Raw genomic sequence first — 57,671 nt, 5'->3', positions numbered from 1 at the left:
GTGCAAAAGGAATAACAATACTCGCGTGACTAATGACAACAGCATCATGAGCCTTGTTTTTAAGCACTTTTAAATCCAGCTCCATACCAATAACAAACATGAAAAGTATTAAACCAATCTGACTTAAAAACTGCAAGTTTCCTAATGATTCTTTTGGGAATAATAAAGCTGAAAATTCAGGAAAATACATCCCGACCAGAGATGGCCCTAAAACAATTCCGGCAATCATCTCACCAATTACGGATGGCTGCCCTATTTTTCTAAAAATCCATCCAAACAAACGGGCTACCAGAATAATAGTGACAATTTGTGCCAGTAAAATAGCAAGGGGATGCTGCAGGTTTTCAATCATAGAATGCAGAAAATCATTCCAGTGATTACTTTCTATTTTTTTGTGAACTATTCCGCGCCCTACTTCAAGCGAAGCTCCTTTTGAAATTACCCAATATATTAAAGCTGTGAAACCACCAATAACAGTAACGTAAAATACAGAGTTTTTAATATTATTCATAACTCGTTTTTTTAATTTATTGATGCAAATATCAGAAGTGAAAATTACCTGAAAAAGTAAATTTAAAGCTAATTTTCAATGTATGTAATAAGTCCGAAAAACTTTGTAATAAGTTAGATTTTGACCTTTTTCAAAAAGTCAGATCGATAGGTTTCGCTCAAAATTAAGGTACTATTTTTATCGTTTTTATCTAAATGATGCAAAACAATTTCGTTATGATTGAAGAATTTTATAGCTTTTACAGCAACAATTTCCTTTTTATTTACTCGACAGAAATCAGCATCAGGCAATTCATTCAAAAGAGTATCAAATTTAACGTTTTTCAGATTCATAAAACTGCCATCTGTCAAGAGAACCGTCTTATCACGGCTATCGCTAACCGCAGTTTTTATATATTGAATTTGATTAAAATACAGCAAAGTTTTTCCCTTGTCTGTATTGAGCTGCATAAATTTCTTTGCCGTCTCTGGTTTATGGAAACGTTCAAAAGCTTTGGAGATTGCTTTTTGCAAACGTTCTAATTTTACAGGTTTTGTAATATAATCTACGGCATCAATATTAAATGCCTCGGCGGCATATTCTTTATATGCCGTGCAAAAAATAACCAATTTATCCTGAATCATTTCAGCTAAATGCAAGCCATCAATTCCAGGCATTTCGATATCTGAAATTAACAAATCAAAATCGAGATCGGGAATTTCAGCCAATAGTTTCTCAGGATTATTAAATGTTTTTACGATTTCTATTTCAGAGATTTGTTCGCAAAGCATTTTGAGGTACATTAAACCCGGCAACTCATCGTCCAGTAGCAAGCATTTCAGTTTTGTATTCAAGTAAATCTATTTTTAGATGAGCAATATAAATGTCGTTTTCAACAAATCTTTCCAGTTTGAAATTATTCTTATAAATAATCCTCAAACGATGTTCTAAGGTAGTATTTCCTAAACCTCCCCGTTCTTTTTTTAGTACTTTTTTATCTGAAATTTTATTCGAAACTGTCATAAAAAAAGCATTGTCCTTGAACTCAAAAACTACCGAAATAAAAGCATCGGCACTTTGCAGATCTGCATGTTTAAAAGCATTTTCAATTAAATCAATCGAAATTAGCGGCGCGAGCAAAGGCTGTTCGTACAATTTGTCCTCTTTGTTGATGTTGGTTTTTATCTTCAACTCAAAAAGCGGACTTATTTTAATTTTATTGATTTCGATAAGATTCAATGCAAAATCAATTTCTTCTTTTGCTGTTACAAATTTCTTTTTGCTTTCGTATAAAATATAATCCAAAACATTGGCCAATTTATCCAGGGCAAAATAAGTTTGATAAGCGTGCGATTGAATCGAGTTTAAAATATTCTTAAACAAATGCGGATTCAGTTTAGACTCTAATGTTTCTAACTGCAAATCATTTACTTTCATTTCGAGTGCATAAAAACTTTTTTCAGCATCCTTTTTTCCTTTTTTAGACTGCATTAATTGATACACCATAAAACAAATGATGACAATTAGCAGTAAAATAATCGCTAAAAAAATAAAAGTGATGGTATTGTTTTCCTGCATTAAAACCTATTTTTTAATATTGTCTTGTAAAAGTAGCTAAATATTTTTTGCCTGCGGATTTTTACGGATGAAACGGATTTACACTGATTTTCTTTTTATAGTATTTTTCTATTTTCTTAAATCTGCGTGTTTTTTGCCACGAACTCACGAATTAAAATTTAATTAATCCTCGTAAATCTGTTTCATCCGTAAAACCCGTGGGCAATATTCTTAATGACTAGAAACAAACTTCAACCCAATAATTGAAGCAATTAATGTTGAAAGAAAGAAAATTCTCCAGAAAGTCGCCGGTTCTTTAAAGATAAAAATTCCAACCAAAACAGTTCCAACAGCACCAATTCCTGTCCACACAGCATAAGCGGTTCCTATTGGCAAAACCTGTGTTGCTTTGTACAATAAAACCATACTTATGGTAAGACAAACAAAAAAACCTGCCATCCAATATGTTGACACAATTCCGGTTGTTTCTTTGGCTTTACCTAAACAAGATGCAAATCCAACTTCAAAAAGTCCGGCAATAATTAATAAAATCCAGTTCATTTTCTTTTCATTTTTAAATTAATTGCAAATATGAGAAAAGCTGACGAGGAAATCATCAATTGTAAGGAAATTATCATAAAAATTACGCTGTTAATTTGTGTTAACATTAGGTAAAATAGTAGTCATTATTTATGATTTTGAGGTCTTTTCACTACATTTGCATCCATTTTAAATAATTTATGAAAAACGCTATTCAAGTTGGATTTTGGGAAAAAGTTGCCCGAATTATACTTAAAAACAGAATAACAATTTTGGTTTTGGTTGCGGCCCTGACAATTTTCCTTGGTTTTCAATGGAGAAACCTTTCCATGACTTATACCGAAGCTAATTTACTTCCTAAAGATCATGTTGCAAATAAAGATTATCAAAAATTCCTGGACAAATTTGGAGAAGAAGGAAACCTTATTGTAATCGGCTTTCAGGACAAAAGTTTCTTTACACCCAAAAATTATGCTGCGTGGAATGAATTAATGACCGGTCTGAAAAACTCAAAAGAAGTGGACTTGGTTGTTTCGTTAAATGATTTAAAAAAATTAGAAAAAGATACCATCAATGAGAAATTTGTTTTGTCTCCGTTTATCGATCAAAGCAAAACAATTGATCCTGAATATTTAAAAACGGTTCAACACGATTTATTCAACAACTTACCTTTTTATGAAGGATTGTTGTTTAACAAAGAAAGCGGAAGTGTGCGTTCGGCTATTTACATGAACAAAGCGCTTGTAAATACTGCTGAAAGAAAGACTTTTATTCTTGAAAATTTAGTTCCGAAGATCGATAAATTCGAAAAAACAACCGGAATCGATTTAAAAGTTTCGGGAATGCCATACATCAGAACAATCAATGCAGACAATATGAAAGGCGAAATTGGTCTTTTTATTGGTGCTGCTTTATTGACGGTTTCTTTGATTTTCTTTTTCTTTTTCCGTTCTTTCCGGGCAACATTTATTTCGATTTGTATTTTAATTGTTGGTGTAATCTGGTCGTTTGGAACACTTGGATTATTTCATTACAAAATCACGATTTTAACGGCTATTATTCCGCCATTGATTATCGTAATCGGAATCACGAATTGCATTTTCCTGATTAATAAATACCAACAGGAAATTAAATTACATAATAATCAGGCAAAAGCTTTACAGCGTATTATTTCGAAAATTGGAGTTTCGACTTTAATGACGAATTTAACAACTGCCATAGGTTTTGCAACCTTTATGATTACAGGAAACGACCTGCTTTTTGAGTTTGGTTTAGTAACTTCTATCAATGTAATTTCTGTTTATTTATTGACGCTTTTAATTGTGCCAATTGTTTACAGTTTTATGCCGGTTCCCGGAGAAAAACATTTGTATCATTTAACAAAAACCTACATTTCGACTTTGTTGGATTTTGTAGAAAATGTGGTAAGAAACAAACGAAAAGTAATTTATACGATTTACGGTTTGCTGTTGGTTTTTAGTGTTATTGGAGTTTCACAAATGAAAGTTTCGGGAAGTTTGATTGGAGAAATGCCAAAAAGCGCTTCCTTCTTTAAAGATATTTTATTCTACGAAAAAGAATTTAACGGTGTAATGCCGCTTGAGATTATGATTGATACCAAAAAGAAAAAAGGTGTCATGAAAGCGTCAACAATTCGTAAAATGGACGAATTGCAAAATACAATTGCCGAAATGCCGGAATTGGCAAAACCTGTTTCTGTGGTGAATTTGGTTAAATATTCGAAACAGGCGTTTTACAACGGAAATCCTGAATATTACCAATTACCAACTTCGCAGGAACAAACTTTTATTTTGGCATACGCCAAAAATGCAACCAAAAACAGCAAAGAAAACCTAATGAAAAGTTATGTTGATTCTACCGGCCAATATGCCAGAATCACAACTTTTATGAAAGATATTGGTACCGATGAAATGGCGAAAGTCGAGAAAAAATTACACTCTAAAATAGATGAAATTTTCCCGAAAGATCGTTACGAAGTTACCGTTACCGGAAAAGCATTGGTTTTCCAGAAAGGAACATCGTATTTGGTCGACAATTTAATTGAATCATTGATTTTTGCAATTTTGGTGATCGCAATTTTGATGTTGTATTTATTCCGTTCGTTCAAAATGGTTTTTGCATCGGTAATTACGAATGTTTTACCACTTTGTATTACATCTGGATTGATGGGTTATTTCGGAATTCCGCTAAAACCTTCAACGATTTTGGTATTCAGTATTGCGTTTGGGATCTCGGTAGATAATGCAATTCAGTTTATGGCGAAATACAAACATGATTTAATACAAAGCAACGGCAAAGTAAAAAAATCTGTTTTCAGTGCCTTAAGAGAAACGGGAATTAGTACTTTTTATACATCAGTAGTTTTGATTTTAGGTTTTGCTACTTTCACGCTTTCCAGTTTCAGCGGAACAATTGCTCTTGGCGGATTAATTTCTTGTACATTGGCCTTTGCAATGTTTGCAAATTTATTGGTTTTACCGGCTTTGGTTTTGACTTTTGAGAAAAAGAAGGCTAAGAAAGAGGATTTGGAGGGATTGGAAGGAAACACTAATTTCACTAATTAGCACGGATTAATATATTCGAACCTTTGTCAAAGTTTAAAACTTTGACAAAGGTAGATACACAATTTTGTCATTCCGAGGAACGAGGAATCTCCACAAGAAGCTCCATCCAGAGAATCGCAAATCTGTGTCGAGTTTCTTGTGGAGATTCCTCGTTCCTGGAATGACAAAAAATGAGAGAAATAACAATAAAAAGAATAATTAGTTCTTTTGAAAACGATTGCCCTAGCCCTGATAGGAGCGATATCCTTTTTCTTGCTCCTTTAGCAAGAAAAAGATATAGCGGATAGCAGGAAACAGCTTCAAAAATTAATTATTATCGTTTATATTTGCAATTCGATATAAAACACTGATTTTACTTTAATCTAAAATCAGCAATCTAAAATCTAAAATTAAAATGAGACACACAAAAGTTAAAGACTTATTAAACAGTACGACGACGCTACAGGAAGTGAATGCAAAAGGATGGGTGAGAACTTTTAGAAATAATCAGTTCATCGCGCTTAATGACGGTTCTACCATTAATAATATACAATGTGTTGTTGATTTTGAAAATACACCGGAAGAAACTTTAAAAAGAATCACAACCGGAGCTGCAGTTTCTGTAATTGGAACTTTGGTTGAAAGCAAAGGCGCTGGTCAGAAATATGAAATCCAGGTTACTAAATTGGAGATTCTTGGAGATTCTGATGCGGAGAAATTCCCAATGCAGCCTAAGAAACACTCTTTAGAATTTTTAAGAGAAAATGCACATTTACGTGTTCGTACCAATGCTTTTGGAGCAATTATGCGTGTGCGTTCGGTATTGTCATTTGCGGTTCACAACTATTTTCAACAAAAAGGGTTTGTGTATGTAAACACGCCAATTATTACCGGAGCTGATGCTGAAGGTGCCGGAGAAATGTTTCAGGTAACTTCATTGCCTTTGGATAATTTGCCTAAAAATGAAGAAGGAAACATTGATTTCAAAAAAGATTTCTTTGGAAAACATACCAATTTAACGGTTTCTGGACAATTAGAAGGTGAAACTTTTGCGATGGCTTTGGGTCAGATTTATACTTTTGGGCCAACGTTTAGAGCAGAAAATTCCAATACTTCTCGTCACCTTGCAGAATTCTGGATGATTGAACCGGAAGTTGCTTTCAACGACCTTGATGACAACATGGATTTAGCTGAAGATTTTATTCAGTACGTAATTAAATATGCTTTAGACAACTGTAAAGATGATTTGAAATTTTTAGAAGGAAGACTTCTTGAAGAAGAAAAATCAAAACCTCAGGCAGAAAGAAGCGAAATGGCTTTGTTGGAGAAATTGAATTTCGTTTTGGAGAACAACTTCAAACGTGTTTCATACACAGAAGCAATTGAAATTTTAAGAGATTCAACTCCAAATAAAAAGAAAAAATTCAGCTACATCATCGAAGAATGGGGAGCTGATTTACAATCAGAACACGAACGTTATTTGGTTGAAAAACACTTTAAGTGTCCGGTAATTTTATACGATTACCCAGCAAACATTAAAGCGTTTTACATGCGTTTGAATGACAACACAGAACCTGGAAGAGAAACAGTTCGTGCTATGGATATCCTTTTCCCTGGAATTGGAGAAATTGTTGGTGGTTCTGAAAGAGAAGAGCGTTACGATGTTTTGGTGGAGAAAATGAAAGCTTTAAACATCGACGAAGAAGAATTATACTGGTATTTAGACACCAGAAGATTTGGTTCTGCAACTCACGCAGGTTTCGGTTTAGGATTTGAGCGTTTGGTTTTGTTTGTAACAGGAATGACAAACATTAGAGACGTAATTCCTTTCCCAAGAACTCCTGGAAGTGCGGAATTTTAGAAAAAAGGAATTTGCCACGAAGGCACAAAGACACTAAGTTTATTTTTTAAACTGATTCAAAGACTCAAAAAAATTAAATAATACCACGAAGACACAAATTCAACAAGTATTATTTATGTTTCTTTGAGGACCAGAACATAAAAAATCTTTGCGCCTTTGTGCCTTCGTGGCAAACTCAAAATATTATGCTCTCTGAAAGAACGGAAGAAATTGGAAAAATAATTGTAAACTCAGCATTTAAGGTCCATAAGCAACTTGGACCCGGATTATTAGAACGAGTTTATGAAGTTTGTTTAGCTCATGAAATTACAAAAGCCGGTCTTGATGTAAAGCGGCAAATTGATATTCCGATTGTTTATGACGGGATTGAATTTGACGAAGGATTAAGATTAGATTTACTGATTGAAGATTCTATAATTATAGAAATAAAAGCAGTTGAACAAATAAATCCAGTTTGGGAAGCACAAATTATAAGTCAATTAAAATTGCTGAATAAAGATTTGGGCTTTTTAATTAATTTTAATGTTCCATTAATCAAAAGTGGCATTAGAAGATTTATAAACACAAAAAGAGTATTTTAAAAAACGAAATAAGCCTTAAAGGCAATTAGAAAAATAAAAACTTTGTGCCTTCGAGCCTTAGTGGCAAAAAATAGCGCCTTAACTATGCTAAAGCAATTTTTAAATTTAAAATTATCCCAAAAATTATCTCCACAGCAAATTCAGCTGATGAAGTTAATTCAATTGCCTACGCAAGCTTTTGAGCAACGTTTATTAGAAGAAATGAACGAAAATCCGGCTCTTGAAGCTGGAAAAGAAGATGAATACGAAGCTGATGAATTCGCGAATGAAGATTACGACGATTATGATGATGCTGAATCAGACAGAATCGAAGCAGACGACATTAACATAGACGAATATCTAAGCGACGATGATACTCCGGATTACAAAACTCAGGTGAATAATTATAGTGAAGACGAAGAACGCGAAACACCTTTTGCATCGCCAATTAGTTTTCATCAGGATTTAATCAATCAGCTGAATACTTTTATTCTGAATGATGAAGAGCGTGAAATCGCCGAATTTCTTGTTGGAAGTATTGATGATATGGGTTACATCCGCAGAAGCGTTCCGGACATAGTCGATGATATGGCTTTTACTCAGGGAATTTATACTGATGAAGCAATGGTTGAGAAAATGCTGCATGTGATTCACGAACTAGAACCTTCTGGCGTTGGTGCACGTGACTTGCAGGAATGTTTATTACTTCAGTTAAAGCATAAAACACCAACAGAATATGTTGATTTAGCAATTGATATTATCGAAAATCAGTTTGATGCTTTTACCAAAAAACACTACGATAAATTATTGCAGAAATACGGCGTTTCAAACGAACAGCTGAAAAAAGCCATTCATGAAATCGAAAGACTAAACCCAAAACCGGGTGGATCTTTTACCGGAAATAACAAAGTTACGGAGAATGTAGTTCCTGATTTTGCCATCAGAATTGTTGACGGCGAACTTGAACTAACCTTAAACGGAAGAAATGCCCCTTCCCTGCACGTTTCTAAAGATTATCAGGAAATGATGCAGACATATAAGGATTCCCGTGATAAATCTTCGGCACAAAAAGATGCGGTTCAGTTTATCAAACAAAAACTCGATTCGGCTAAATGGTTTATTGATGCGATTAGACAACGTCAGGAAACTCTTTTTGTAACGATGAATGCGATTATGCATTATCAGGAAGAGTTCTTTCTGGATGGCGACGAAACCAAACTAAAACCAATGATCTTAAAAGACATTGCGGATATGGTTGGTTTGGATATTTCGACGATTTCGCGTGTCGCTAACAGCAAATATGTGGAGACGCCATACGGAACAAAACTAATCAAAGAATTCTTCTCTGAAGCCATGAAAAATGATCAGGGAGAAGATGTTTCGACTTTAGAAATCAAAAAGATCCTTAAAAATACAATTGAAGAAGAGGATAAAAAGAAACCTTTACCAGATGATCAATTGGCCGATATCTTAAAAGAAAAAGGCTATCCGATTGCGAGAAGAACTATTGCAAAATATCGTGAACAACTTGATATTCCGGTTGCGAGAATGAGGAAGAAGATATAATCAGACTTTTATAAAATAATAAAACCCGACAAATTTAAAATCTGTCGGGTTTTGTTTTATAAAGAAGCAAGAAATTCGGAAGGAGTCATTGTTGGAATTTCCGAGTTTTTAAAATCTTTTTTATTCCGAGTTAGAATAATATCAGATCTATGATGCAAAGCACTGAAATATTGAACTGCATCTTCAAAATCATTAAAATTTGAAATTAGACTTTTGTCAATTACAATTTCATCGATATTAGAAACCTCACATATAATTCTAAGCTTTTTCAAAGCTTCTAAAACCAATTTCTCTTCAACATTCCTCGAAACTACATAAACTGTATTTACAAAAGACAAAGATGAAGCTGCTAATTTGAACTCTTTATTTTCTGCCATTGAAGCAATTACAGCAATATCATTATAAAAAGGTTCTCTTTTATCAATCAAATCGATTAATACATTTGTATCTAAAAATAAATTCATATTACTTATATTTTTGAGACAAATAATCCTGACGATCTTTTTTATAATCAAAATCAACTGAAACTTGTCCCTTACCCACCGCCAGACTTTTTACAAAAGAACTAATTTCAACTTCTTTTGTATTTTCTTTTTTATCAATTTCAATAATTGTTTTCAGATAATTTTCGACCAAAAGTGACAAACTATGCTGATGTTCAGCCGCATAAATTTTAGCTTTTTCAATTACACTTTTATCTAATTTCAAAGTTAATTTGGCATCCATGACTTTCATATTTTATACGTACAAATATAATAATTTTGTCCGTATAAAACAAAAACCCGACAAGTTTTAAAAACTTGTCGGGTTACTTATAAAATCTTTTAAATCATTTATACTGATCCGGTAATATTTTCACATCAAACAAAAACACTTTCTTTTTGTCTCTGTAACTATAAATCAATGTGTAATCGTTATCTCTAAAAACCTGAAGTCCCGGATTTGCTTTCGCTGTACTCAAAAGACTTTTTTGGATTTCAGTACGTATTACATCAATCTCTGCAGTTTCTTTTTCCACATTCATCAATGTTAAATTATACTGAACTGCTCTTTCTTCAGACTGTTTAGACAAACTGACACTGTCCAGACGAATTCCCTGTTGAATTGTCAACGGGCAATTCTTATTATATTTTGCAACCAGCTCTGTAATTTCAGTCTTTACTTCGTCTGCGCTTTCAGAAAGGAAAAACTGAAAATAGACAGCTAAACCCAGTGCAGTTCCAATTACGAGTAATAATAAAATATTCTGCTTTCTTTTATTTTTCTTGTCTTGCATTGTTGTTTAAATAGAATTAAAACCTATTTCTCCTGATTTTTTTTCATTGCATTATAATATGCCGCACGGCTTAATGGCTCATATTCTTCGGTTTCGCCAAGCATTACCAACTTGTCGTTATCTGTTTTACGAAAACTGTAATTGGCAAGATTTCCTGTTCTGGTGCAAACTGCGTGAACTTTGGTTACATATTCTGCTGTTGCCATAAGTGCCGGCATTGGTCCGAAGGGATTTCCTTTAAAGTCCATATCAAGTCCTGCAACTATTACACGAATTCCCTGATTGGCAAGATCATTACAAACAGTAACAATTTCATCATCAAAAAACTGGGCTTCATCAATTCCGATAACATCGCAGCCTTGTGCCAAAATCGCAATATTGGCAGCAGCAGGAACCGGAGTTGAGCGAATTTCGTTGGCATCGTGCGATACCACCATTTCGTCATGATAACGGGTATCAATAGCAGGTTTAAAAATTTCGACTTTTTGTTTGGCAAATTGGGCGCGTTTTAATCTGCGGATTAACTCCTCGGTTTTACCCGAAAACATTGATCCACAAATAACTTCAATCCAACCAAACTGTTCTTTGTGATTTACTGTATTTTCGAGAAACATTTTGTATTTTTCTACCTTTTAAAATGAATAGTTTTTATTACTTTGTACTGGTAATAATTTGACGCAAAATTTTGATGATTTTACATTTTTTCAAAAGTAGAAAATTTTTATCAAATCGAAGATTCGCAAATGCTTATTAACAGAAATAAAAAATAGTTCTGCGTATTTTCCTTCACAAATAAAGACATTCAAAATACAGAATATATTAAAATATCCTATTCACTATAATTTCAACAGTTATGAAAAAAAAATTGGAAGCCGATTTAATCAGCATTGCACATCGAATTTTAAAGCTTAAAAATAAATCCGATATCAATCAATTATATCTTGAGACTCAGAAATTATATGAGAAATTAGCTGTTTTAAAATTTGTAGATGAAAATTTTGACGATGTAAAACCAACTATCGGACGTGGTGAAATAGAATCGAAAGTAGAAACTATTTTTGATACTGAAGAAACACTTCCGGCAGAAATTAAGGTTGAAGAAACACTTCCTGTTGCTGTCGAAGAAGCTGTAATTGAAGCAGAAGTGACTCCCGAAGCTGAAACTATTGAAGAAACGCCGGAAGAAATAATTGCTGAAATTCCTGAAGAAATAATCCCAGAACCAATTGTTGAAACCATTCCGGAACCAATTGCTGAAAAAATTGAGGAACCTGTAGTTGAAAAAACAGAAGAACCAGTTGCTGAGGAGAAAAAAGAAACTGCAACAGAATCATATTTCAGAACCATTAGCGAATCAAAACCAATTCCAGATTTCAAACCTTCTTTTGAATTGGATAAGGAAGAAATAAAAGAGGAAATAAAAGAAGAACCAAAAATTGAAACTTCAACAAAATCAGCTCCGGTTCATATTTCATTTGAAGATATTCTGGGCGTTAATTATGCTGATGCGCAATTTGTAAAAGTAGATAGTTTTGATAATGTTCCTCCTACTCCAACTCCATCAATAAACGAATATAAAGAAAACAAAACTGTTGCAGAAACGGCAACTATAGAATCTGCAAAACCAAAAGCTGTTCCTTTAAACGAAAAACTGGCAAAAGGTTTTCATATTGATTTGAATGACAGAATTGCATTTACTAAAAACCTTTTTGGAAACAGTACCGAAGATTACAGTCGTGTTTTAAATCAATTATTGACTTTTGATACTTTTAGCGAAGCAAAAGATTTTATCGAAAATATGGTAAAACCGGATTACAATAACTGGGAAGGAAAAGATGATTACGCAGAACGTTTTCTGGGAATTGTCGAGAAAAAATTCTCGTAAAAAAGTAAAAAACACAGATTTCACGAATTAACACGAATTTTTTCTTTGTGAAATTTTTAAAAGCAATTGTAATCTGTGTTAATTCGTGAAATTCGTGTTATAATATAAAAACTATGTCTAAATTATACATCGTTCCTACGCCAATTGGCAATCTTGAAGACATGACTTTTCGTGCCATTCGCATTCTGAAAGAAGTTGATTTGATTTTGGCCGAAGACACCCGAACGAGCGGAAAACTGTTGAAGCATTTTGAAATTGGCACGCACATGCACAGCCACCACATGCACAACGAACACAAAACAACCGAAAACTTAATTGCACGTTTGAAAGCCGGTGAAACCATCGCTTTAATTTCAGATGCGGGAACGCCGGCGATTTCAGATCCGGGTTTTTTATTGACGCGCGCTTGTGTCGAAAATAAAATTGAAGTAGAATGTTTGCCTGGCGCAACCGCTTTTGTTCCGGCTTTGGTAAATAGCGGATTACCAAACGATAAATTTGTTTTTGAAGGTTTTCTGCCTGATAAAAAAGGCCGTCAGACCCGATTTTTGGCTTTAGCCGAAGAAACCCGAACGATGATTTTGTATGTTTCTCCACATAAATTAGTCAAAACTTTAGCCGAATTTATTCAGTATTTTGGAGAAGAGAGGCAAGTTTGCGTTTCGCGTGAATTATCAAAAATGCACGAAGAAAATGTACGCGGAACGGCAAAAGAAGTTTTAATACATTTTGAAAAAACAGCACCACGCGGTGAAATCGTAGTTGTGGTTGCCGGAAAAACAATAATAAAAGAGCCTAAGAAAAGTAAATTTTCAAAGGATCAAGAAGAAGAAGAAGAAGAAGAAGAAGAAAACGAAGAAGAAAACGAAGAAAACGAAGCAGAATAAATATTTATGCCACAAATTAAAATGATTCTCACAGAATAAAAAAGTTGCCACGAATTTCACCAATTATCACGAATTAATTAGTGGAAATTTGTGTAATTCGTGGCAAAAAAAATCATTCTAATCATTTTAATCTGTGGCAAAAAAACTTAAATTATACTCATGAGCATTCAAGCCTTTTTAGAAAAAGTAAAACAAACTCCAAACGAAATAACATTCCCTGAAACTATTGCAGTAATTGAGGAAAATTACGATTTTACACCAACTGCTTTTCAAAACGGAACACAGCATAATGCAGCCGGAGAAAACTCTGGTTCTTGCAAATTATTTTCTTTTGCAAAATTGCAAAACTTAACTAAAGAAGAAACTTTAGCGTGTTTTGGTGCATTCTACTTTGAAGAAGTTTTAGGAGATCCAAACGGAACAAACCATCAAAACATTAGAAATTTCATCAACTTAGGCTGGGACGGAATTCAGTTTGAAGGAAATGCTTTAGAACAAAAATAATTTTAGATTTTAGAGTGTAGATTTTAGATTATTGAAATCTACACTCTAAATGTGAAAACTAAAAAATAGTATTTTGCCACAGATTTCACAGATTAACACAGATTAAAAATCTTTTTAAAATCATTTAATCTGTGGCAAAAAAAATTACATACCAGATTAAACGATTTCAAAAATCTGAAATCTAAGATCTAAAATCTACAATTAAAAAATGCGTTGGACATTAAAACCAAAACCTTCTGAAGATAAAATCAAACATTTGGCGGAAGCCCTGAATGTAGAAGATTTTGTAGCAACACTTTTGATTCAGCGTGGCATTGAAACTTTTGACGATGCCAAAAATTTCTTTCGCCCTTCATTAGAACATCTTCACGATCCGTTCCTGATGAAGGACATGGACAAAGCAGTTGCCCGAATTGAACTGGCGATAGAAAATCAGGAAAACATTCTTGTTTTTGGTGATTATGATGTCGACGGAACAACGGCAGTTTCTTTGGTTTCGGCTTATTTGAAATCCCATTATCCAAATATTGCGACTTATATTCCGGATCGTTATGACGAAGGTTACGGAATTTCTTTTAAAGGAATTGACTTTGCCGATGATAACGGATTTTCTTTAATTATTGCACTCGATTGCGGAATAAAATCCATAGATCATATCGCCTACGCAAAAGAAAAAAACATCGATTTTATTATTTGTGATCACCACAGACCCGGAAATATCCTTCCGGATGCGGTTGCGATTTTAGATCCAAAAAGAGAAGATTGCGATTATCCGTATGATGAGTTGTGCGGTTGCGGCGTTGGTTTTAAACTGATTCAGGCTTTAGGGAAAAACCGAAAAGAAACTATTGAAGATCTGGTTCCTTATCTGGATTTGGTCGCTACGGCAATCGCTGCAGATATTGTTCCTATTACGGGAGAAAATCGTGTTTTGGCTTATTTCGGACTGCAGGTTATTAACAGCGATCCAAGACCAGGAATTAAAGCTTTGGTACATCAGGTAAAAAAGAAAGTTTTGGACATTACAGATGTTGTTTTTATTATTTCGCCAAGAATAAATGCCGCCGGAAGAATTAAACACGGAAACCATGCGGTTGAATTACTAACCGAATTTAATTTTGAACAAGCGCAACAATTTGCTTCAGAAATCGAACAATACAATTCTGACCGAAAGGATTTAGACAAAAGAATTACGAAAGAAGCGTTTCAACAAATTCTGGAAAATCAGGAAGAAGAACGCTTTTCGACAGTTGTTTTTCAGGAAGACTGGCATAAAGGCGTGATCGGAATCGTGGCTTCACGATTAATTGAAACCTATTATCGCCCAACGTTGGTTTTCACCAAAAGCGGTGATAAATACGCAGCTTCGGCACGATCTGTAAAAGGCTTTGATGTTTACAATGCATTAGATGCCTGCTCAGAACATTTGGAACAATTTGGAGGCCATATGTATGCTGCCGGAATGACTTTAAAAGCAGAAAATTATCTGCTTTTTAAAGAAGCTTTTGAGAAATGTGTTCAGGAAACTATTCACCCCGAAATGCGAACTCCTGAAATCGAAATTGACGCAGAGATAAATTTCTCTGACATAACACCAAAACTCATTCGGATTTTAAAACAATTTGAGCCTTTTGGACCGCAAAACATGACGCCTGTTTTTATGACAACAAATGTAAAAGACACAGGTTATGCCAAAACGCTGGGAGCAGACGAAGAACATTTAAGACTTTTTGTAAAGCAGAATACTTCGGAAGGAATTGCTGCAATAGGTTTTGGCCTTGGAAAAAAAATAGACATCACAAAAAATCAAAATCCATTTCAGTTAGCTTATTCTCTGGCCGAAAATGAATGGAACGGAAACGTTTCGACCCAACTAATGCTTAAAGATATTAGACCAAATGAAAAATAAAGAAAAGAAAAACGACCCGTATCAGGCGTTGCGTTTTAGAGAATTTAATATGTTTTTATTATTGCGTTTTGCTATGGTTTTTGCCTGGTCGATGCAATTTATTGTAATTGAATGGGAAGTTTACAGCATTACCAAGAACCCGCTTTCACTTGGAATAATTGGTTTGATGGAAGTAATTCCAGCGGTTTCAATGGCATTATTTGCCGGACACATTGTCGACCAAAGAGAGAAAAAAGGAATGCTGGTATGGTGTATTTTAGGGTTTTCAATCATTAGTTTCGGATTATTTTTATTGACCTGGCCTGCAGTTGTTGGCGATGTATCATCTAATCTTATCTTATATTCAATTTATTTTTTAGTATTTCTGGGTGGATTGGTACGTGCCTTTTTAGGACCAACAATTTTCTCGCTTTTATCTTTAATTGTACCTAAAAAAGCCTATCCAAATGCTGCAACCTGGAGTAGTTCGGTTTGGCAGATTGGTGCGGTTTTAGGACCAGCGGTTGCAGGATTTTCTATCAATTGGATAGGAGTTCACTGGTCAATGTGCCTTGTGGTTGGCTTTTCTGTTTCTGCCTTGCTTGCTTTAACTCAAATCGAGAAAAAAACGATTCTGAATCCGAAGATTGGTGAGCCGGTTATGGAAAGTTTGAAAGAAGGAATCAAATTTGTTTTCAATAATAAAACTATTTTAGGAGTACTTTCTTTGGACATGGTTGCCGTACTTTTTGGAGGAGCGGTTGCTTTATTACCTGTTTTTGCACAGGATATTTTAAAAGTTGGTCCCGAAGGATTTGGTGTTTTAAGAGCTGCACCAGCTATTGGCGCATTTATTACGATGCTGATTTCAGCTTATGTTCCATTGTATAAAAAAGCCGGAATGAAACTTTTGATTGCTATTTTTATTTTCGGACTTTGCATTATTGTTTTTGGAGTTTCTACCATTTTCTGGATTTCTGTTATAGCGCTGTTTTTAAGCGGAGTTGCTGACGGAATTTCAGTTGTTATTCGTCAAACTATCTTACAACTTAAAACTCCCGATCATATGCGCGGACGTGTTGCTGCGGTAAACTCTATGTTTGTTGGATCATCTAACGAATTAGGCGCCTTTGAAAGTGGTTTAACAGCTAAATTAATGGGAACGGTAACTTCTGTAGTTTTTGGTGGAAGTATGACTTTATTGACCGTTTTGGGTTTCGGAATAGCATCGCCTACTTTTAGAAATTTAGATCTTCAGAAAGATATGGAAGATCATCAAAATATGGAGTAATGAAAAAATTATTATTGGCTTTCATTTTTACAATTTCCATTTTTGCAAATAGCCAAAACCTCTACATTAAAACATACGGAAATAAAGAAAACAAAACCATTGTTTTTATTCATGGAGGCCCAAGTGGTAATTCGACCTTATTTGAGGCAACCACAGCTCAGAAATTAGCCGATAAAGGTTTTTACGTACTTGTCTACGATCGAAGAGGCGAAGGAAGGTCTGCAGATTCTGACGCAAAATTTACTTATAAAGAAGCTTTTCAGGATTTAAACTTCATCTTAAAAAAATATAATTTAAAGAAAGTCACGCTTATTGGTCATAGTTTTGGTGGATTGGTAGCAACGCTTTATACCGCAAAATATCCTGAAAAAGTAAATTCACTTGTTCTCGCGGGCGCATTATTTTCGCAACAGGAAACTTATGATCATATTTTAAATTCAGTTTCAAAAATTGCTTTGACAAAAAATGATTCGTCTCAATTGGATAAAATAAAAGCAATTCAAAAGCTAAATAAAAATTCTGCTGAATATCGAAAAGCCTGTTTTGATTTGGCGGGAGAAAATAATTATTTCAAAATGCCAAATCCAACCGTAGAATCAAAACAATTATACAGCGATTACGAAGCAAGCGAGTTTTACAAAACCAATATCCGAAACAAAAATGCTCCCGTGCTTTTTTATCAAAATGAAAAGCAAAATAATATCGATAGTCGACCTTTTTTAAAGGAAATAAAAGCAAAAGAAATTCCTGTTTATGCAATTTACGGACAAAATGATGGGATTTTCTCCAAAGACCAGATTATTTCTATTAAAACAATAGCAGGCAAAAATCATTTTGCTTTAATTGAAAACTGTTCGCATTATCTCTTTGTAGATCAACAAAATGAGTTTCTTTTACAAATAAAAAACTGGCTTAAATAAATATAAAACCGAATAAATGTTATAAGCTAAATTGAGCTGAACTTCTGATTCCTCTAAATAAAATTTATATCACTATTGTATTTTTAAAAACATCTTTTTTATGATTTTTTATTTAGAATTAATATAAATAATATTTATATTTGTTGAAACAAAAGGATTCATAATGAGAGAAATTGAACAATTATACCACAATAACTTTGGAATTGCTTTTTACTGGAAAAAGGAAAACGAAACCATAACCGACAAAGTTCAATTGGTTTTTAAAGAAACCGGTTTTTATTTTACAGTTCAGGAGTTAAATCATTTCTGTGATTTAATCGAAGACAGCATGAACGAAAATGCATGTTGCGAAGCTTGTGAATTAAAATATTCCTGTCATAAATTTTTATTGAAAACGCCTTGTGCTTCAATTGATCTGGCTGTTTCTATGACCGAATTAAAATCAATTAAAGATTTAGTTGAAGGTTCTTTGTTTAGAATTGACCTTGACGAATATGTTTATGGGGCAGGAATGAATTAAGAATTAATCTAAACAATTTAACAGCATTTTTTCATATTTGAAATATATTTTGAATTTATTCAGAAAAAAGTATATTTACAATAATGAAAAAAACAACTATTCTTTTTTCGGTTTTTGCTTTGGTCTTATTAGTAATAGGCTGCAAAAATGAATCTGATAATTACATAGATCCACGCGGAACCGATTATGCCGGTTCTGAAAGTTGTATTCAGTGTCACCAGACACAATATGAAACGGCTTTTCACAGTTCGCATTTTAAAGCAAGCGCTCCTGCTACCAAAGAAAATATTTTAGGACATTTTACAAATGGCCACAATACTTTTGTTTATGACAAAGACACTAAACTTGTTATGGAAGAACGTAACGATAGTCTTTATCAGGTTCTTTATAAAAACGGAAAAGAAATAGAAGCCCATTCTTTTGATGTTCTCTTTGGAACGAAACACGCACAAACAAGTGCATATTGGAAAAACCACTACACATTTGAGTTACCTGTCTCCTATTACAAATCCTTAAACAGTTGGGCAACCAGTCCTGGTTATTCTGCCAGTAAAGTAAATTTTGAAAGACAAATTGACAAGGAATGTTATGGTTGCCACAGTTCTAATATTGCCAGCAGATATGTGGAAACCAGCTCTGACAGTATTACTTTTATGAATATGGAAGTAGAGGATTTCATGAACAAAAACACTTTACTATACGGTATTGATTGTGAGCGCTGTCACGGCCCGGCCAAACAACACGTTCAAAAACATTTAAAATTTCCTGATTTAAAAATTGCTCAAAATATTGTTTCATTCAAAAAACTAACAAGGCAGCAAAAAATAGATGCCTGTGCACTTTGCCATTCAGGAAATGATAAAGCAAAGATAAAATCACGTTTTCAATTTAAACCGGGAGATAAACTTTCTGATTATTTTAGAGAAATACCGGGATCAAGTGACAGTATTCATTATGATGTTCACGGAAATCAATTAGGGTTGCTTGCCCAAAGCAAATGTTTCAAGAAAAGCGAAAGAATGGATTGCATGACGTGTCATAATCCACATGAAAACTCAACTCAGAATATGGCTGTTTATTCTAAAATTTGTATGAGCTGTCATCAAATTACGAAACATACTGAAACAACTTTAACAGCAATATCAAAAAGGTCATTACAAAATAATTGTGTAGAATGTCATATGCCAAAACAAATGTCGAACGCGATTACTTTTCAGGCATCCAACAGCAAAAATAAATCGAATTATATGCTGCGAACACACAAAATTGCGGTTTATCCAACTAGTAAAAAATAATTATTGTTCGAATTTTTGAAGTTTAAAGTTTTCGCCATCAAAAACTCCATAAGTAAAATAACCAATCCAGTCACCCAGATTTACATAATTGGATTGTTCTCCAACTGGAATAATCATTGGCAAATGACGGTGCCCAAAAATGAAATAATTATAATGTTTGGTTTCGAGTTTACGTTTGGCATATAAAACAAGCCATTCATTTTCTTCGCCTAGAAATTTGACATCTTCATCGCCGGAAATCAATTTGTTTTTAACTGATAAATATTGGGCTAAACTTACGCCAACATCCGGATGCAGCCAACGGAAAAGCCATTTTGAAAACGGATTTGTAAATACCTTTTTCATTCGTTTGTAACCTTTATCGCCGGGACCTTTTCCGTCGCCGTGACCAATTAAAAACGTTTTTCCGTTAAAAGTAAATTCTTTATTATCATGATATACCGGAATATTCAATTCGGTTTCAAAATAATCATTCATCCATAAATCATGGTTTCCAACAAAGAAATAAATCGGGATTCCGCTGTCGCGAATCTCTGCCAGTTTACCTAAAACCCGTACAAAACCTTTTGGTACAACAGTTTTATATTCAAACCAAAAATCGAATAAATCACCTAATAAAAAAATAGCTTCTGCATCTTGTTTAACAACATCCAGCCAGGCAACAAATTTTTGTTCGCGCGGTAAACTCAACTCAGGAGTTGGAGCGCCAAAATGCTGATCAGAAGCAAAATATACTTTTTTCATTTAGATTATTAGATTATTTAGATCTTAGACTTCTTAGATTTTATTCACAGCGAAGCCAAAAGATTGGAATTTGGAATTTTCTTTTTGAAATTTAGATATTATCAGAAGCGTACCATTCTGCAAACGAAGATTCTGTTTCCTGAAGTTTAAGTGAATGAAGTGAAATTCCTGCAGGTAAACGAGAAATAATTCTTTTTGAAAAATCAACTACCATGTTTTCACTTGTTGGCTGATAATCTACTAAAATTACGTGATGTCCACGATTTTTCAATTCATTTGCCAATTCGATATGCGGTGTAGTTTCGTTAAAAACAGTTGCGTGATCAAACTGGTCGACGATTTCTTCTTTTACAATTTTCTTTAGATCCGAAAAGTCAATCACCATTCCGAATTTCACATTCGATCGATCTGTAATTGGCGAACCAATAACTGTTACCGATAATTTATAACTGTGTCCGTGAACGTTTTTGCATTTTCCGTCGTAACCGTATAAAGCATGCCCGGTTTCGAAATTAAATTGCTTTGTAATTCTGATATTACTCATCGATTTGAATTTTAGGTTGCAAATTTACAAATTAATAACCGTTTTCATCTCTTTTTTTGGCTCTGTTATACATCCAATAAGCAATTCCTATCAAAATAATGAAAGGAATAAAGGATCCAATCACAACTCCAATCTGATAATTGCTATCAGGTGCATTCTTAATTTTCTCAGCAACATCTACTTTTTGGAATAATGATATAATAGTCATGGCAATAATTTATTTTGTAAAATTGATTTAAACACATAGAAACATAGATTTATATACTTAAAAAAGAGTATCCAAAAAAACACGTTTTCAATCATAGTATGCTAATGTGAATTAATGCAAGTGAAATGTCTTTTTTAAACAGATTCCAAAACTATGTTTCTATGTGTTTAAAATTAATGACGAATATCATATAATTACTTTTTAAATTGTGTCAAAGCATTTTTGGTAAAATCAGACAAAACCAATTTTCCTGTAATAGCGGCACGCTCAAAAAGTATAGATTCCCATTGCTCTGTTCCCTCCCAAATAATTTTCTTCATCTCAAACAAAGCTTCGGGATTATAGGAGCTTAATTTTTGGGCAAATTTTTCTACTTCGATATCTAATTGCTCTGATTTGTGAATCTCAGAAAAAAGTCCTTTTTCTAAAGCCCATTCAGCCGATTTCCAGTTTTGTGCAGCTAAGGTCATTTCGGTCATTGCCGTTTTACCAATTTTTCTGGAAACGGCTGGCTCAATCACAAAAGGTCCGATTCCGATTGCCAACTCCGAAAGTTTTACAGCGCTTTCAGGTGTAGCCAAAACATAATCACAAGTGGCAATAATTCCAACACCACCGCCAACAGCTTTTCCCTGAACTCGACCAACGATGATTTTAGAACAATTACGCATTGCGTTTAACAAATGAGCAAAACCAGAGAAAAATTCCTTTCCCTGTTCTTCATTTTCTACTGCCAGAAGTTCATCAAACGAAGCTCCGGAACAAAAAACTTTCGAACCTTCGCTTTGTAAAACAATAACTGAAACGGTTTCATTTCGGCTCAACGAATTGATTTCGGCAGTTAAACGATTTAATAATTCACGCGGAAAAGAATTACTCGCAGGATGTCCAAATTGCACAATTGCAACTGCATTTTGAAAAGTAGTTTGTAAAGTACCGTTTTGATTTTCTGAACTCATAAAAATAGTTTTGAACGTAAAGTTACGGTTTTGGTAATTATTTTTACTCTAAGCTATTTGAAATTTGTTTTTTGAAAATTAATTGACTTTATTTGCTATCGCAATGGGGGATTAGCTCATTTGGCTAGAGTACTTGCCTGGCAGGCAAGGGGTGACCGGTTCGAATCCGGTATTCTCCACAAAAAAACCGTATTACTTTATTGTAATACGGTTTTTTTATTTTCTGGAGCAGAAAACTTCATTTTTGTCTCGCCTTTTAGTCGCGTTATCTCTTCAATATTTGCCTCCCACCCTCGAAACCGGCACAAAAGGATTTACAGTACATCGGAAACTAGATTAGTTGTTTTTAACTTTGAAAAATTTTTAGAACAGCAAAAAATCGGATCCAATTTGTCAGATAAAATTCTTTGAAAAATTTTTATTTAAACTCCTATCTTCTAACATTTGACAATTCGTTCTTTCACTTCAAAACAAACTTAATAAGATAAGAAATATTAATTTGTAAGACATGATTTTAACAAAGTCTTAACTATTTTAATATCAAGCAGATACAAATTATATTGTAAGTAAAAGAATACATTTAAATTCGATTTTTTCTTAATTCTTTAAATTAAACACAATAAATCTCATAACAATATACAATTTTTTTAATAATTAACAGAAAAAAAATGAGAATTTTCTTTGTTAAGAAAAATAAAAACTTACATTTACGAAAATTTTTAACAAGTCTTTCCATGGTAAAAAAATCGAGCAGTTTGTTGCTCATTATCAATTCCTTACTAATTTTCGCACTAATTTTATATGTAATTCTTACGAGTCTTTCATCTAAAACTAAAATTGTATATGTAGATAATTCAGAATTATTTGATGGATTTTCTATGACTAAAGAATTAAAAAGTACCGGTGAAAAGGAATTTATTAATCGAAAAACAGCTCTTGATAATTTATACGCACAAATACAATCAAAATCTATTAATGCTTCTGAAAAAGAAATATTAATGAAACAATTTATTCAGGGAAAGGAAGAATTAGAACAATTCAATCAAATCTTCGCTACAACTGAATCTTCAAAAATCTGGTCACGAATCCACAGTTACACAGAAGACTTTTCTAAAGAAAATAATTACCAGCTTATAATCGGCTCCGAAAACAAAACAAACGTTTTGTATGCCGATGAAAAAATCACAGTAACGAAAGAATTACTTACGTATATAAACAAAAGATATGAAGGACTTAAATAAGTTGTTTTGTGTTTTTTGTGTTTTTCTATGTATCTCCTGTAAAAAAGAAACAAAAGATGATTTCACAAATTCTGAAATCAAAGACCGCTATTTTAATCTTGAAAAAATAGGGTGGAAATCTCGTGCTTATACTCAAAAAGCCGACGATATAGATTTTACTGCAATTGAAGTTCCTATTCAATATTACTTATTAAAAGATTTAGGAAATGAAAATCTAATATCAGTTGATTCTCTTTATGAAGAAAACAAAAGAGAACGTATTATAGAATTTACCTTTCAACAAGACGAAGAGAAAGATTTACTGGGCAATGACTTTACAGGAATGGAATATACTGATGCTGTAAAATATATGTCTTTTGGATTAGAAAAAGATTTCTATGTCGTTACTTCAAAAAAAGATACCATTGCCTGTTCAGGCGTTACTTACGAACGCAATTATAAAATAGCACCCTACCAAAAAGTTTTATTGTTTTTTTCAGGGATTGATCCAAATGAAAAAATACAATTAGTCTATACCGATTTCCTTTTTAGAAAAGGAACGCTAAAATTTCAATTTAAAGACACCTATACTCAAATAGCCTTATGATTCAGCCAAAAATTAATAAGTTTAAAAAAACTCTTGCTATTTATTTAGCTATGATGATTCTTTTGGAAACATTTCAACCAATGCAAATTTATGCATTAACCGGTGGACCATCACAACCGGAATTTGAGTCCTTTACTCCTATTGGAACTTCTGATATGGTTGATTTGGCAAGTGGTGATTTTAATTACAACATTCCAATTATGGATGTAGGTGGTTATCCGATAAACTTAGCTTACAATTCTGGCGTAACCATGGATCAGGAAGCATCATGGGTAGGATTAGGCTGGGATCTTAACGTTGGACAGATTACAAGACAAATGCGCGGTTTGCCGGATGATTTTAATGGGGATGAAATGACCTATGAAAATAGCATGAAGCCTAATGTAACAGTTGGATCTGATTTTAATGTATTTATTGCTGGTTTTGGAGCTGGGGAAGCTAAAATAGGTGGAAATGTTGGAATGAATATTAAGTACAATAATTATGAAGGTTTTGGAGCCACAGCAACTGGTGGTCTGAGTGCTCAAATAGCTAATAACATAAGAGTTGGAGTAAATCTTGAATCCTCTGCTTCTGAAGGCGTTTCTGTTTCACCAACTGTATCCTACGAAAATAGAGATGAGTATAATAAATTAAAAGACAATACTCCTACAGGTAGTCTTGGTGTGAGTTATAATAGTAGAAAAGGTCTTGAAAGTGTAACTTTTTCTGCAGCTATGAACCTTAAAAAAACCTTGGTGAAAAATACAACTGGTAAATATGGTATAAGCGGATCTACATCTTTTATTGATGCCTCATTCACTCCAACAAAAAGAGTTGGTATGGTATCTTCTAATTTTATTTTTAATTTGAATATACAAGGAGAATTTTGGGGTATAGAACCGGGAATGAAATTTTCTGGATACAGAACAAGTCAGGGAATAAAGAATTCTGAAAAATATAAAACAGAAAGAGCTTATGGTTTTGAAAACACCTACAATGCTTCTACAGCAGACGTTTTAGATTTTAACAGAGAAAAAGACAGAACATTTAATAAAAACACTACTTCTCTTCCTTTAACCAGCAATACGTATGACTTATATAATATTCAGGGACAAGGTGTTTCGGGAATGTTCAGACCTTACAAATCGCAGGTAGGTTATGTTTTTGACAAAGAAGTAAACGATGATAGCGTTGGAGCAAACTTAGGTTTAGAACTTGGTGCAGGTGGTTTGACTAAATGGGGAATTGATGCCACAGTAACTTTAGGTAAAAGCAGCACGTCTTTGTGGAGCAATTCAAACCCTGCATTGGGAAGATTTAGAGAGAAAAAAACAGGTAACAGACCTGACTATGAAAAAGTGTTTTTTAAAAATATTGGTGGTAGTCATGTTGATAAAGAATTAGACTTATTCAATACAAAATTAGGAGGTTATGATGCCGTTAAATTAGGATTGAGTGGCGGTAAATTTTCAAGAAGCACTGATGTGAAATACACTAAAAATAGTGGTTCAATTGCTTATACAGGAGCTGTTAAAAGAGAATCATCAAGATTATCCAGAAATCAATCGATACAAAAACTAACAAAATTGGAAGCAAAGAAATTTGGCTCAAAACTACAGCCAAGTCAATATTCCAGAGATCACCATACAACAGAAATAAGAATTACTAAAGAAGGCGGAGAACGATATGTATACGGCAGAGCTGCCTATAACACAATTAAAAGAGAGGTAACTTTTGATGTTAGTGATAAAAACAGGCCAGCTGAAAAATTAGACTATAAAAATGGATTAATTCACTATGATTCGGGTGATAATTCTGTTAAAAATAAAAAAAGTGGGGATCAATACTTTAATAGAGTCACAACACCTCCTTATGCTCACTCCTATCTATTAACATCAGTACTATCTACTGATTATCAGGATTTAAAAAATGATGGACCAACAGATGATGATTTGGGTTCTTATACAAAATTCGAATACGATAATAAAACTACTGACCATTTATACAAATGGAGAATTCCTTTTAAAGAAAACGAAGCCAATTATGACGAAGGCTTACGTTCGAGCAAAAAAGATGATAAAGGAAATTATCAATATGGAGAAAAGGAGCTTCTATATATCAAAAAAATTGTTACTAAAACGCATGTAGCTATTTTTCACCTTTCTGAAAGAAATGATGCTTATGGTGTTAAGAGCGAAGATGGAGGTCTTGGTACAGACTCAAAAATGTACAAGTTAGATAAGATCTCTCTTTACTCAAAACCTGAATACCTGGCAGATGGAGATAAAGCAACTCCGATAAAAGAAGCCAATTTTGAATATAACTACAGTTTGTGCCCTGGTATTGACAATAATATTAATGGTGAAGGAAAACTGACGCTTAGTAAAATTTATTTTACCTATAAAAATTCTAATATGGGTAAATACACACCTTATGTTTTCAATTACGGATTCAATCCGAAATATGATATGAAAGCCTATGACGTGTGGGGTAATTATAAAGAAGTGAAAGAAGGCGTAAATGAAGGAACGACAGCTCAATTATCCAATGCTGAATTTCCATTTGTAGACCAAAGCAGTAAAACACAGGCAGATGAATATGCAAGTGCGTGGCTTATTAAGTCTATTCGTTTACCTTCGGGAGGTCAGATGGAACTAAACTATGAATCTGACGATTATAGTTCGGTACAAAACAAAGATGCCATGCAAATGTTTAAAGTAGTTGGAAGTGGTTCAAAAGCCGGTCTTACTTCCAACAATATTTCTAATGGAATTGAACAGAAGACACTTGGAAAATATATTTATGTTGAATTAGACCATAAAATTGATAATGACTTATCTATTACTGACCCTAAGATACTATCTCAATTGTTTTTTGACAAATATTTAAAAAACGTTGGAGATGCTGCCAATCCGTTGTATTTCAGATTCCTGTTAAACATGGTGAATCCAAATCCACCACCAGGTGTAGACGGTACAGATAAATATGATTATGTTACCGGGTATCTTAATATTGAGGGAATTCAAAATAAGGTTGTTGATTGTGGTTTCCTTGAATCAAATGGGAAACAATATGTTGCAATACCTGTTGATTATGTTGGAAAAGGTGATGGTTTTAACGCCAATTCGCATGAAGTAAACCCGATCTCAAAAGCGGGCTGGAACTTTGGAAGACAAAACTTAAACAGATTGGTCTACAGTATGTATAATGAAGAAGATACTACTGATTTGAAAAGTATTGTTATGGAAATGATTGGATGGCTACCAACACTTTTGGATATTTTCAAAAGTCCAAACGCTAAATTAGAACAAACCGAAATTGCAAGCAGGTTTATTACTAATAAATCATGGATTAGACTTAATCAGCCAAGCGGAAAGAAAATGGGAGGCGGTACAAGAGTTAAAGAAATCGCTATTAATGACCAATGGAATGTCATGACCGAAAATGAAGGTAATAAATTATACCAACAATCTTACGGACAAGAATATTCATATGAGGCAGAAAATGGAAAATCATCTGGTGTTGCCACTTATGAACCATTAGGCTGTAAAGAAAACCCTTTTGTAAAACCGTTCTATGATCAAACCAAAAGAGATTTACCACTTGGACCAGATAACACCAATTATGTTGAAGAGCCTTTCGGAGAATCATTTTTCCCTGCTCCTAAAGTAACTTATAGCCGTGTAACGGTTGCGAATTTATCCAGAGATAAGTTTAACGCATCAAATGTTGTAACCAGCTCGGTAAAAAAACACGCTACAGGATCTGTGGTAACAGAGTTTTATACGTCTAGAGACTTTCCAACAATTACAGATCGTACTACTTTATCATTACATTATGACAAATCATCGACATTGGCTAGTATTCTTAATTTAAGAGTAAGAGATCATATTACTTTATCACAAGGATTTTCTGTTCACACCAATGATATGGATGGTAAAATGAAAAACCAGCGTGTATATGGGGAAGGGCAAAAAGATTTTATCTCTGGTGTTGATTATAAATATAATACGATAACAGACACTCAAAACAGAAATGCGGGCAGACTAAATAATACTGTTCAAACTATAGATTCGAAAGGAGATATAGCTTCTAAATTAGTTGGGGTTGATTATGACGTAATAAATGACTTTAGAGAAAATAAATCTACCACACAAATTGCTGGTGTTCATTATAATCTAGCGGGAATACCAATAACAATATTTATTGTAGTGGTACCGGTTCCACTGCCTAGTTATTCTCAACATGAAAGTCAGCTTAGAACCGCTGTAACAACCAAAGTGATTCATACTACAGCTATCCTTTCAGAAAAAATAGCATATGATCTTGGTTCTAAAGTATCTACAAAAAATCTTGCATATGATGCGGAAAACGGTGATGTTTTATTAACTGAAACGATTAATGAATACAACGACAAATATTTCAATTTTAATTTTCCTGCTTACTGGAGTTATGACGGAATGAGTCAGTCTGCCAAAAATCTTGGATTGGAATGGGATATCGAAAAAACAGGAAATAATCAATATCAATTTACAGGAAATCATAGTGAATCTGATTATTTAATTGATGGTGATGAATTATGGCTTAACGGTCTTGCTCCAGATGGAAAAACAAAAACTATCATGAAAGCCTGGGTTGTTCACGTAACCAATTCTACTTTTAAACTTATTGATGAAAGAGGATTGCTTGTAAATCCTGAACTTATTAATACGGCAAAAATGAAAGTAATTCGTTCAGGGCACAGAAACATGCAAATGGCTTCTATGGCTAGTGTAACATCTATGACGAATCCACTGTACAATTATGATGCTAGTAATAAAATTACAACTATAAAAGATAGTATAGGGAAAAACCCATACATGTCGACGACAGCTATCAACAGAATTGTTAATGCTTCTGCCGTTCAGTATAACAATGTTTGGCCTTCGCAATGTGAATGTAATTTACCGAAAATGGTTTTCGAAAATGGTAATTTGGCATTTGAGTATGAAAAAGAAAATAATACAGCTGAAGAAGATGATATTATCAAAAGATCATACAATCCGTACTTATATAATATTTTAGGAAACTGGAGAGCCAATAAGTCGTACGCATACTTAACGGGTAGAAATTATACTATCGATCCAACGCCTCGTAAAACAGGTTTCTTTAATGACTTCTTCCCTTTCTATGTTTATGATACCGACAAAAAAGCATGGGGAATGACTGCTGCAAATTATAACCGTTGGACTTTTGCTTCTGAGGTTACGCAATACAATCCAACCGGGCAGGAAGTAGAAAATAAGGATGCTTTAAAACGTTATTCTTCGGCTTTATATGGTTATAACAATCGTTTTCCGGTTGCTGTGGCTTCAAACACTAAATATACAGAGCTTGCTTCTGATGGGTTTGAAGATTATGATTTGTCGAATTGTGGAAATGCTTCTCACTTTGACTTTCAGGCTCAGCTAAAAACAAATGATGTTTCTGTATCTGACAGACAAGCGCACACGGGAACAAAAAGTTTGAAAATCTCACCAAGCCAAAAAGCTATTCTAAAAAAACAGGTTGTTTCATGTAGTACTGCTGCTACTCCTGCTGTAACCGCTAAAAAATAATTAAGATCCAGATGAAATTAAAATATACATTAGTTTTTACTATAATTAGTTTTTTTATTGCGACTGCAGGCTTTGCTCAGACTTATAGTGATCAGGAGATTGGGTTTGATGTTGAAAGGTTTACTACTTCGCTAAAAGAGAACGGAGTAGCTAATCAGGACATTCCTTTTGAGATTACCAGACTCCGAAATATGAAATTAATTCGGTATACACAAATTAAAAAAGAAGAACAAGCTAGTTTAATGCAAAAGCTAAAAACACAGCAATCTTCAAAATCCAGCACAAATAACCTTGCAGCTGGCGAAATTACTGACATTCCTGCGTCTGAAAAAGCGGTACTAAAAGCATTGTATGATAATAATGGTGGTACAAATTGGAGTAACAAATCAGGATGGGATTTTAGTACTCCTGTTACTTCCTGGAATTTTCAAACACAAACAGGAGGCTGGTACGGAATAACCGTAGTTAATGGACATGTTGAGGGAATTAACATGGTAAGGCAAAATATAACTGGAATATTACCGGATTTAACTCCTTTAACCTATTTAAAACAACTGCATTTAGGTAATAATAACCTTACTCCCCAAAATTTTCCTTCTTGGGTAACAAACCTTAATAACTTAGAACAATTAACTCTTGGGGCATGTAATTTAAATGGAGCATTTCCAAACCTATCTTCCTTACAAAAATTAACTCATCTGACTTTAGCTCAAAATCCTTTTGATGTTTCAGTAATGCCTTCGTGGTTTGCTCAACTTCCTAATTTATTTTCACTTGAAGTTTTTGATTGCAAATTTAAAGGACCTATCCCAGATTTATCCAGTTTAAACAAACTAAGATATTTAGATATCGGTTTTGCTGACTTTAGTAATGAAACGATTCCTTTATGGCTAAATAACATGCCACAATTATTTGATTTGGATATTTCAGTTAGTAATTTAAAGGGGGAAATTCCTGATCTCTCGAACCTAACCAGCTTATTGTATTTTAATTTTTCATATAACCAATTAACTGGACCTATTCCTAATTATTTTAATAATTTTCCAAATCTAAATTATATAAGTTTATATAACAACAGTCTAACCGGGCCTATACCTGAAGTTTCGAATTTAAAAAATCTGAGACAATTATCATTTTCCAATAATCAAATAGCCGGAAATATTCCTGATTTGTCAGGTGCAACTAATTTACAATCTATAAATTTTTCAAACAACAAGTTAACCGGAACTATTCCTGATTTATCAAATTTAAACTTAACTTATTTGAGTTTAAATTCTAACCAACTAAGTGGTCCGATACCAAACTTAAAGCCAACTCCTTATCTGGGTTATTTACAAATGGGAAATAACCAGCTTACCGGTACATTACCGGACTTGTCATTATTTACCGGATTATACGGCATTGACTTTAGTTTTAACAAGTTGACTGGCACAATACCAAGTTATTCTTCTATAACTAATTTGAATACTTTACGCTTAGATAACAATCAATTTAGTGGCAACATTCCGAGTTTAACTTCTAACACAGCATTAACTTTTGTTTCTATTAATCATAATAAGTTTAGATTTGTTGATTTTGTCGACCAATTTGCATTTTTAAATGCTCGCACTTTTGGGCATTCTCCACAAGCAACAATTGATATTCCACAAACATTTGATAAAAAAACAGGTGAAAGTGTAACTTTTAAAATATGTTTAGATGATGTTTTACATCCTCAAGATACTTTTCAATGGTTTCGTAATGGACAAAAAATAATTGAAGCTACCGGCCAAACCTACACAATAGACAACCTATCTATAGGTCTTTCAGGAACTTATACTTGTTTATCATATCACGATCTTCCCGGTATGAAATTAGCTTTATCACGAGAACCTATTACTTTGAACGTTACATGTGCTGATATTGTTGGAATTATTAAAATGGATAAGGAAGAAAATGAAGTGGACACAACTATTAATTTCTCTTTTGAAACTACGTCAACTAATCTAATTTATTACTGGAATTTTTACAATTCGAATGATATCAATGTATTCCATGCTGAAACAATTAATGCAACACCATCATTTAGTGTGCCTGGAATCTATAAATTAAAATTAACAATAATGGACCCGGGCAATTCTAGTTGTAGAATAGACTTAGAAAAAAATTTTACAATCAATCCTAGACCTTGCGTTCCTCTTTCAGGAGGAATAACAACTTCTACTCAGAATATTTTTCCTAATACATCAGTTTTATTTTCTTTTGATCGTACACTTGAAAATTCAACATACGAATGGACATTTTATAATTTAGACAAAACTAGTTCTACTACTTACACAAGCAGCTCATATAGACATGTATATACTGCAATAGGTAGTTATGAAGTGAATCTAAAAATAACTGACAAATATGGCTGTGCCACTAATTTTGTAAAAACTATAGCGGTAACGCAAAAACCACCATGCGTATCTATTGTTGGAACAATGTTACCCGCAGAAGATAAATTTCTAACCAATTCAAATATAACCTTTTCTTTAAATACATCTTCAAGTAATTTTGCGTACAATTGGTCATTCTCTAAACCCGATGGTTCATTCGATTCAAGCAACGAGGCTTCTGTAACAAAATCTTTCAGTGAAACTGGTAATTATACAATTGTTTTACTTGCTGTGGATATATACGGCTGTATTACAAGATTTGAAAAAACAATAACAATCATTAAGGCGGGCTGTGTACCTATTGTCGGTAATATAACAACATCAACACCTGATGTTTATGTATTAACAAATACTAATTTTTCACTTGAAACAGCAGAAACAGATTTAACTTATAAATGGACTTTTTATTACAATAACGAATCTACTGTTTTTACGACTAAAACTGTAGATTATACTTATGGCACTCCAGGTACTTATAACGTTACTTTAGAAGTAACAGATTTAAATGGATGCAAATCCAATTTCCAAAAAACAGTAGCACTTAAAACCGGTCCTGCTCTTTGTGATAATATCACACAATACGGACGTGCGTACATTAAAGTCGATGGCAATGAAGATATATTTAAATCAGCTGTAGTAAATGTAAATCAGGTTACAAATGTTACATTTCCTATTGTAAATTATGATGGTACTCCTTATAATTTTACATACAAGTGGAGCTTGTACAACGATAATGATCAGTTACTTAATTCAGGAACAGCTTTAAACTTTCCTATTACGCCAACAGTTGGAGGTTATTATAAAGCAGTTTTAGAGCTTACGGAACATAACAGCGGATGCGTTCAGGAATTTACAAAATCTATTGTTTGTTTGATCCCAAGTAGTTGTACACAAACAAACGCTCAATCTACAGTTGTGAAAGGTTTGGTTGTCAATGTGCTTAAGAACTTAATATCAAGATCAATTTCAGGAGAGACTGACGTCCAAATAAATGCAAATAATGCTTCAGCGGAATTTACTGCCTTGACACCATTCATTACAAACGGTCCAAAAGATAAAATATATAATTATGCGACTGCTAGAAGCCTAACTAATGAGATTACAGGTGTTAATTTCTCATTTTCGCCAAACAGTTCATATGACATTCATCTTTCTGTTCCTCATGATTTTCAATACCAACAGGGAATGCCTTTAGAATATTTATTAGGATTAATTGAATCAAAGATCAATCTTAATCAATATGTTTCACCAAATCAATATTTAGTTACTTGTTTAACTCCTTCCCGACCTACAGGAAAAAGCAGCTTATTACAACCCTCAGATTGTACATCAGAATCTGAAATAAGATATATTAATTTTTGTCCGAATGATTGTCTGCCAATTACAGGAATTCTGAAGACAAATCCTGAAAGTCCTATGTTGAATGTGTCAAACAACTTTTCTCTTGAAACATCAGCGACTGGTTTAACATATAATTGGATATTTTACAATTTAGATAATAGTGAAAAAGAAAGACAAAATACAGCCAGTGCGACCCAAATTTATACTGCTGCTGGTAACTATAAAGTACATCTTATTGTGACTGACGCTAATAGCTGTACAACTACTTTTACAAAAATTATAAATATTCCATCTAATTGTATTCCAATCGCAGGTACAATAACAACATCTGCTCAGGACATATATATAAATACAAATACTACTTTCTCTTTTGAAAACACTTCAACAGATTTAACTTATCTGTGGACATTTCAAAATATTAGTAACTCTACTACTTTTACGACACCAATTGCAAATTATTCTTATCAAACAGAAGGAAATTATAATATTACATTAGTCGTGACTGATGTTAATGGATGCACAAATACTTTCAATAAAACAATAACAGCACTTTATAAGGCACCTTGTGTTCCTATTGCAGGAGAAATTAAAATCCCAACTGAAACTGTTAATTTAAATGAAACCACTACTTTTTCATTTCAAACAACTGCTACAAACTTTACATACAAATGGACTTTCTTTAATACAAATTTTGTAGAAATTGGTACTGCAACCACGAGCACAGTAAACAGATCGTATAATAAAGTAGGTGATTATTTAGTTCGCCTGGTAGTTACAGATGAAAATGGTTGTATAACAACTATAGGCAAATCTGTAAAAGTTGTTGCGCCGTGTAATTCTATTGATGGAACTATAAAAGTAAATACTGAAAATCCGGCTTTATATACTACTCCGGTTTTTACATTTGAAACTACGGATACCAATCTTACTTACACGTGGAATGTTAAGATTCCTGAAAATGGAGGATATTACAATGATCCGCGAGGAGGTAATGAATATCAATTTTACCTTCAATATGGAGAGGGAGATTACACTATACTTTTAGATGTTAAGGATTCTAATAATTGTGTAACTCATTTTGAAAAAATAATTACGGTGAAATTTGATTGTAGTGTCAATCCCATTAGTGGGAGTATACTAAACATGTCACCAGGTAATGATTTTAGTAACTCACTTGTACTAATAAATACACCAACTCCATTTGTTTTTTATCCCTACAGCAATATCACCCTGAGCGATATGAATCTTTTATGGGAGTTAGTAAACGATAATGGAAATGTTATTACATCTGCAACTACTGAAGATTTTACTTTTTCAGCTACAGAATTTGGTAATTACAAATTAAACTTTAAAATAATAGATACTAATGGTTGTGTTCACAATTTCAATAAAGACATTCAAGTCGTCAATGAGTGTACTTATACTGATGGGGAGCGTTCTGGCTCTATTAATTTTGATAATGAATATAGTAACGGTTCTGCATTTATAGACATTAATCAAACAAAGGATTTGACCTTTTATATGTTTAATCAGAATCCGGAAAAAACATATACTTATCAATGGAAAACATACGATGTAAATAATGTGTTAATTGGCTCAGGAAACAACGAAGTTTACCCCCTAACATTGACAACTCCCGGATTTCACAGAGTTACTTTAGATGTTACTAATACTGTTACTTCGTGTACATCCCAATTTACAAAAACAATTGGTTGTTTAATTAATAATTCTTGTACAGAAACAAATCCTAAATCACAATTAGTAAAAGAAGTGTACATAAACTTTTTAAAGAGTCTTGCTCTAAGGTCATTGTCAGGAGAAAGTGATGAGCAAATTAATAACAGTAGCGCAACTGCTGAATTCATTGCGTTAACACCATATATTACAAATGGCCCAAAAGATAAAATTTACAATTTTAAATCTACAAAAAGCCAAGATGATAATTTCTCTGGCTTTAGCTTTTCTTTTTCACCAGACAGAGATTCTGATATATTCTATCATACAAGATGGTCAATTTACTATGATCCTACAGATGTTGAATATACAATGTCACGAATTGAACAAACATTGTATTTTAATTTAAATCAATACGTTTCTGCTGATGAACCCTTAATATCATGTTATGTAGACAATGGAGGTAAAAACATAAAACCATTAGACCCGTATGATTGTGCTCATCAAACAATTGTTCGCTATATTGATTTTTGTCCTGCAGAAGAATGCAAACCAATTGTTGGAATTTTAAGATCTGCAAATACTACTGGATCAGTAGGAAAAACTAAGATTAAAAAAAGTTCATCTTTAAAAAATAACTAACCTAAGACAAGACTAAACAATTGTTTTGATAAAAACTATCAAAAAAACAATAGATAACAAGATTATGGTAAACGATTTTAGAATAAAAAAATATTGGATCGCCACTCTTTGCACGGTACTTTTCTCTTTGGCGAGTTTCTCTCAGGGTCTTGTTGATACTACTATCGGCTTTAATAGATCTAAAGAAACGGATTCTTTAAAAAAACTAGGATTTAAAGATAAAAATCTGGCTAAAGAGCTGGCTAAACTTCGCAAGAATAAAATCGCAGATTATATGTCGATGACAAATAGACAAGATGCTGTAATCAAAGAAAATAAGGCGAAGCTGACTTCAAAATCTAGTACAGCCCCAAATACAAACACTACCAAATTAATGGCTACAGCCGAAATGGTATGTGAATCTAACGATTTACGATACGGAACTATTTATTCGCCTTATGCTATTTATGGAGATTATAGCGGGATTAGGCTTAATACTTTAGCAAATATTACTTTCAGAAAATGGACTAATGCTACTAATGGAAATTTAGTATATGAATGGAAATTATTTGATCCAAATGGTGTCTTACTAGATACAAAAAACACTTTGAATTTTCCTATTACGGCAACATCATTTGGTACTTACAAAGTAACCTTAAAACTTACTGATGCAATTGGCTGCACTGAATTTGAACAAAATTTTACGGTACGAGATCCTAATGTTTGCATTATTCCTCAAGATGCTCGAGGTGGAGCAATATATACCCCTCAAAACAGAGAACAGGTGCCAATGAATCACGAATCTATAATTACTTTTTCTCCTTATGGTTTTAGCCCAACCAATTTTATCTACAAATGGGATTTGCTTAATTTAAATGGACAAAGCGTAGCAACAAGCACACAAACCGATTTTACAATTAACCCTTCAGCTGAAGGTCAATATGTCATTAATCTTGAAATTACAGATCCAACTGGCTGTACAACTATATATAAAAGAGATGTAGAAGCTGTAGAATTTTGTATGTACAATAATGATGAGTATGCTGTAGCCATAAGTGCTCCCGATGAATATACTACAGGCAGAGTAACAGATATTAAAATTGGACAAACAATTACTTTAGAATCATTTTTATGGAATGGTTTTCCGCCAGATGATTTTACTTACAGCTGGAAACTATACAACCCTAATGATGTAGAAATAGGCTCTGGATCTAATACTACGTTTCCAGTAACAACCACAATTCCGGGATATTATAAGGTAACATTAGGAGCAACAAGTAAAGCAACAGGCTGCGTAACAAGCACCAGAAAAATTATGAATTCTCTAATTGAAAACGGTTGTACTGTTAACAATGAAAAATCATTAGAAGTGCAAAGTCTTTATTTAAGTTTTGTGAAAAAATTGATTCAAAGAGTTGTTCTCGGAGAAACTGACGAACAAATTAATTCTACTATTGCTATGCCTGAATTTATGGCACTTAAACCTTATATTAAAAATAGTATTGGAGATAGAATATATAATTTTGTAAGTCTAAAAGAAGGTTTTGGTGAAGATCAAAGAGTAAATGGAATTAATTTTTCATTCTCCCCGGATAGAGCATATGATGTTCATATTTATAGCTTCTACGGAATATATTACAACCCTGAATATAATACACCAGAAGATCTGGATTATAGCGTTTCATCTGCTATTTTCACTAATGTTAGTCAATATATAGCTGCAGATGATTTTTTTGTTTCTTGCCAAGTTATAAATGGTGGAAAAAAGGCTAAGACAGGCAAAGTTGTTTTAGAACCCTATGAATGTACCAAAGAATCTGAAGTAAGAAATATAATCTTCTGTCCGGGTGAAGGAAGCAATTGTACACCGGAAATAGTTGGTATTATAAAATCAGCTAACACTTATATATATCCTAATCAGGGAAATTCGTTTTCGTTTGAAACTACAGTTCCTAATTTAACGTATTCCTGGACCATAACATCAGAAGCAGAACAAGCAATAAGCACCAGTAATGCCGATATTACAACTCCATTTGCTTATACTTTTGCAAATGAAGGTGTTTATTTTATTAAACTAGTCGCTAAAAACGAAATAGGCTGCACTACAAACTTTACTAAAAAAGTAATTGTTGACAATAAACGATGTGCAAGTGAAACAAACACTTTTGTATTTGAAACAGAGGTTGCCAATGTAAATTATACATGGACAACTACTGACATAAGTGGTAATATTGTTGATACTGTTACAAACACAACTGGTGTTTATAGCTTTACAACAAATATTGCGGGAACTTACGAAGTAAAATTAACTGCAAATGCCGAAGAAAAATGTGAAACTATTTTTAAGAAAACAATCTTTATAGAAAATTGTACACCGGTTGTAGTCGTTTCTTGTACTCAAAACAATCCGCTTACACCAAAAATACACCGCTTATTTATTGATTTAGTCAACAAATTATCAAGTGCACCAAATGGTGTTGATGCAAACGTTTATGCAAAAAATGAGATTGCCGCTTTAATACCTTACACTTATAGTCCAAGAGCTAAAATATTCAACTTTACTAATGACACTTCTTCAATAAGCTTTTCGTTTACAGAAGATGCTATTGGAAACGACGTTTATTTACCTAAATCTAATTTGGGAACAATTACAGGAATTGACCTTGATAAATTTGAAGGTCATCCATATAAAACTATTGTTGAAACTCATTATAGCAACGGTTCTTATGATGATAATGGATATGTAAGAAATATAGATTTCTGTCCTTCTCAAGAATGTACACCACTAGTTGGAACAATCACAATTGTAAAAAGAAATGCAAATGTTACAAAACCGGTTTCTACAGTATTGCCAACCAAAACATATCAATACGAAGGAATTTGGTTAAGCAACGCTACACAACAACCGGAAGTTAATGCGTGGGTAGATTATAAAGATGCTTCTGGCGTACTAAAACGAACTTTAATAGGTGCAATAACCAACGGATGTAAAGAAATTATTGCTTCGAGTATTGTAAATACAAATGGTGTTGATGTTTGCTCTAATTGTCAGGAACTTCATGTTGCAAGCCAAAATACTGAGTTATGTTATAAAGTAACTTACCTGGATTGTTCAGGCCAAATAAAAACACTGGTTACAGATGCAACAACGGTGTTTCCGGGTAAAAGAATTATAAGCGCTATACAACAGGCCTGTAATTCGACCAGTCCCCCGCCTGTAGAAACAAGTAAAACGACAACAACAAGTACTAGTTCAAGAATATAACGCACTTAGATAAAACACACTAATTGTTTTAACAAACAAGTAGTTATAAAAAAAGATAATTAGATTATGGTAAACAATCTTAAAATAAAAAAATACTGGATAACCACTCTTTGCATGGTGTTTTGTTCATTGTCTTCTTTTGCTCAGGACTTAAGTGATGCAACTATAGGTTTTAATGCAGACAGAACAACTGTCTCTTTGAAAAAGTATGGTGTTAAAGATCAAGATATAGTTCGGGAAATTTCTATTCTGCGTGACTTACAATTAAATCGATATTTAGAAGCAAAAAAAACAGAAGATATCTATTTTCAACAAACTAAATCTGGACAAAGTAATAAAGCTACGGCAGAAATACCTCAAAGCGAAAAAGACGCTTTAAAATTGCTATATGACAGTACGGATGGTGATCACTGGAAAAATAAAACTGGTTGGGATTTTTCTACACCTGTAACAAATAGTTGGCGTGGTATTAACGTCTATAATGGTCATGTAACTAGTATAAATTTACAAAGTAACAATTTAAATAACGGTACTAATCCGTTTCCGGATTTAAGTGCCTTAACGGCGTTATATGGACTCTTTTTGAGTGACAATCCCCTTAACGGAAGTATGGAAGCATTTAGCACTTTAACAACTCTAAATACGCTTTGGCTTGGTTATAGTAATTTTTCAGACACAACTATCCCTACTGGTTTTCAAAACTTTACAAATTTACAAGACCTAAGTTTAACTGGTTCAGGTTTAAGTAATATGACAGATTTAAAATTTATTGCAAATCATCTTACTGGTTTGAAATATTTAAATTTAGGCCAAAATAATTATTCGGGTTCATTGCCAACTGAATTACAAAATTTGTCATTTCTTAACACAATCACTATTTCTCAAAATAAAATTTCTGATATTTCTGCATTAAGCAATATACCAACTCTAAAAACCATAGGCTTCCCTTACAATAACATTACATTTATTCCGTCAGGTTTTACTAATTTAAACTTAGAGCAACTTCTTTTAACAAACAATAAAATTACAGGCTCAATTCCTACTTTTATTAAAAATTATCCAAATCTTAGAACATTGTGGCTAAGTGAAAATCTTTTAGAAGGGAACATACCTGATTTTACAAATTTAACTTTATTAAAAAGTTTTATTATTAATACCAATAAATTCCGTTTTATTGATTTTAGTAATCAATTTCAAATCTATAAAACAAACATAACTACTCAATTTAATTACTCACCACAATTTAAAATCAATCAACCAGAGACCATCACCAAGGGTATCGGACAATCTGTAACATTCAAAATGTATCCGGATGGCGATGAACGTTATCTTCAAAATGACACGTATAAATGGTTTAAAAATGGAGTTGAAATTAATGGGGCAACTGGTCTTACTTACACAATATCAAATCTAGATGCAACAAATGCTGCTACATATTTTTGTAGGTCTTATCATGCTGCTAATCCAGATATGTCTCCACTAGTATTAGAAAGAGAACCAATAATATTAAAAGTATCTAATTGCACTCCAACCGAAGGAACAATAACATCCAGCACAGATAAATTCCACACCAATGCAGAAAGCAGTTTCGCGTTCGAATCTACGGCAACTGGTTTAACTTACGAATGGTCTGTAACTCCTGCAAACGGAACCGCAACATCAAACACATTAAACTCCTATACACATACTTTTACAGAAGCAGGAGATTACGAAGTAAAACTTGTGGCTACAGATAGAAACGGATGCTCTACTATATTTACAAAACCTGTTAAAGTTGAAGAAAGATATTGTGACAAAGAACCTATCGACTTTGCTTTTAATACTACAGAAACTAATTTAACATACAACTGGACAAGTACAGACTCTCTTGGAAATATTGTGCACAGAGAAACAAATGCTACCGGGCTATATACTTTTACACCGCAAGTTGCCGGTGAATATATTATCGAATTGGTAGCAAGCAGTGCAACAAGCTGTAAAACGTTGTTTAGTAAAAATGTCATTGTTGATCAATGTACACCTTATATTTCTTGTACAAAGGACAATCCTCTTTCTCCGGAAATACACAGTTTGTTTATCAATTTAATTACTAAGTTGGCAAGTACTCCAACCGGAACAAATGTAAACGTATACGCACATAAAGAGATTGCTGCCGTTGCTCCTTATACACCAGATAAAAAGGCAACAATCTATAATTTCACAAATACAACTGAAGCGGTTAGTTTCTCATTCTCACCAACTGCTGCCGAAAATGAAGTTTATATTCCTAAATCGGCTTCAGGATCAGTTACTGCTATTAATTTAGACAAATATAAAGATGCGTTAACATCAACTATTGTTGCCACTAGTTATAACAGCGGAGCTACTAATAATTCAGACGGACATGTTCGTAATATCGATTTTTGTCCTAAAGAATTATCGTGTGTATCTCATATCGCTCTTGTTGTAGATGAATCTGGTTCTCTTGATTTTACTGAAATTAATAAAATTAAAAAACAATTGAAATTATTTGTTGCAAAACAAGCCTTTACAAATGATGATATAGGTTCTAACATTCACGTTTCAATTACGGGAATGTCCGATAGCGATGCCAATACAAGAACTGATTTTATTGCGCCAACTAAAATGACAGCGGGCAATGTAGGAATATTTAATGCATGGATCGATAAATTAGGAAAAAGATATGGTGATACAGGAATTAGCCAGGCTTCTGACTACTGGAAAAGTGGTTTGGACGGAGCTTTAGCTTACACTATGAAACCAACCTTTGTTTTAATGATTACTGACGGTTCGCAAACTGCAAACGTTCAGGGATTAAAAGAGACTTTTACAAAATTTGATAATAACAATAAAACGATTTCTGTTCCTAAACTTCCTCACTTATATGTAGTAGGAATCGAAAACGGAAATTATGTTGACAGAGATTCATATACTAGTAAATTATCGAGAGATTTAGATCCTAATTATAATCCATCATTGGGATCAAATAATAGTCTAACAGCTAAAACAACGCCGTTACTTACTAAATCTTTACAGTATTTACTAGGTCTTTCGGCAACTCAATTCCCTGTATCTGATATCAATCAATTTAATGTAGGTACTTATTTCGGACATTCAAATTTTGATTTATTGGCTTCAGATGAAACATATTTTGCTGATAAAGTTGTCACAGGAAACTTTGCCTGCGGAACTCCAGCAATAAAAGATTTTTGTGATGACTGTTTTTCTTTCAAACCAGAACCTGGAAAAGAATATATCCTGAGTGCATGGGTCAAAGAAGAATCAGTGGACCAAGTTAAAACCTATACTAACCCAGTAATCCAATTAGTATTTTATAATGACAAAGAGGCACTTGACATAGATGCACAAAAAATTGATTCTTTATCTATAAAAGCAAGTGGAGATATTATTGACGGATGGCAGCGAGTGGTTCAAAAATTTAAAATTCCAGGTAATACAATCACAATAGGTATTGAGTTAGAAAACTTAAGCCCAAGTATTCCGGTTTATTTTGATGATATCAGAATTCATCCGCTTCAGGGAAGTGTAAAATCATTTGTTTATGATCCTGAAACATTCAAATTAATGTCTGAACTGGATGAAAACAACTACAGTACTTTCTATGAATATGATAATGAAGGAGGTTTGGTTCGTGTTAAGAAAGAAACTGCCAAAGGAGTTAAAACCATTCAGGAAACACGTTCGGGAAGTGTAATCAATGCAACAACAACAAATCCTTAAAGTATGTTTAAAAAATTACTATACGTATGGGTTTTATTCAGTAGTTGTTTAGCACATACACAGACCGTAAGTCAGGTTTTTCAAAAATTAGCCAAACAATATAGTGAAGCTAAACCTTTGCAATACAAATCAACTTATTCTTTATATAAAGATTTTGATGCCAAAAAAGTAGAAGAAACTTACAAAGGTATTTATTATAAAAATGCCAATAATGAGATTTACACCAAAATTGGAGATACTGAAATGCTGAATTCAAAAACAGTATTTCTTAAAATAAGTAACGCCGAGAAAGCAATTGAGATTTCAAATCCGGTTCCTAATTATGCAGGAGATTTTGATATGAAACCGCTCCTTGATGTCTGTAAAATTGAAAAATTTGTTGACTATAAGTCATATTGGGAAATAACTATGGTGGCAAAGCCCTACTCTAGCCTTCCTTATTCGAAAATTGTGGTTCAGGTTACAAAAAGTTATTTCTTGCAAAAGCAGACTTTTTATTACAGTACGGCGGTCAATTTTTCTAAAGATTATCGAAGTCCCGATCCACATTATCCAAGGCTAGAAATAATCAATACAAATTTTAACAGAAATCCGGTTAACGCTTCGGTTTTTAATACCAAAACCTACTTTACAACATCGGCTAAAAAGCAAATTTTTTTAGTAGAAAGATTAAAAAATTACGAGCTTAACGATCAAAGAGTTATTTCCAATAAATAAAATAAAAAATAGATATATGTATATCAACAAGCATCTAATAGCATTTATATTTACACTGTTTTCATTGTTTGCATTTAGTCAGCAAGAGGAGACTTTGGGCGGCAGAAAACAAGGAGATGACCTAAACAAACAGCCAATATTAACAGTTGAGGACTCTAAATTTGCAAGTTTAGGCCAGAAAAATGTTTTTACTTCAGTTAAACCTGTAGTATCTATTCACTTTGGTTTTAACGATAATCTGGCAGATCTGGCAGCTTATGCCGCTGTATATTATAGCGAAATTGAATTACTAATTAAGCCTATTGATAAGGCCGGTAATCAAATTATGACTTATGTAGACAATGCTAATAAAGTCGTAACATATCCAAATCCTTTCAAGATTACATTAAAAATAAAACATGATAATGTAACGAAAGGAAAATCGTTTAATGATTATGCTGTGTATCAATTACCTGGAGTTCATAAAGCTGAAGTAACAGTTCAATCTATCAAATATACTTCTACAGATGTAGATAATCAGGTTTTAACAATACCTAACTCTCCCGCATATCTGGAGTTAAAATTTAAAACGGATCGTTACTACAATTTGCATTTTAGTGCGACTGAAAATACATCGGTATTTCCGATGTCTCATAGTCTTATAAAATACAATGGATTAACAGAAGAAACTGTTAGTAGCGGTGCCGAAGAATTAATCATTAACTGGACAAAAGATGCTAATGCTCCAGCCGTTGAATATGAACTAGAATGGACATGGATTGATAACTATGGTAAAGAAAACAATAAATTAACTCCGGAAGAAATTGCTTTAACAGAACAGGATTTTAAACGTAATAGTACCCGAATTCAAACAAAAGAAGTTAGTTATAGAATTCCACTTGTGTATTCTAAAGGTTATTTAGTTTATCGTGTAAGACCTGTAGGGCGTTTTCTTGACAATATTTCTAAAAACTATTATGGCCTTTGGTCAAGTGGTTTAACAGATACATTTACTAAAGTAAGTCAGTGGCCTCAAATGGTCGAAATAGATCAGGCACACGAAAAAGGGAAAAAGAACTGGCAATATCAGGCTTCTTTTGCCGAAGACGGAAAAAAGAAAGAAGTTGTAAGTTATTTTGACGGTAGTTTGCGTAATCGTCAAACGGTAACAAAAACAAATACTGCCGGAGAAGAAATCTCAGGATCACAAAAAATAACCACACAAGGAAAAGCAATTGTTGGTGAGGTCATTTATGATACTCAGGGAAGACCTGCTATTGAAGTTTTACCAGCTCCTGTAAATTCATCGGGAATTCATTTTTACGATGCTTTAAATAAAAATGCCAGCAATTCAATCTATACTCATAATGATTTTGATTGGGATAATCCGTCAGTTACAGACTGTACTCCGATCCCTGTTGCAATTATGTCTAATGATAATGGTGCCGGTAAATATTATTCAGAAAACAATGCTACTTACAAAAACTATAAAGATTTAGTTCCTAATGCAGGAGGATATCCTTTTTCTCAGGTAGAATATACTCCTGATAATACCGGAAGGATCAAAAGAAAAGGTGGTGTTGGAAAAGACCACCAAATTGGTACCGGCCATGAAATGCAATATTTTTACGGGCAGCCAAAACAAGAAGAACTAAATCGTCTTTTTGGTTATAAAGTGGGAGATTTTTCACGTTATAAAAAGAATATTGTTATCGACCCAAATAAACAAGTCAGCGTAAGCTATCTTGATCCTCAGGGAAGAACAGTGGCGACGGCACTTGTTGGAGACAATCTTAAAGATGCACAAGGTAATTCAACTCTTGTTTCTTTGGATGATGAAAAAGACGATACTCTTCACCTTAAAACAACAACCAACTTATTATCAAATAATGATAAATATGCTTCTGGTAATAATGGTGTTGTAGAAGATGGTATTCGATTGAATACTCCAGTTTCTGTAGTAAAAGAAGGAGAAATTAAATTTGCTTATACATTAACGAAAACAGCTGGTTCCTTTACAGATGTTTGTCTTAGCGCAAAACAATATCCATTTGTTTACGACTGGTCAATAGCTTTAAAAAATGACTGTGCAAACGAATTGCTTATCCCTTCAGATTCTTTGTCATTAAAAATTGGCAAGTTCAGTGTAACCTCTTCTACTCCTGCTTCTTTAAGTTTCAAAAGAGACTATACAGCATTAGACGCAGGTAAAGCTCTAAAAGTAGGAACTTATCCTTTAAGCAAAGATCTTCGTGTAGACTATGATGTCTTAAACAAATATACTGATGATTATATTGCACAATTAAAGTTAGACCAAAAATGTTTGCCTGACTATGCCGGCTTAGAACCTGATATTACAGAAGAAGATTGTAATGTAACTTGTAAAAGCTGTGAAGAATCATTAATATGTGATAATCTTAGTCCGGAGGAATGTGCAGCTTTTAAACTAAAACTTTCTGCCGATCCTGCCGATCTTGGTAAGGTTGCCGATAGAGAAACTCAGGTTTTGGCTGCAGAAAAGCAATATGTGATTAAAAATCTAAATGCGAATTTCACAACAAATACATTCGCTTACAGCGGATCACAATTTACCGGAACTGATACTGATCAAAAAGTAATTGATCAAAAGGTTATTCTTCCAAAAGTAACTTCTTACAAACTTGAGTTTAGAAATTTATTAACCGGATGTCGCGAACTGTGCAAACAGCCTATTAATGTTTGTAATCTTAATTTAGAAAACCTATTGGGTGATGTTAGCCCACATGGTCAATATGGTTCTGTTGAAGGATTAGAATCTGAAGATGAAGAAATCATCGATCCTAAATCAAGCAAAATAACTGATCCGTTAAGTGTTTTTAACGACCAAAACCAACTTTTATACGGTGGTTATACAACCGTTATGGATACTGTTCCGGATACTACTGAAGTTGTAGAAATAAAAGTTTCTAACTACAACTGGAGAAAACCTTTTGGAGGATCTTATAAAAACGAAGACGGATCAATAGCTAAAATTAGAGTACAACTAACCGGAGAAGGCCAATACAAACCTGCTTTGGTTGACACAGTAGTTTTAACTCCGGAAAATGATGATGATCCGGATAGTGATGATCCAAGTGTATTTTTGGTAGAGCCTAAATATATAAAATATATAGCTGATTTTGTTCCGTTATGGAAACCAAATTGGGCAAATGCTTTGTTACCATATCACCCGGAATATCAATATTATGTTTACAATTCAGCAATATGCGAAAAATTAAACACGGTTGGAGACAACTCTGATGGTTTTGATGAAAAAATAAGAGAAATTGAGTACGCTGACGGTGAAACCGGAGCGATCAAAGACACAGAAAATAAAATATTTGCACCAAACGGTTTAATTACAAAATTATTAATCATTGGCGCTCAGGATGCAGACAGCGATCCTTATTATACTTCTAAGAATAATCTGGAATCTGACACCGATTTCAGAATTCGAAAAGATTTAATGAGAGAAGCAACAACTATCAATTTTGAAGGCATTAAGATGGCAAATGGCAAAAGATTGAATATGCTTCAAACTTCTTATTATTTTGCTATTTACAATAACGGAATTGCACCTGAATCAGTATATGAAGATTTTATAAATCTGTCTACAGCAGCCTTATTGGATAATATTGATAAAATGCAGGATCCAATTTTAAAACAAAGAATCTGGACAAATTTCAAAACCAATTATATTTCGTTTAAACAGAAAACAAGAACGGTCTTCTCTCATGTTTACGCCGCTACAAAAAACAACTATAATGATTGTATTGGTAATGTAGAGAGCACTGACACTTTTGTCACTTTATTCAAAAAATATGATGCAATTAAATATGTTGATAATAAAACTAATTATCAATGGGTTACAGAGGCAATAGATACTATTCCTGACAATCCGGCTATACCAGCAGGAAGTAAAGGAATTGAATGGGCTTGTTCTGAAGAAACTTCATCTTTATTTGTAAAGAAAGAAAAACGTTTTATACCAGCTGATTACGGATTTGATTCCTCTCTTGAAGATGCTCAGGCTATTGCTGATAAACAAAACAGTGCAGAATCCGGCATGTATATGGAAACCGGAAAATGTCCGATGGCTTTTGAAATGGAATATTTCCTAAAAGGATTGGTTGATAAAACAATACAGCCAGATGGTTTATTAATTAATGGCTTCAAGACCACTAGTATGCCATATCTGACTAAAAATTTATTTAATGCACAGGTTAATCCAACATTTAATTTAGCAACAGCTTCAGAGACTCCAAGAATTAAAGCTTCTAAAGGTGCTTTAGGAGTCTTAAATATTGGTTTTACTTATTTGGGTAATGATAATATTGCTACACCTATTGTGTTAAATTTTGTAAATAATAATTCTTATCAGGATGCATGTGGTAACAGTCCGGCTGCACCAAATTGGGAAGATATTGTTGGTTTCAAAAACTTTTATTACATACCGGGATCTTATGACAGAGAAAACCAAACTTATCAATTTCAGATTTTAGGAATTGTAAAAAGAAAAACTGCATCAGGGTCAAATTGTACTGCTCCGGAAGAAGTACTTATTGAAGGAACAACAAAAGCAAGAGTAGGCGAATGTGGTTATTTAACAGAAGCTCCTTGTGATAAAAAAGAAAGATTTGATGAATCATTTAGAAAATTAGTACTTAATCTGCAATCTGCCGGAACGCTTAGAAATGCTGATTTAGATATTACGGTAAATCCTGTATTTACAGATGGATATCTTTATACTTATTTAGGTATTAAACAAAATGATGTCGTAAAATGGAAAAATACCGCAGAGGGTGTTTCAATTTCTGTAAATGATGAAAAACGTGTCAACTTAAATCTTGGAAGTTATACTTTAGGATCTGACCGTATTTCTAATATCGTAATTGGAAATCTGCAAGGAAATTATAATCTTGTAAGAGTAACAACAAGAAGGTTATTATTTTCTACCAGACAGATATCTGCAAAAATTACCTCAGGAAATACAAACGCACCGCTTTATTTTACATGTTGTTCTATTTGTGGAGAATGGGATTTAAATGGTGATGGTGTAGGAGATACATGCAGTGGCCCTGGCGTAATCTGTGGTACAATTGACACTGATGGTGATGGATTTTTTGACAAGTGCGACAATTGTCCAAATACACCAAACCCGGATCAAAAACCTTGTAGTAGCAACTACACTCCTATTACATCTTGTTCTGTAGTGGCAAATGATGAACTTACTTATGAAAACAATGTAAAAAACATATTGAACGATTTCTTAATTTCAAGAAACCATGAAGTTAATGCAGATGGTGATTTCTACAAATCAGGATCTGTATCTGGCTACAGTCCGATAAGTACTTTTGTCAGAGATTCTAAGTTAGTATCTCATTTCCAAAAAGCAAGAACCAGATATACTGAAAATAATTTCAAAGCAGTTGTAATAGACAAATACTCTATTGTTGCAGAAAACAATTTAGTAAGCATCAACTTTGACGAAAATTCTGGATCTGTTTATAACAGGAATTTCATCAATTTCTATGATATTAATATCAAAAATGCAAGACGCATTAACTATATTGATGTTACAAGTGACTTAACATTCAAAATCAACTTCGTTGATAGTCAAGGGCGCACAGTAACACAAAATGGTAGTAAAATTTCTCACTATACGTTTACAAAAATTACAAGTTCAGAAGCCAAAGCTCCTGCTGTACCTTTCTGTCCGTTTATGTCAGAAGTTTATCCGCCTAAAACAACAAGCAAACAATCAATTAACAGTGGTGACGATTTATATGTTTCTGTTTCTCAGGACGGACAAATCATAGCCGAAAATAAAATGGCTTTGTCTGCTAAATCAGCCAAAACCAGCGTTGTTACCTCTATAGAAGCAGAAACTTCAACTTTTAGCTGTTCAGACCTATGTATTCCTAGTGCAGTGGCTCCAGTTGTTTGCGGTACAAAATGGTTAACTTTCAGACAAATGATAAATGGTCTTGTTCCGGATTACAAAATCCCTGAGAACATGGACACAAATGCTACTTATTTCTGTGAAGCTAATTTTGGTTACATCAGTACAGATTATTTACAATATTTAGCAAAACTTGAAATAACAAGTATTAAGAATCCATTATTTTTAACAATTAGTGAATTTGGATCAACTAAATTAAGATACGGGAATACTGTAACAAGTTCTGTTGTAAATGAATACTATACTTATATTCAGGGACAAAAAGCAAACCCTACCGAAGTAGCGTTACTTTGGTATCAATTTGCAGATAAATACGTTATTGATAACAAAATTTGTCCGCCAGCTATAATGGTTCCTACATTTAGTACAGTAATCCCTGTTGAACCAGGGACTAAAACACCTTGTGAAATATATGCCAGCACTGTAAAAGCGGCAAACAAACAAGAAATTGAAAATACTTTTTATGCAACTAAAAAAGAAGAGTTTAGACAAAACTATCTTAAAGCTGCTTTTGAGGGATTAACAGAAACCTTAACTCAGACTTCTTTCGACAAAGAATATCAATATACATTATACTATTATGATCAGGCTGGAAATTTAATTCAGACCGTTCCACCAGAAGGAGTTGACAGATTGAAACCTAACTCTGATGCAGCAATAAAAGATGTTAGAGAAAATAATCCGGAAAAAATAGATACTACAGCTGTAAATGGTGTAGCTGTTGCTCCGGGTCATAAAATGCAGACGCAATACCGTTACAATTCGCTAAACCAATTGGTGTGGCAAAAAACACCCGATGGTGGTGAAACTAAATTTGCGTACGATCCTTTAGGAAGAATTGTAGCTTCGCAAAATGCAAACCAGTCAAAAAGCACACCGTTATTCAGTTATACAAGATATGATGGACTTGGCCGAATTACAGAAGCAGGACAATTTGAAGTAAAATCTGGTGTCACCATAAACATCAATGAAAATGGAAGATTAGTTTTTGGAGCTTCTACGTCTAATGATTTAGTTCCTGTTGATGCTGAAGGAGATAAATTCCCTTACAGCCAGGGATCACATTTTGATCAGGTGACTAAAACATTATACGATATTCCGGTAGAGAATTCAACAGATTGGTTTACCTCTTATGCGGCAGATAACAATCACAAAAGAGTTACCGCTGTTATGTATTATGATCAATTATTGTCAGAAGTAACACAGGTTAAAGCATACGATAAATACAATAATGCTATATTATATGATTATGATGTTCACGGAAACGTAAAAGAATTAATTCATCATACAAATAATAATAGCAAACTAACTGAAATGAAGTTAGACCGCAAAAAAGTGGTTTATGATTATGATTTAATTAGTGGAAACGTAAATCAGGTAACGTATCAACCTAACAGTACTCAGGATAAATTTATTCACCGTTATGAGTACGATGCTGATAACAGAATCAAACAAGTTTACACCAGTAAAGACAATGTAATCTGGGAAAAAGAAGCCAATTACCTTTACTACGAACATGGTCCGTTGGCACGTGTAGAAATTGGAGACAAAAACGTTCAGGGATTAGATTATATCTATACGTTACAAGGCTGGTTAAAAGGAGTTAACTCAGAAAGACTGGGTTCTCAATACGATGCCGGTAAAGACGGATTGGTTGTTGCCAAAGATGCTTTTGGTTTTGCATTAAACTATTACACCGGAGATTATAAATCAAGGTTTAATATTGCCGATAATAGTAATGCTGTAGACAATAAAGTGTTTAGTTTCAGCCAAGGAACTAACAATCTTCAGAAAGATTCTAACCTATACAACGGTAACATCAAAGAGATGGTAACATCGTTATTGGGTACAGAATTAGGTACAGATCAGCAGCCAATTCCAATTCCTACGCAGTTTAACTATTACAAATACGATCAGCTGAATCGTATTAAGAGCATGGACTCTAAAGCGATTTCGTTTGCTGCCGGAGGCTTGTCTAATACTCCTGTAGACGGATTTAAGAGCGATTACAAATACGACAGAAACGGTAACATTACATATCTTAACAGTTGGGCACCATTAGCAAATGGGGCATTAAACACAACTCAAATGGACAAGCTAACTTATAATTATTTAGCTGGTACAAATAAATTGACACATGTTAATGATGCTGTTCCTAATAAAGCATTTTCAAACGATCCCCTAAACGACGATGATACTTCATTGGATATTGACAATCAAAATGCTAATAACTACGGATATGACGAAATTGGTCAATTAGTAAAAGATGCCAAAGAAAATTTAGACGAAATCAAATGGCGCGTTGATGGTAAAGTAGAATCCGTTACAAAAAGTAAAGGAGACGCGAGTAAACAGGTTGTTATTAGTTTTGAGTATGATGGTTTAGGAAACAGAATTGCTAAAACAGTAAAAACTGCTTCGGCAACCAATACAACTTATTACCAACGTGATGCTCAGGGCAATGTACTGAGTACTTACAAAATGGTTAACAATGGTGGAATTACAAAATACTACCTTATTGAACAGGATATTTATGGCAGCAGCCGTTTAGGTGTTGAAAGAGGAGAAAAAGAAATAACAGCAGATGTTTCTTCGGCCCTTAAAAACTCAAAATTTGTAACAGCAAAAGAAAAAAATGCTATTGTTGCAAAAGTAGCAGAAACAATATCCGGAAAATGGGGATTAGGATTTACGTCAAGTATAGGGACTGCCCTGTGGTCCGTAAACGAGAAAAATTCTATCAACTTATTTGACAATAAAACACCAAAAACAGAAGCTGTATCGATAGTTTCGCATTTTAAAATTGGTGACGATACCAGTGATGTAGTCGCATTTAATTTAGCTGCATTACACGGATCTTCTACAGAAGGCAGTTTTCCCGGAGACAATTCTATCTCGTATAGAAGTTCAATCTTAGTTGGAATTAAAAAACAAGGAAATGGCTACACACCAACAATTTCATTGGTAAAATACCGTCGTAACCATAATAAATATACCGTAAGAATAAAACTTAGAAAACGTACCCGCTACTCTTATAGAAGTTATGCAAGTGCTATAGATTATGAGGTGCGACCATCGGAAAGACCTGATATGCCTATTATTTCTATACCCGAAAAAGAATGGGATTTTAAAGCTGACATCAAGCTAAATCAGGCTACATCAAATTATGATATAACGATTATACTTAATGGAAACGTTTATACTGCTGTTGCTTCTCAATCTTATAATATTTTAAATGGAGAAGAGAACAAAGGAATGGACAGTGGAAGTAAAGATCTAAAAATTATAATTCCATTTAATTCACTTGGTTCGGCAACCGTTCCATTTCGATCAGGAAAAGATGATAAAAACATTAATTCACCTGCTCATAAATCAGAGGTATGTGATTTTACTTATAGTATAAATAACGGAGAAGAACCAGAAGATCTTAAGGTCAATACATTTGAGCTTGACGAAGGAGGAACTAAGACCGTTACAACATCAAATACAAATATCCCAATGGTATTGGCAAATGATGGCGTTAAATTTGCAAATACCTTCTGTAGCAATCCAGATGAAGATACAGATGGTGATGGTTTTATAAATACCAAAGACAACTGTCCGTTTATATTTAATCCTTTACAGGAAGACGGAGATAAAGACGGTGTTGGTGATGTTTGTGATAATTGTATTTCAAAACCTAATGGTCCATTACAAGCAGAAACCCCAGGTGTAGGAAATCAATTAGACACTGATGGAGACGGTCGCGGAGATGTGTGTGATAATTGTATAAAAACACCTAACTTTGATCAAATTGATTCTGATGGAGATCTTGTTGGTGATGTTTGTGATAATTGTAGAGGAAAAGCCAATCCAGAACAGACAGATGCAAATGCAAACGGAATTGGAGATGATTGCGAAGGAGAAGACCAAGGTGAAGGAAACGAGGGAGTGGCTTCAAACCCATTAACTTCTTATCGTTTTGTTGGAGATAAAAACTATGAGTTATCAAACCATTTAGGAAACGTACTTTCTGTAATTACAGACCGTCCATTATTCGCTTACAGTGGTCAAAATTATAGTTTCAATCCAGACGTTCTTACGTTCTCAGATTACTATCCTTTTGGAATGCTGGTGCCGAATCGTCATAAAGATGCCAAAGAGTATCGTTATGGGTTTCAGGGACAGGAGAAAGATGATGAGCTAAAAGGGGAAGGAAATTCGCTTAACTATACTTTCAGAATGCATGATCCGAGGATTGGACGTTTCTTAAGTGTCGATCCACTTGCAAAACAATACCCTCATAATTCACCATTTGCTTATGCAGAGAACAGGGTGATGGATGGTATAGAACTTGAAGGACTAGAATATTTAAATAAGGAAGACGCAATGGTTGAAATGAGAAATGGAGCAGTATATCTTAAAATAGAGAACTTTAGCAATATGACTCAAAATGAAATTGGTAGAGTAAATCGTTCAGGAACTGTTTCAATTAGAGAAAATGGAGAGCAAGTGTTTGGTTATGATTCTCAAGTGATAGGAAAATTTTCAATTGAACCTGTTGCAAAAAATGTAGATGGTGCAGGATTAGATGGATTATTAATAGATTTTGGATCAGTTGCAGAAGGTGGTACTGCTAAATCTGCAAAAGAAGCTTACACTATAAGAATTCCTTCAGGATACAATAAATTCGGAGAAGAGAGCCAACGATCTAAAAGAAGAAATTTAAGAGTAGGAGATCTACCTTCCACTGGTGCTTCTGCAAGTATTAGAGGAACGGCGGCTTTTGGATTAGCAATAGGTATAACTACCGAAATTTATAAAAATTATGCAATCTTTACAGATGTTTTCGAAGAGCAGGCTGTAAATGAACAATCCGGATTACTTCTTAATGATGTTATGGGATCTATTTCTTTAGCAATTAGAACCGGTAAAATTCCAAAAGAATATATAAATGAGCGGGATATTTCAGATATTAGTAACGTGATTTTATTTGGAGGAAATGGAAATGAAAGCGAAAGAATTAAAAACATTGGACTTAATATTTACAATGATTTAACGGTTGAAGGACAAAATAAAAAAATGGGAAATTTTATTCTTAAAATCTCAAGAGAAGAAAATAAAACAGAACTAAATGATGAACAGAAGGATGCGATTAAAGTTCAGGATAACACGAGAGTTGGTAAATAATTTGACAAGATGTGGGTTATTTATATTATTGTCTTGCATGTTTTTAAATTGCAGTTATCCTAAATGCTATTTGGGAGGTACTTGGGTAATCAAGGAAATAACTGTTAATAATAAAAATTTCACGCCATATTTATATATCAATACATTTGGAATTCATTGTAAAGATAATTCTGCATGGTTTCATGCATCATATTTCTTCGAAGATGATAAAGCAGCAACATGGACAATTACAAACAAAAATGGAACCGAAGAGATTGAGTATGTAAAAATCAAATCGAAAATCAAGATTTATAATAATAACTTTAAAGTTAAACTTGAAAAAACAGGAAAGAATAATCAGCTCCATTTGATATTAAAATCTAACAATGTTTACATATCTGCTTATAAAATTCTTGAGGATTACTAAATTAGATATTATGTGCCAGTAGAATTAACGATTTTTGAATAAGAAATTTGTATGAATATTTCCTGACTTCAAACTCGAACGACGCACTATAAGATACAGATATTAAAAGTTTTAGTTTCTGTAAAGCAATAAAACTACAACCCTAAAAAGTTGTAGTTTTCTATTTTAACTATATTTATCTAAACTTCATCTAAAATTGTATTTTTGAGCAAAACCACAACCATGAAAAAAACGAGTCCAATAATTCCATTATTCAAACAATTCATAAAAGAAACAGAAAGCGGAAAGCGACTCAAAAAAAATGGTGAAAAAATAAAACCAGGTTCAATACAAAATTACTATTATGTATTAAACAATCTTATTCAGTTTTCTAGTGATACCAAATTTGAATTACGTATTTGTGATGCATCCAAACTGGATAAACGCGAACTTGCATCTGAGAAAAGTTATTGGAAGAAATTTTATCAAAAGTTTACCGATTTTTTATACAAAAAAGGCTGTCACGATAATTACGTGGGAGCCAATGTTAAAGTAATTCGAGTGTTTTTTAATTATCTGAAAAATGATAAAGATATTATTACTGGTGATTTCCAAAGATTATTTTATGTTCGAAAAGAAGAAATTGAAATTTTTGTTCTTTCTCCCGAACAGCTTAAGTTTTTAATCCACGATAAAGAATTCGAGCAGACACTTATTCCAAGTCATAAACGAATTAAGGATATTTTTGTTTTTGGCTGTACTACCGGATTACGATATTCAGACATTTTTTTGTTGACCAATAAAAACTTCGAACAAATGGAAGGAGATTGGTATTTGAAGCTCAAATCTCAAAAAACTAAAACTTTTAGTTTTATTAAACTTTCGGCTTATGCCGTTACTATTTTTCAGTGTTATAAAACTACAAATAATAAAGCCACACTTTTTGGAACCATCAGTTTGTTCAATTTTAATAAAAGTTTAAAGCAAATTGGGGAACAGGCAGGTTTTACAATGCCGATAGAAGTTTCTCGTGAAAAACAAGGGAAAACCCAAAAATTGACCAGGAAAACTGATACATCAAAAAATCGTTTTTGCGATAAAATGAGTTCACACATGATGCGAAGAACTGCAATTACAACGCTACTTATTTTAGGAATGCCAGAACATTTAGTTCGTAAAATTAGTGGACATAGCAATGCTAGTAGTTCATTTAATCGATATGTTCATTATGCACAAGCCTATATGGATAAAGAAATTGAAAAAGTGCATAGTAAATTGGAGAGTTATTAAATTGAAAAATAGTATAAAATCGAGAACACCCTTTCTTGTTTTTTTCAAGGAACTCTTTAGGTAGTCTAACATTTTTCAAAAAAAAATGGAACCCCGTTGTCTTGTATTCTAGAACTCAAAAAAACCTCGCATTTCTGCAAGGTTTTCTATTTTTATTCTATTTATTTTTGTCATTTCTCTTTTGTTGACAAGTGGGGCGCTTGTGCAAGTATGCATATTAGCACAATATCCGCTACTTTTAAGAATGCTTATTTTAAAGAATACTTCGCAGAGAGTGATGCACATTAAAATTATTACCTTTTTTTTCTCCATTTCGGTTCTGAGAATATTCCTATGGGTAAAATAGGTATTTCAGATAGGTAATAATTATTATTAAATTTAAAAAACTTATGGTCATCTCCATAAACAATTATTAAAATTGTATCTTTTTTTAAAATATCAAAAAATCGAATCTTTTTAATAACAATACTCTTGACGGGACCTTTTATGCGTTTAGCTTTTTTAAGGTACTCTATTACGTTATAACCGCCTAATTCATTTTTTTTTTCTTTTAAGTAACTAACTGAAATAAACCTATAATTATTACTATTTGATGAGAATTCATTTTTTAAATTATTTTTACAAGAACAAATTAGTAACAAAAATGTCATTATATTACCTATCAATAATCGCATCTTCATAACTTTCTTTTGTTTTATTGCTTGCATCTTTAATCACTGTTGTTTTAGTAGCATTTGGAGTCGTTGAAAGTTGCTTGTATGTTTCATTAGGAGTATAAGCAGAAAACGACCCTATTATAAATCCTCTCCAATCATTTATTGATTCTTCTGAAACACTAATAGCTCCTGTACTATTTAAAGCAATAGCTACAAAAGTTGTACAATTGTGAGACAATCCATTGTATTCTACATTTCCTTTAACTTGACTATTTAAATTTTGTTGTAAATTATAAGTCTGCTCGGGTGTAATGTCGACACGTATTATCCCATCAGGTGCATAACCCTCTCCTCGTTCTTTATCCTCTGGTATACCATTTACAATACTTGGTAGTTGAGAAATATCATGATTAGAAATATAATTCTCTAACGATTTATGTTCCTCACTTATTTTACCTCCGGATTTAATTACGAATGCTTGCTCTTGATAAATTGGAGGCTGATTTTGAGTAGCACCTTTACCTCCTAAATCAGCTCCTTTACCTGGCCAATGGTCATAATAAGTATAAGTACCCATCGACTTATAACTTACTTTACCCTGTTTATCAATGATTTTTTCATAATTCTGTAAAACAATCCCAGTGTGTCCAATTTGAGGGCTTTTATCACCATCTGTATCTTTAGATTGAGTAGCCCAAATCGCGACCCATGCCTCAAGTCCATCCATATCTATAGCTTGAATAGGTGTATTACTGGCAAACTGATAAGGAGTTAATTCAGGGTACTTTTTTGTCAATGGATCAACATTAAAGAATCTTCCAATTCTAGGGTTGTACATTCTCATACCATAATCTTGAAAATTCCCTTCACCCATAATTTCATTGTCATTTCCTTTCCCGTTAAACCCATAACGATACTCTTTGGCATCTTTATGACGATTCGGCACCAGCATTCCAAAAGGATAGTAATCT

General features: G+C 33.3%; 35 protein-coding genes and 1 tRNA gene (1 of these 36 running past the window's edge). 23 read left to right on the top strand and 13 right to left on the bottom strand.

Going from position 1 to position 57,671, the window contains the following annotated elements; all coding sequences use genetic code 11:
* From SD960_RS15270 to SD960_RS15255, 4 genes are all read right to left on the bottom strand, one after another.
* A protein-coding gene (locus SD960_RS15270) for a cation:proton antiporter (protein WP_318804469.1) crosses the window boundary here: on the bottom strand, positions 1 to 511 show its 5' end (the start). Its footprint begins 1,760 nt before the window's first position; the window shows 511 of its 2,271 coding nt (coding positions 1-511); it begins with the start codon at positions 509 to 511; the stop codon falls past the left edge of the window.
* 113 nt (positions 512 to 624) lie between these two features.
* Positions 625 to 1,344, bottom strand: a complete 720-nt coding sequence (locus SD960_RS15265; protein ID WP_318804468.1) for a response regulator transcription factor — start codon at positions 1,342 to 1,344, stop codon at positions 625 to 627.
* Positions 1,307 to 2,068, bottom strand: coding sequence for a sensor histidine kinase (locus SD960_RS15260; protein ID WP_318804467.1), 762 nt, complete (start codon positions 2,066 to 2,068; stop codon positions 1,307 to 1,309). The genes SD960_RS15265 and SD960_RS15260 overlap by 38 nt, the downstream gene beginning before the upstream one ends.
* A 210-nt stretch (positions 2,069 to 2,278) precedes the next feature.
* Positions 2,279 to 2,608: a multidrug efflux SMR transporter gene (locus tag SD960_RS15255; RefSeq protein ID WP_318804466.1), complete on the bottom strand. Its 330-nt coding sequence runs from the start codon at positions 2,606 to 2,608 to the stop codon at positions 2,279 to 2,281.
* Positions 2,609 to 2,787: 179 nt separating this feature from the next.
* Between SD960_RS15255 and SD960_RS15250 the strand changes: the two genes are divergently transcribed.
* From SD960_RS15250 to rpoN, 4 genes are all read left to right on the top strand, one after another.
* On the top strand, positions 2,788 to 5,172 hold the full coding sequence (locus SD960_RS15250; RefSeq protein WP_318804465.1) for an efflux RND transporter permease subunit: 2,385 nt from the start codon (positions 2,788 to 2,790) through the stop codon (positions 5,170 to 5,172).
* Positions 5,173 to 5,566: 394 nt separating this feature from the next.
* Positions 5,567 to 7,012 carry an asparagine--tRNA ligase gene (gene asnS / locus SD960_RS15245; protein WP_318804463.1) on the top strand — a complete coding sequence of 482 codons (1,446 nt, stop codon included), beginning with the start codon at positions 5,567 to 5,569 and terminating at the stop codon, positions 7,010 to 7,012.
* A 185-nt stretch (positions 7,013 to 7,197) separates the two neighbouring features.
* Complete coding sequence (locus SD960_RS15240; protein WP_318804461.1) at positions 7,198 to 7,593, top strand: GxxExxY protein; 396 nt, start codon at positions 7,198 to 7,200, stop codon at positions 7,591 to 7,593.
* An 84-nt stretch (positions 7,594 to 7,677) separates the two neighbouring features.
* Positions 7,678 to 9,138 (top strand): RNA polymerase factor sigma-54, encoded by a 1,461-nt coding sequence (rpoN, locus tag SD960_RS15235; RefSeq protein ID WP_318804459.1) that lies wholly within the window; start codon positions 7,678 to 7,680, stop codon positions 9,136 to 9,138.
* 56 nt (positions 9,139 to 9,194) lie between these two features.
* Here the strand turns inward: rpoN and SD960_RS15230 are convergent, their stop codons facing one another.
* The 4 genes from SD960_RS15230 to SD960_RS15215 form a co-directional block, all read right to left on the bottom strand.
* Positions 9,195 to 9,602, bottom strand: a complete 408-nt coding sequence (locus tag SD960_RS15230) for a PIN domain-containing protein (RefSeq protein ID WP_318804458.1) — start codon at positions 9,600 to 9,602, stop codon at positions 9,195 to 9,197.
* A 1-nt stretch (position 9,603) separates the two neighbouring features.
* Positions 9,604 to 9,864, bottom strand: coding sequence for a DUF6364 family protein (locus tag SD960_RS15225; protein WP_318804456.1), 261 nt, complete (start codon positions 9,862 to 9,864; stop codon positions 9,604 to 9,606).
* Between the two features lie 103 nt (positions 9,865 to 9,967).
* On the bottom strand, positions 9,968 to 10,414 hold the full coding sequence (locus SD960_RS15220) for a hypothetical protein (protein WP_318804454.1): 447 nt from the start codon (positions 10,412 to 10,414) through the stop codon (positions 9,968 to 9,970).
* Between the two features lie 23 nt (positions 10,415 to 10,437).
* Positions 10,438 to 11,028 (bottom strand): thymidine kinase, encoded by a 591-nt coding sequence (locus tag SD960_RS15215; RefSeq protein WP_042565610.1) that lies wholly within the window; start codon positions 11,026 to 11,028, stop codon positions 10,438 to 10,440.
* Between the two features lie 239 nt (positions 11,029 to 11,267).
* Here SD960_RS15215 and SD960_RS15210 point away from each other — a divergent pair, with 239 nt between their 5' ends.
* The 8 genes from SD960_RS15210 (at position 11,268) to SD960_RS15175 (ending at position 19,604) form a co-directional block, all read left to right on the top strand.
* Entirely contained in the window at positions 11,268 to 12,299 is a 1,032-nt protein-coding gene (locus SD960_RS15210; RefSeq protein ID WP_318804452.1) for a hypothetical protein, read from the top strand.
* Positions 12,300 to 12,412: 113 nt separating this feature from the next.
* Positions 12,413 to 13,186 carry a 16S rRNA (cytidine(1402)-2'-O)-methyltransferase gene (gene rsmI / locus SD960_RS15205; RefSeq protein WP_318804450.1) on the top strand — a complete coding sequence of 258 codons (774 nt, stop codon included), beginning with the start codon at positions 12,413 to 12,415 and terminating at the stop codon, positions 13,184 to 13,186.
* Between the two features lie 159 nt (positions 13,187 to 13,345).
* A complete protein-coding gene (locus SD960_RS15200) occupies positions 13,346 to 13,690 on the top strand; it encodes a HopJ type III effector protein (protein ID WP_318804448.1) in 345 nt (114 codons plus the stop codon).
* Between the two features lie 208 nt (positions 13,691 to 13,898).
* The gene (gene recJ / locus SD960_RS15195) at positions 13,899 to 15,599 is read left to right on the top strand and encodes a single-stranded-DNA-specific exonuclease RecJ (protein ID WP_318804446.1); all 1,701 of its coding nucleotides are present in this window, start codon (positions 13,899 to 13,901) and stop codon (positions 15,597 to 15,599) included.
* Positions 15,589 to 16,869, top strand: a complete 1,281-nt coding sequence (locus SD960_RS15190) for an MFS transporter (RefSeq protein WP_318804444.1) — start codon at positions 15,589 to 15,591, stop codon at positions 16,867 to 16,869. Before recJ ends, SD960_RS15190 begins: the two co-directional genes overlap by 11 nt.
* The gene (locus tag SD960_RS15185) at positions 16,869 to 17,789 is read left to right on the top strand and encodes an alpha/beta hydrolase (RefSeq protein WP_318804443.1); all 921 of its coding nucleotides are present in this window, start codon (positions 16,869 to 16,871) and stop codon (positions 17,787 to 17,789) included. Before SD960_RS15190 ends, SD960_RS15185 begins: the two co-directional genes overlap by 1 nt.
* Before the next feature lie 163 nt (positions 17,790 to 17,952).
* The gene (locus SD960_RS15180) at positions 17,953 to 18,309 is read left to right on the top strand and encodes a hypothetical protein (protein ID WP_318804442.1); all 357 of its coding nucleotides are present in this window, start codon (positions 17,953 to 17,955) and stop codon (positions 18,307 to 18,309) included.
* An 83-nt stretch (positions 18,310 to 18,392) separates the two neighbouring features.
* A complete protein-coding gene (locus tag SD960_RS15175) occupies positions 18,393 to 19,604 on the top strand; it encodes a multiheme c-type cytochrome (protein WP_318804441.1) in 1,212 nt (403 codons plus the stop codon).
* Here SD960_RS15175 and SD960_RS15170 read toward each other — a convergent pair whose 3' ends face one another.
* The 4 genes from SD960_RS15170 to SD960_RS15155 all read right to left on the bottom strand — a co-directional run bounded on the left by SD960_RS15170 (position 19,605) and on the right by SD960_RS15155 (position 22,059).
* Positions 19,605 to 20,348 carry a UDP-2,3-diacylglucosamine diphosphatase gene (locus SD960_RS15170; RefSeq protein WP_318804440.1) on the bottom strand — a complete coding sequence of 248 codons (744 nt, stop codon included), beginning with the start codon at positions 20,346 to 20,348 and terminating at the stop codon, positions 19,605 to 19,607.
* 91 nt (positions 20,349 to 20,439) lie between these two features.
* Positions 20,440 to 20,892, bottom strand: coding sequence for a 6-pyruvoyl trahydropterin synthase family protein (locus SD960_RS15165; RefSeq protein WP_115847913.1), 453 nt, complete (start codon positions 20,890 to 20,892; stop codon positions 20,440 to 20,442).
* Between the two features lie 31 nt (positions 20,893 to 20,923).
* Positions 20,924 to 21,100 (bottom strand): hypothetical protein, encoded by a 177-nt coding sequence (locus tag SD960_RS15160; protein ID WP_318804438.1) that lies wholly within the window; start codon positions 21,098 to 21,100, stop codon positions 20,924 to 20,926.
* Positions 21,101 to 21,294: 194 nt separating this feature from the next.
* Positions 21,295 to 22,059 carry an enoyl-CoA hydratase/isomerase family protein gene (locus tag SD960_RS15155; protein ID WP_318804436.1) on the bottom strand — a complete coding sequence of 255 codons (765 nt, stop codon included), beginning with the start codon at positions 22,057 to 22,059 and terminating at the stop codon, positions 21,295 to 21,297.
* A gap of 105 nt (positions 22,060 to 22,164) precedes the next feature.
* Here SD960_RS15155 and SD960_RS15150 point away from each other — a divergent pair.
* The 11 genes from SD960_RS15150 (at position 22,165) to SD960_RS15100 (ending at position 56,044) form a co-directional block, all read left to right on the top strand.
* A tRNA-Ala gene (locus tag SD960_RS15150) sits at positions 22,165 to 22,238 on the top strand.
* 555 nt (positions 22,239 to 22,793) lie between these two features.
* A complete protein-coding gene (locus SD960_RS15145; protein WP_318804435.1) occupies positions 22,794 to 23,300 on the top strand; it encodes an OmpH family outer membrane protein in 507 nt (168 codons plus the stop codon).
* Entirely contained in the window at positions 23,284 to 23,886 is a 603-nt protein-coding gene (locus SD960_RS15140) for a hypothetical protein (RefSeq protein WP_318804434.1), read from the top strand. Before SD960_RS15145 ends, SD960_RS15140 begins: the two co-directional genes overlap by 17 nt.
* Entirely contained in the window at positions 23,883 to 29,465 is a 5,583-nt protein-coding gene (locus SD960_RS15135) for a hypothetical protein (protein ID WP_318804433.1), read from the top strand. Before SD960_RS15140 ends, SD960_RS15135 begins: the two co-directional genes overlap by 4 nt.
* An 11-nt stretch (positions 29,466 to 29,476) precedes the next feature.
* Entirely contained in the window at positions 29,477 to 35,539 is a 6,063-nt protein-coding gene (locus tag SD960_RS15130; protein WP_318804432.1) for a PKD domain-containing protein, read from the top strand.
* Between the two features lie 25 nt (positions 35,540 to 35,564).
* Positions 35,565 to 38,783 carry a PKD domain-containing protein gene (locus SD960_RS15125; protein WP_318804431.1) on the top strand — a complete coding sequence of 1,073 codons (3,219 nt, stop codon included), beginning with the start codon at positions 35,565 to 35,567 and terminating at the stop codon, positions 38,781 to 38,783.
* Between the two features lie 66 nt (positions 38,784 to 38,849).
* The gene (locus SD960_RS15120; protein ID WP_318804429.1) at positions 38,850 to 42,524 is read left to right on the top strand and encodes a PKD domain-containing protein; all 3,675 of its coding nucleotides are present in this window, start codon (positions 38,850 to 38,852) and stop codon (positions 42,522 to 42,524) included.
* Positions 42,525 to 42,527: 3 nt separating this feature from the next.
* Positions 42,528 to 43,241 (top strand): hypothetical protein, encoded by a 714-nt coding sequence (locus SD960_RS15115; RefSeq protein WP_318804427.1) that lies wholly within the window; start codon positions 42,528 to 42,530, stop codon positions 43,239 to 43,241.
* Positions 43,242 to 43,257: 16 nt separating this feature from the next.
* A complete protein-coding gene (locus SD960_RS15110; RefSeq protein ID WP_318804425.1) occupies positions 43,258 to 54,369 on the top strand; it encodes a thrombospondin type 3 repeat-containing protein in 11,112 nt (3,703 codons plus the stop codon).
* Between the two features lie 70 nt (positions 54,370 to 54,439).
* Entirely contained in the window at positions 54,440 to 54,775 is a 336-nt protein-coding gene (locus SD960_RS15105) for a hypothetical protein (RefSeq protein WP_318804423.1), read from the top strand.
* A 204-nt stretch (positions 54,776 to 54,979) separates the two neighbouring features.
* Positions 54,980 to 56,044, top strand: a complete 1,065-nt coding sequence (locus tag SD960_RS15100) for a tyrosine-type recombinase/integrase (protein WP_318804421.1) — start codon at positions 54,980 to 54,982, stop codon at positions 56,042 to 56,044.
* Positions 56,045 to 56,698: 654 nt separating this feature from the next.
* Here SD960_RS15100 and SD960_RS15095 read toward each other — a convergent pair.
* The coding region (locus SD960_RS15095; protein ID WP_318804420.1) for an RHS repeat-associated core domain-containing protein at positions 56,699 to 57,671 on the bottom strand (973 nt) is incomplete at its 5' end.

The organism is Flavobacterium sp. MMLR14_040, assembly GCF_033657265.1.
In the GTDB taxonomy this organism is placed as follows: domain Bacteria; phylum Bacteroidota; class Bacteroidia; order Flavobacteriales; family Flavobacteriaceae; genus Flavobacterium.
This window is presented reverse-complemented; position numbering and strand designations above follow the sequence as displayed.

Coding starts and splice junctions, on each gene's coding strand:
- SD960_RS15215 (WP_042565610.1), bottom strand. CDS start 11,028: ATGTTTCTCGAAAATACAGTAAATCACAAAGAACAGTTTGGTTGGATT.
- SD960_RS15170 (WP_318804440.1), bottom strand. CDS start 20,348: ATGAAAAAAGTATATTTTGCTTCTGATCAGCATTTTGGCGCTCCAACT.
- SD960_RS15250 (WP_318804465.1), top strand. CDS start 2,788: ATGAAAAACGCTATTCAAGTTGGATTTTGGGAAAAAGTTGCCCGAATT.
- SD960_RS15190 (WP_318804444.1), top strand. CDS start 15,589: ATGAAAAATAAAGAAAAGAAAAACGACCCGTATCAGGCGTTGCGTTTT.
- SD960_RS15110 (WP_318804425.1), top strand. CDS start 43,258: ATGTATATCAACAAGCATCTAATAGCATTTATATTTACACTGTTTTCA.
- SD960_RS15225 (WP_318804456.1), bottom strand. CDS start 9,864: ATGGATGCCAAATTAACTTTGAAATTAGATAAAAGTGTAATTGAAAAA.
- SD960_RS15130 (WP_318804432.1), top strand. CDS start 29,477: ATGAAATTAAAATATACATTAGTTTTTACTATAATTAGTTTTTTTATT.
- SD960_RS15180 (WP_318804442.1), top strand. CDS start 17,953: ATGAGAGAAATTGAACAATTATACCACAATAACTTTGGAATTGCTTTT.
- SD960_RS15185 (WP_318804443.1), top strand. CDS start 16,869: ATGAAAAAATTATTATTGGCTTTCATTTTTACAATTTCCATTTTTGCA.
- SD960_RS15230 (WP_318804458.1), bottom strand. CDS start 9,602: ATGAATTTATTTTTAGATACAAATGTATTAATCGATTTGATTGATAAA.
- SD960_RS15160 (WP_318804438.1), bottom strand. CDS start 21,100: ATGACTATTATATCATTATTCCAAAAAGTAGATGTTGCTGAGAAAATT.
- rpoN (WP_318804459.1), top strand. CDS start 7,678: ATGCTAAAGCAATTTTTAAATTTAAAATTATCCCAAAAATTATCTCCA.
- SD960_RS15175 (WP_318804441.1), top strand. CDS start 18,393: ATGAAAAAAACAACTATTCTTTTTTCGGTTTTTGCTTTGGTCTTATTA.
- SD960_RS15135 (WP_318804433.1), top strand. CDS start 23,883: ATGATTCAGCCAAAAATTAATAAGTTTAAAAAAACTCTTGCTATTTAT.
- SD960_RS15255 (WP_318804466.1), bottom strand. CDS start 2,608: ATGAACTGGATTTTATTAATTATTGCCGGACTTTTTGAAGTTGGATTT.
- SD960_RS15200 (WP_318804448.1), top strand. CDS start 13,346: ATGAGCATTCAAGCCTTTTTAGAAAAAGTAAAACAAACTCCAAACGAA.
- SD960_RS15165 (WP_115847913.1), bottom strand. CDS start 20,892: ATGAGTAATATCAGAATTACAAAGCAATTTAATTTCGAAACCGGGCAT.
- SD960_RS15120 (WP_318804429.1), top strand. CDS start 38,850: ATGGTAAACAATCTTAAAATAAAAAAATACTGGATAACCACTCTTTGC.
- SD960_RS15115 (WP_318804427.1), top strand. CDS start 42,528: ATGTTTAAAAAATTACTATACGTATGGGTTTTATTCAGTAGTTGTTTA.
- SD960_RS15155 (WP_318804436.1), bottom strand. CDS start 22,059: ATGAGTTCAGAAAATCAAAACGGTACTTTACAAACTACTTTTCAAAAT.
- rsmI (WP_318804450.1), top strand. CDS start 12,413: ATGTCTAAATTATACATCGTTCCTACGCCAATTGGCAATCTTGAAGAC.
- SD960_RS15260 (WP_318804467.1), bottom strand. CDS start 2,068: ATGCAGGAAAACAATACCATCACTTTTATTTTTTTAGCGATTATTTTA.
- SD960_RS15145 (WP_318804435.1), top strand. CDS start 22,794: ATGGTAAAAAAATCGAGCAGTTTGTTGCTCATTATCAATTCCTTACTA.
- asnS (WP_318804463.1), top strand. CDS start 5,567: ATGAGACACACAAAAGTTAAAGACTTATTAAACAGTACGACGACGCTA.
- SD960_RS15240 (WP_318804461.1), top strand. CDS start 7,198: ATGCTCTCTGAAAGAACGGAAGAAATTGGAAAAATAATTGTAAACTCA.
- SD960_RS15210 (WP_318804452.1), top strand. CDS start 11,268: ATGAAAAAAAAATTGGAAGCCGATTTAATCAGCATTGCACATCGAATT.
- SD960_RS15140 (WP_318804434.1), top strand. CDS start 23,284: ATGAAGGACTTAAATAAGTTGTTTTGTGTTTTTTGTGTTTTTCTATGT.
- SD960_RS15220 (WP_318804454.1), bottom strand. CDS start 10,414: ATGCAAGACAAGAAAAATAAAAGAAAGCAGAATATTTTATTATTACTC.
- recJ (WP_318804446.1), top strand. CDS start 13,899: ATGCGTTGGACATTAAAACCAAAACCTTCTGAAGATAAAATCAAACAT.